Here is a 57,671-nt window from a genome sequence, read left to right as displayed (position 1 = left end):
CATGTTGTAGTAGGACAAGCTTCTTCGATTAGAAATGTGGGAAGATGTATTAAAAGTTCAGGACTTGATTTATCAGGATTGACTTTAGAACCTTTGGCATCTGCTGACGCTGTATTGAGTCAGGAAGAGAAAGAGGCAGGAGTTGCATTAATCGATATTGGAGGTGGTACGACAGATTTGGCTATTTTTAAAGATGGTATAATCAGACATACTGCGGTAATCCCATTTGGAGGAAATGTAATTACAGAAGACATTAAAGAAGGATGCTCTATTATTGAGAAACAAGCTGAATTATTAAAGGTGAAATTCGGATCAGCTTGGCCAGGAGAAAATAAAGACAACGAAATTGTTTCTATTCCTGGATTAAGAGGTAGAGAGCCAAAAGAGATTTCATTAAAGAATCTATCGAAAATTATTCACGCAAGAGTAGTGGAAATTATCGAGCAGGTTTTTTCTGAGATTAAAGCGTACGGTCATGAAGACCCACGCAAAAAATTGATTGCTGGAATTGTTTTAACAGGAGGAGGAGCACAATTAAAACACATTAAGCAACTTGTAGAATACATTACAGGAATGGATACCAGAATTGGATATCCAAATGAGCATTTAGCCGGTAATTCGGGAGATGAAATCTCAAGCCCAATGTATGCAACAGCAGTTGGATTAGTAATGAATAGTATTAGAAATAATTCTAGAAGTGCGGTGCCTATTAAAGAAATAGAACAAGAAAAAGTAGCGTATCAAAAACCATACGAAAGCCCCGCCCCCGTACTTGAACAAGAAATTGTGCAAGTTGAAGTGAAAAAAGAAGAACACGAATCGACTGAAAAGAAAGTTCGCAAATCCTTTTTTGACAAGTATATAGATAAGATTAAAGATTTTTTAGATAACGCAGAATAAAACCCATAGTTATGATAAGCAACTCAGAATTTGGAAGTATCGCATTTGATTTACCAAAGAATCAATCCAATGTGATAAAAGTTATTGGTGTAGGTGGCGGCGGAAGCAATGCCATAAATCACATGTTTAAACAAGGTATTAAAGGAGTAGACTTTATTGTTTGTAATACAGACTCTCAAGCACTTCAAAGCAGTGCTGTGCCTAATAAAATCCAGTTGGGTGTAAGCCTGACGGAAGGATTAGGAGCAGGAGCAAACCCAGAAGTGGGTCAGCAATCAGCTTTGGAAAGTATTGAGGAAATAGAGAAAATGTTAGACACTAATACCAAGATGATTTTCATCACTGCTGGTATGGGTGGAGGAACAGGTACTGGTGCTGCGCCGGTAATTGCTCAATTAGCCAAAGAAAGAGAAATATTAACGGTTGGTATCGTAACAATTCCATTCCAGTTTGAAGGAAAGGTACGTTCGGAGCAAGCGTTATTAGGAGTAGAAAGACTAAGAAAACAAGTAGATTCTTTAATTGTTATCAACAATAACAAATTAAGAGAAGTATACGGAAATCTTGGTTTCAAAGCAGGATTCTCTAAAGCGGATGAAGTTTTAGCTACAGCTTCAAGAGGTATTGCAGAAGTAATTACGCATCACTATACACAAAATATAGATTTAAAAGATGCAAAAACTGTTTTGTCAAACAGTGGAACGGCTATCATGGGTTCAGCAGTTTCAACAGGCGAAAACAGAGCAAAAGAAGCTATTGTTAGCGCATTAGATTCTCCGTTATTGAATGATAATAAAATTTCAGGTGCTAAAAACGTATTGTTGCTTATCGTTTCTGGAACGAATGAAATTACGATTGATGAAATCGGAGAAATCAATGATCATATCCAGAATGAAGCAGGCCATAATGCTAATATCATTATGGGAGTTGGTGAAGATGAAACATTAGGTGAAGCTATTGCGGTAACTATTATTGCAACGGGATTTAACATCGAGCAACAAAACGAAATTGTAAATACTGAGCCAAAAAAAATCATCCACTCTTTAGAAGATGAGCAAAAAATTGTGCACGATTTATCAAAGAAAAACGTATTGCCAGCTTTTGATTTTGCAACACCAGTTGAAGAACCACAGCCAGAAGCAAAAATCGTTTTTGATTTAGAGGAAGCAGAAGAAGTAGCAATACCACAACCGCAACAACCTCGTTTTGATATTGACTTAGTACCTACGTCTGAATTCATTAAAAATTTAGATGTAACCTTCGAAATTGTATCTCCATCTCCTCCAGTAGCTGAGCAAGATTTTTTGATCACTACACCGGAAGTAAGAGAAATTGAAGTAGTACAACCTCTATACGCTGTGCAAGAAGAAGAACAAATTACGTTCTCTTTTGATTTACCAATCAGAAAACAAGAGCCAGTATATCAAGAAGAAAGAGCAGTTTTCGAATTAACACAGGAAACAAAACAAATAAAAGTTAATGAGCCTGTACAAGTAGTTCCAATGACGGAATTAAATGAAACAGGAATCATTAAATATTCTCTAGAAGAATATATGGAAATTGAAAATGAATTATCATTCTCAAAACCAGCTGCAAAAATTGTGGAAGAACCAGTAAATGAAGAGCTGAATTTAACGATGAAAAAAGTTGAATTACCACAACCATCACAAGACCACTTTGAAGAAATTTCACCATTAGAAATGACTATCGAAGACACCTTGAGAATGCGTGCAGATGAACGTAGAAGAAAGATGAAAGAATTCAATTATAAATTCCATAACAACGCTTCAAAAGTAGACGAGTTCGAAAAAGAACCTGCATACAAAAGAATGGGAATAGATATTACAAGCAGACAAAACGACGCGAGTAAATCACGTATGTCATTAGGAACTGATAGTAATGACGATTTGCAATTGCGTTCAAACAATTCATACCTACATGACAATGTAGACTAGGAAGTATTGAATCAATCCATTACAACCCGAAAATTTCATTGAGATTTTCGGGTTTATTTTTTTATCTTCGCAAATAAATAAAATCATTTAGTATGAGTTTACAAAGTCAAATCATGGATGCAATGAAAACAGCCATGAAAGCCAAAGACACTGTTAGTCTAGAATCATTAAGAGCCATTAAATCCGCTATACTACTTGCACAAACTGAAACAGGAGCAAGAGAAGAAATCTCAAAAGAAGACGAAATAAAACTATTACAACGTCTTGTAAAACAAAGAAAAGACAGTGCAGCTATCTACATTGAACAAGGAAGACCAGATCTTGCTGAGCCAGAAGTAGCACAAGCAGCTGTAATAGAACAATTCTTACCAGCACAATTATCAGAAGCAGAAGTAGAAACAATAGTTGCAAAAACAATTGCAGATACCAATGCAGAAGGAATGAAAGACATGGGTAAAGTAATGGGATTAGTTTCTGCGGTATTAGCAGGAAAAGCAGATGGAAAAACAATTTCAAACATTGTAAAGAAATTATTAACCTAAATAAAACTACCAGAAAATCAATGGAAAATAAAATCAACACGATTTTGTTTTTCTGAAATTCTGGATTTTTGACCTCGTAGTTCAACTGGATAGAATATCAGATTTCGGCTCTGAGGGTTGGGGGTTCGAACCCCTCCGGGGTCACAAAAAATCAAAAGCCTGTAAAATATAATTTTACAGGCTTTTTTGTTTGACAAATTATACTTTATAAGCCCCAAAATAGAGGCAGCACGCCCCATATCTTTATGCCATAAAGAATACAAAAGACTGATAGCCTAGTTATACATGTAGTCCGTTTCGAATAGAAATCCGTTTATATGCAGTCCTTTAGAAAATGAATTTTCTTATTATACCTATATCTCCAGTGTCATATTAAATATAATAGAGATTATAAGCACAGAGAAAAATCAAAAATATTTGTGGATTATTTAACGAGTGTTTTAACACAGTTTAACATCTTAAATATCAAATTGTTCTATGTTTACTCCAAATTAAAAATCGAACATATGGACCAAAACTATTTGGCAACTATAAACCTAGTTTTATCTTTTTGATGTAAAAGTTTAAAATGAAACGAGTGTGAACATAGTGCTTTTAAAATGATTAATATATTAAAATTTGATTTACGTAACACTTATAAATATTGCAATTTTTCAAGGAGTGATTTTAGGCTTAATTATCTTGAGATCCCCTTTTTTTAATAGTTCTTCAAATAAGTATTTGGCATATATGCTATTTACACTTTCTATACTTTTATTGAATCTTGTTCTTGAAATTGAACAAGCATACGATTCCATGCCATATTTGCGCTTTATTGATGATATGGAATGGGCATTTCTTTTGCCCGTTTTTATTTTTCTCTTTATTAAAAACAAAGTAACGGCCCCTGTCGAAAATAAAAATAAAAGATGGTGGTTATTTATTCCTTTTGGTTTCTCTGCCCTTATGGGTATTATATGCGATCTTGATACCGTTGCTGGGGTATATACTATTCCAAATTTCGGTTTAGAGTTAATTGATATACTGAGACAAATTGAACTTTTATTGGCCCTGATATTTATCCCTTTGGTATTGTTTTATGCTTATAGCTTTATAAAATATTCCAAAAATATAAATGAAAAAAAATGGATAGTCATATTATGGGCTATTATTTCTACTTTATTATTTAGTTGGGTAATCGCGGTTTTAGTTGGGCTATTTTATCCATATGACTTCACCTATATCATGAGGAGTATTGCATTATTTGGAACATTCTTAATTCATTGGGTAGCTTATATCGGAATCTATAAATATAAACTAGCGAAAAATAGAGATAAAATAGAGCAGTTTTTAAACCCTGAATTGGGAGCCACAAGCAATATTCTACTAATTAACAGTGCGGATAAAGAAGTAGAATGTAAAGAATTCATTACCGCAGATAATTTATATTTTCAAAAACTGGAGATTCTTTGTAAGGAGCATCATATTTATACAGACTGTACATTGAGCAGAGAAAAAGTAGCGAAAGAGTTAGGTATAAGTGCGGGTTATTTTTCCCAAATTGTAAATACAATAACGGGAGATAATTTTGCAAATTATATAAATAACTATCGTGTAGAAGCCGTTAAGAAAATGATTTTAGACTCGGAATATAAAAATTACAACCTCTTAGCAATGGGATTAGAATCTGGTTTTACTTCAAAGACCACATTTCATAACGCATTCAAAAAAGCTACTGGAATGACACCAAATACCTATCGTAATAATAATAAATAAGTACGGATTTCTTCAGTTGTTAAGATATTGAAACTTTATCTTTTTTTAATTCATCTAGTTTTGGCCAATGATAATTAACTCAATCATCTCAAATCTATATGAAATTAAATCGATTTCTGTTCATCACTGTAAGTACTTTATGTGTTGCAACTCTCCAATCACAAACCATTCAAAAAAAGAACCAATTAGAATTTTCCGTAGGAAGTAATTCGGGCTTTTTAAAAAATCTTGAATTTGCTCCGGTAGTAATGTATAAGTATGAGAGCCCAGTATATAAATTAGGCTACACTCACATTAGTAAAAATCAAAACATATTTCAAGTGAAGTTGGACTATCTTAAAACCGAATTAAAAACCGATGTATTATCCAACCTAAATAATGATTATTTTAAAGTAGGCGTGAGTGTCGCCTATCTCAAACAACTTTATAACAAAAATGGACTTGCCATACATTTAGGACTACAATCACAAAGCAATACATCGATCTATTCTAATGAGAATCCTTATTATAACGTAGGGGATTATTTTACCTTCCATCAGGAATTTGGAATCACAAGTAGATTTAGTTATCAATTAAATGAAAAACAATATTTATCATCAAAACTAAGCCTTCCTGTGGCATTATTTAGAGCGACCTCTGCAGAAGGCAAATTCCACTCTTTAGGCAAGTATCAAAGTGTCTTATGGGATTTCGAATATGGCTACAAACTTTCAGATCATATTGATATAAAGGCAACTTATAACTTTAATTATGCGAGACTCCAAGTGCCTAGCACTTATAGAGAATTACAACATCAACTAAATCTTGGTATTAACTATAAATTTTAATCATGAAACGTATCAAATCTATAGGTTACATTTTCACTTTCGCTTTTATTTTAGCAACAACTTCTTGCGCAGATACTCTAATAGGCGATCAAGGCAAATATGATGAAGACATCTATTTAAATTATCAGACAAAAACAGTATTGGAATTGCCCTTTGACGAGGACTGGTACATAGTTGCAGGAGGAAAATCATTAGAACAAAATCATCATTTTGCTCCCAATCGTCACCAAAGGTATGCAATGGATATTGTGAAAGTAGTAAACCGTTATGCCTATTCTGGAGATGGAACCAAAAATGAAGATCATTATTGTTTTGGAAAACGCCTAAATGCCCCAGGTGATGGAATAATAGTAGCCGTTGAGAATGCTATTGAGGACAATGTCCCTGGAGTTCTAAATACAAAACAAGGATTAGGGAATTACATTGTAATCGACCATTTGAATGGAGAATATTCCTTTATGTTGCATTTTAAAAAGAATTCGATAATAGTAGCATTAGGAGATCATGTAATTAGAGGTCAGAAGGTAGGTCAGGCTGGGAATAGTGGTAATTCTACTGGACCACATCTACACTACCATTTGCAAACAACTACTGCTCTTTCAACAGGTGTTGGTCTCCCAGTACAATTTTTAAACTACTATGCTAATAATGAGCTTAAAGAAAGAGGCGAACTTCTTACGGGTCAAATAGTACGAAAAAACTAGAGTCGAACTAGAAAATTTTCAAGCAAAAGATTCAAATTCTATATGAAGAAGTTCATACAATAAATAAAAAGCCTCTGAAGTGTTTACTTACAGAGGCTTTTTTTGGTTATTTTTTTTTTAATTGATTATATTTAATGATATAAATAAAAAAAGTCCTACCGAAGCAGGACTAAAGATTTTCATCTACGGCATATAGCCTTATTGTGATAAGATTAAAGATTAGAAGTTTTAATCAGTTACAAATATATAGAAAAAATATTTGATTTAGAAAAAGGAAAACCGTAATGTGACCAATTGTTTTTTATTTATCTTTCAAAGTTGTTTTAAAAAATTGAATTATTATGGCAAAAATATTAGGATTAGATTTAGGAACAAATAGTATTGGGTGGGCGATTGTAGATAAGGATGAGAATGAGTTTTCTCTTATTGATAAAGGAGTTAGAATATTCTCTGAAGGAGTGAAATCTGAAAAAGGAATTGAAAGTTCTCGAGCAAGTGAACGGACTAATTATAGAAGTGCAAGAAAAATAAAATACCGTCGTAAATTAAGAAAGTATGAAACTTTAAAAGTACTGGTAATAAATGGAATGTGTCCTTTAGCAATAGAAGAGGTAGAAGAATGGAAAAAATCTGGATTTAACAAATATCCACTTAATCCTGAATTCTTGAAATGGCTACGAACGAAAGAAGATGAAAATGTAAATCCTTATGTTTTTAGAGATAGAGCTAGTAAAGGAAAAGTAACATTATTTGAATTAGGAAGAGCATTGTATCATATTGCGCAAAGACGAGGATTTTTAAGTAATAGATTAGATCAATCAGCAGAGGGAATATTAGAGGAGCATTCCCCGATTATTCAGGCAACTATTGAAGATTTAAACTCTACTCAGGAAATGATGTCTGAGTTAAAAGATTATTTTTTTAATGTAGGAATTATTGATGAAAGTATAAGAGGTGGATTTAAAAAAGATTTAGATGAAGGAGAAGCTAAACTGAAAATATTGTATACTTCTATAATCGCAAAAATGAATTGTACAAAAATTTAAAATGAATTGTACATGTTTTTCGGGAATCGAAAAATTTTAAATACCATTTAAACAGTGGTTAATCTAACAACCAAATATATTTAAGCAAAACACCAATAAAATAACACTAAAAAAGTACATTTTATTGGTGTAAAACACAATCCTTTCATGTCATATAGCATAGCGTTATCCTTTCGGCGTGTTGATGTTTTATGAGATTGCTTCCTAAAGCAAATATATTAAATTTTGTTCTTAAAGAATCATAAAAAGGGGTTACTCATAGGCGTTTTAGTTCCCATTTTTGCAAATTTTTATACCTCTCCATTACAAATATATTTTTAGACTACCAAACGGAAACCCGCAAAAGAACTTTTATGATTGTAAACTATCTTTGTTTAAGCTTGATTTAATAGAGATAGTTTGCAAAAATTCAAAAAACACAAACAATTGTAAAATATTTTACTATTTTTAACTATCAAGTAATTAATAACTAAAACCTAATATTATGAAAGTTAAATTATTTACAGTAGTTACTACAATTTGCGCAGTTTTGATGTTTTCATCATGTGAAAATAACAATGATGATAATAGAACTGAAATATTATCAAAAAAGTTAAGCGCAGAGCTTAAAGAATTTAATCAAAATTATCAATATCAACCGGGTCAAATATATACTGAAAGAAGAAGTTGGTGGAATACAATTGGCCAAGTATGTGCCATCGCTTTAGGTGACGGATCAGGTGCGGCAGCAGGTGTTGCGGGTGTACAGCTTGTAGCAGGTGTTGTAGGAGCCGCTACCGCTGGAACAGGGTATGCTGTTGTAGCTACCATCGGTGGGATTGTAGGTGGTATCGGTGGGTCTTATGGTGCATATTGCGGGACAGGAGGAAATTGCCGTCAAGGAAATTTCAACACTGTTAATCCAACTGGTACATCTGTAGTTTATAATTTACCAAATGGATTTGAGTACATTAATAACTTCGGAGAACTTCATAATAATGGACTACAAAACATCCATTTTCTAGGTGATGCATCCATAACGGAACTTGAATGGATTTCTAATAACATAAACAATTTGGAAAGTACAGATTATAAAAAACTCTACAATTCATCTGAATTTAAAAATTTAATTACTGATATTAAAACAGTAAATTATAATTATAAAAACAATAATTATGATGTGAAATTACTTCTGAGTGATTATAAATCTAAAGGGCTTATGAATGAAACTGTATCATCAGTATTTTCAAATTATTCAGATGCAATATCAAAAGCAGAAGGGTTTAATGATGTTAGAGATATTACTGATTTTTATGTAACTAAGATTTCAGAATCATCTTTAAACACAAAGGATAAAGAAGCTATTCTTGCTGGTTTAGCAGTTTCCATCCAAAGCTTTTATTTTTGGTTAAATTTTGAAATTGAATAAAATTATGATACTAACAAAAAAAATAATATACAAATTGGCATTTGCTTATTTTATATTAGTTTATTTTCCTCCATACGAAGAAGAAAATGTATATAAAGCAATACCAACGATAATACTTTTAATACTAATCAACATAGATCTTTGGACTACTCTGTTCCGTTTTTATAAAAATATTTATAAAAAACCATCAACTCAACAAGAAGTCTAATTCAAATAAGGGTTAGTCTTTAAAGGACTTCTAAAAAAAGTTAACTTAATAAAAAAGCCTCCAAACGGAGGCTTTTTTATTAAACTAGATCATATTTATAAATCATTATATCAGTGTAACTAGCGGTACTAGTAATTGTTGTTTGGATATCTGTCCTCAAAGAATTGTTAAACGGATTACTCATTGGAGTTTTAGTCTCAATCCATTCACAAAGTTCAATAATATTTGATTTGTTAGACGTAAAATAAAAATACTTTGTACCATCCAATACATTTAAAACATCTAAATAATCTTTCAACTTCCAATAGGTTTTATAAGTTCCTACCTCTGTTGATAGATAAGGCGGATCAACTAGAAAGACAATGTTTTCATTATTTTTAAATTCTTCAAATAATACTTTATAGTCCTTTGTAACCGATTCAACGCCTTTTAAATATCCAACGGCATTATACTCTGACTTTCTGACGCAATTATAAAGCGATTGAGCGCATAATTCATCATAAGTGGACACGTAGTTCATACTAAATAAAATAGAACTGGATAACGTAATATAATCAACAAATCCTTTTTCTTGCTTGATTCTATTTAACACCAATTCTCTATGATCATTTTTGATCATCTTATCCTTTGGATAGTCCTTTAAAATTTCTCTTAGATCAGTTAATATTCTGTTTGTATTATCAATGTTCTTTAATCTTTCCGTGTAATTATCAAAATCATTATATATTACTCTTGCTTCCGCAAATTGTTGTTTTATGGTATGACTTAACAATCCACTGCCTCCAAATAAATCAATGTAAGTTGCATCCTTTGGGTAATCATTTAAAGCTGCTTTAAACGCCTTTAAAAATCGTCGTTTTTGCCCCATAAATGGTAATGGTGCAGTTGTGTAATTCTTTGTGTTTTCTTTCTTTATCATAATTTTAATTTTTTTATATTTGCAACCTCTCACATTTTAAAAATAAAAACACATCCAAGACCATCAGAAGACTTTTGTCCTCCGACGACCTTGGATGTGTCAATTTAATAAGATGTGAGAGTTTTTTTAAATGTCGGAGGGCTTTTTATTCCATACCTCCATTGGAATACTTATTTTACCCGCGCTGGATTAAGAACCATCTAGTTCCATTACAATAAAATTGCCAAGGCGCAGTGGTACCCGTAACAGAACTAAACAATTCACCTTCTTCCACAATGTGTGCAGAGCCATTAAATGTTGTAACTGTTACACCTGCAACACCATCACAAAGTATATACGCAGTTTTATGTTTATTGTTTATTGGGTTTCGCAAAGTGCAGGTTACATGTCCTGAATTTGTTAAAATAATATGTGAGTGTAAAGAATCTGTGGCTACATCTACTGCAGCCGTTGAATAAGTATTATCTCCTTGAACTTGGCCGAAATTCACGGCATGATCATCCGTTGTAGCGTTTTGAACAAGCAAAGGGTCTAATGCCCTAATTTGACCTCCATCAATTGAATTTCTAATATTCAAGTATGTTCCATCGTGCTCTAAATATCCAATTTGGACTCCGTCCAATGTTTGAAAACTATAAAATGGAGCATTACCTAATGAACTTATCCCATTATTTGAAGATAGCCCGTGTGTCTTCACATTACCAAAAAAATCAACCGAACCATCCGGTTTCCAATTTTGGTACAAAACAGTTCCTGCTTTATTATAAAGACCGATCGAATCAGAATTCAAAGGCATTGCGAATTGAACGCCCCCAGTACCTCTAATAAATTTCAGAGCTGTACCATCAGGTGCATCTTTTACAGTTATAGCCCCTGAATCAACAATTTGAGACCCATTATAAGTATTTCCCCCTGAAAGATTAGCTTTATTGTTTAATGCGTTTTGTAAACCTTCTACATTATTTATTGTGATTGTTACAACTGACAACACGTTTCCTTCTGTGTCTTTAAGTTGTAAAGTACTTGGGGTTGTTCCATTAAAACTTATCGTCTTTGGAAGATTGGCTACAAAGGCTGAAACTGGCACAGTTGATAAAACTTCACCGGCGTCATTTTTAAGTTCTAAGTTACCCGTTACCTCGTTGTAAAAAAAAGTTGTACCCTCATTATTAAGGAAAGCAACATTTAAAGTGGCCAAAGTAGTACCTGTGCCATCTTTCAAATAAACCTCACTTGTAGCTTGATTTGCTTCTAAAGTAATGCCCTCAATAATTTGCAGGCGGTCTACTACTTGTGTTAATCCTGTGATTTCGGACATTAAATGTGTATGACCTAGATTACTTTTTTGAGCAAGTCGTTCGTTTAAGTTATGTCCATTGGAATCGTTTATATGCCCTTGTAATTGGGTTCGTTCTGCTTTTGAACTTAAAACACTTGTAAGACCATTGATATTTGATTGAGGGATTTGTTCGTTTTTATGCCAAAATGATGTCCATGATTGCCAAAACTGGTCTTGTGTAGGTTTTTTGCCGGTTCTGAACCAGTCTAAAATTTGATTAATTGGTGTACTCATAATTATTTTTTTTAGCCTATAAATTCAATAAAAACTACTATTCTATATGGATTAAGGAAATTTATATCTTGTGTAATATTTGGAGAATCTATTGCTTTACTTAAGGATTCTAAAGTTTCTCCTACCTCTTTTAACCCTGTTGATACAATTAAGTTACCTGCAAAACCTTCAGAGGTACTCCCGGAAAAGGGGTAAGGTTTTACAGGTATTTTAAAGTTTAAGGTCTGTTTTTTATTACCTCCATTTTTACCTACAGCATCAAATTCAATTTGTTCTGTATCCAAACCCATTGGCATACGACCACGCCAGTCTACAACTTCTGCCCAACCAGTTGGAATTTGATTTAAAGGTTTTTGAAATAATACCATTCCATGCCCTGTAGTAAAAACAGCTAGTTTCTTTTCAATTAACGCTAAACGAGTATTTAGATCATTCGGAATTAAATTGGTGGGTAATGGACGTATAAAACTGGACCAGGGATAAAATACTTCGGCTGTTCCAAATGTGGCATAACGTTTAAAATGCACCTCTTTAATGCTTCCATCCTCAAACTCTTCTGTGGAGGATTCGGAAATAATGATCACATCTGGAGATAAAAAACCACCTTGAAATGAAAGTAATTCCCCATCAATGTACACAAACCCATTTGAGACAGAACTTCCAGTAATATAACAGCCGCTAATAATTGAGTAATTGCCTGCAATAGCCCCAAGGGAATTAAAGATTGAATAGGATTCTTGTATATTATCCAAAACCTCTGTTTCTAATGGAAAGCCCCCTGTTTGGTTGAAATTTTGTTGATTCATAACTTATATATTTTCGATTGAATATCTTTTAGGGTAAAGTCTGTAAAAATCAATAAGAGCCTTTAATGCATCATAATGGATATTGACTAATTCAGTAGGAACAAACACTTTAAAATCTAACCCGGTAGATTGGTAATCTTCTGCTTGACGGATGTATATTTTGCCTAAATATTTGGGTTTATTTTCTCCTTTTGTATAAATATATTGACGTCGGAAATTTTGGCCATTGCCTATATATATTCTTCTTTGTATTGGATCAAATTTATCATTCAATGCTTTTTGCATGGAGCAAACTTGACCTGTATGTTCTATTTTATAAATGTTTTCTTCTCTATAAATACGCCAGGAATAATAAAGTGTATCGATCGGTTTAATTAATGCCTGGCAATAACTCACTATTACATTATTTCTTAAAAATGTAGGTAACCTTTCAATGGTCAATTTTCCGATGCTTAGATTAAACCACATAACTAATAGTATCAAAATTTTGAACCTCAAAATAACCACTCACTGGGATAGTTTTAACATCAATGGGTTGGGGTTGTCCATATCCTCCTGTATCCGGATTTATCCATGAACTCGATGCTGCATCAATTGACGGAATCAATACACCCGGCACAGTTTTAAGTTTAGTCGCTAGACTATCCAATACTAGTTCCCCATCAAATGGTAATTCTTTCATAAATTCCCTTATGGCTATTTCAACAGGAAAATTACCATCAAGAATACTCATCCCATTACCATTTAAAACTAGTGGATCACGAAAAATCCTAATGGATAATATTAGTCGATCCGGTAAATAGTTTATTACCCTGAAAGGAACTCCTGCAAACCCGACACGTTCCATATATGCATGAAATGATTCCTGTTGATCTTCTGTAATTGGCGATAAAACTCCGGAAGTTTCCCCGGCAATTTTAATAATTAATAAACTACTTCCAATCACTGGAGTAACCGCACAATATTTAATAATCTTTGAAGCTTCAATTTCCTCTTCAGTAGCTGTTCCGTTATCAAAATAATCATGATCATAAACCAATGAAAAACCCCATTGAAATTTTTCAGCCATACCTTTCCACCAAGGGGCACGGCCTACCTTTTGCGTAAGGATTTTGCCATCTATTTCCTTTTTATGAGTATCAAAAAGTACTTCAAGAGTCCATATTACATAGGCTACTGAGTAAACAAAATTTTTAAATATTGAAGCATTACTTACAGAGTTTAACCCCTGTAAATAACTGTTTTGAGCAATATCGTTTAGTATTTCTTCTTGTATTACAGTTTTACTTCTAGCCATTTTAACTTACTATAAAATTATCTTCTATTATCATACTTCCAATTCCCGTTGGTATTGTGAAATCATTTTTAAAACCTGTAGCGGGTTGAATATTACGGGCTTTTAAATACTGTAAAGCTTTACTTGATATCTCTATATTATCCGGTATCAAAATGGATTCTCCGACAATTAAATCATTACTCATAGAGCGATTATTTGCCATTGCTATTTCAAATGCATTATAAGAGTTGCCAGTGTATTGAATTGATAAATCAGTCCAGTTTTGAAGCATTAATACAGTTACAGTCATTATTTATCATTTTATGGGTAATAAGCATCTACTTGTATTTCTAAATTCTTTTTGATTTCAATTTTATTAATGATCATACCATCAGCAATAAATTCTAATCTTAATTCTCGGGCAAGTTCATCCGGTGACGAAGTTTCTAAATATCTCTTTGCACCAACCCCACGCATCGGGTTTTCTTTCCATTCGCCTTTATCGCCTATAATCAATAATTTTTGATTTTGATACGTGCTTTCGGATATAACAAAATCGCCATTGACAATTTCCAAATCCATGAATTCATTAAGGGTTAAGTCTGTCGGCATAATTATGTTATGTTTCCTGTTCCGGTTCCTGTCTGTGCATTGGCCGTTCCAGTGGTTTCTACATTTACATTTACGGTACCTGATTTTACATATAATTCGATTGCAGCTGCCATACCTTTAGCAATACGTTCCACCGATGCGTTAGGATCAGTTTCTTGTGTTTGTTCATGGGTAAACACGGCTATAAAAGCATCAATTAATGCCGAATTGTTTAAACTCATTTTAAAAGGGTATTAAATTTCATTTTTAAAGCTTCAAATTCCGGTGCATTAATCAATTTGATTGTTACACCTGTATTTGTTGTAAATGCCATATTTGAAATGGCACTAAATAATTGATCCATTAAATCGGCCATTGATTCTCCACCGCTTTCAATATGAACTTTGTCTGATAATTCAAAAACTGATGTTTCAGTGTACCATACCACTTTTTCTATTTCATCGCAAGCAATAACCATCCAGTCCTCGTCGTCTTCAATTCTAATGGCTAAAACATAACTGCCTGTTTTTGGAACTTGTAAAAAGCTTTTATTCCCCGTTAACACAGGACGTAATCTTACATCAAATATCTCCTGTCCGTCCTCATCTTCTAAAACACAAACTCCCTTTGTTTCATCTACGGATTGAACAACGGCAATATTACTAACTGGTGGTGCTGAACCTTTTGCCATGTCTTTTAAGCCTTGTCTTATTTGATTGTCTTGTGTCATTTTATATTTTTCTTAAAAATCCTAATTCAATGGTTTGACGACCTCCGCTACTTCCAAATTCTCCGGCAACACTTTCAACAAAAAATAACCCAGACTTTTCAGGATATCTATATCCGTCTATTTCCGCAGTCATACCTTTATTTACACTTGGCTCTAAAAAAACAGTGATATTACCTTCATATCCGTTGTAGTTGCTTTTATCTTGTAAACGGTTAGCAATCTGTTTTAATAATTCGGATGGAATTCCGGCTTTGATCTTTACAGTCTTTTCATTACTGTATTTATTCACATCAGATTTAGTCTTTTTTACCTTACCTGTATCGGCTTTTTCTTTGATGACAATCTTTACGTTTTTATCAACTAATTTTAATTTGAAATCATCTTCCTTGACAGTGTTCCATCCTAAACGAAATTTAACTTTGTCTTGTTTTTTGCCAAATAGAGTCCCTACATACAACTCATCAAAATTGAAATAAACAGCTAGTTTACATTCGTTATTCAACCATTCTAAAACTTGTATTCCAGTAGCATTTTTAAAGCGGACATTTTTTAAAGGGATGTGCGGCATATCTGCTGCTAATATGATTTCAGTACCTTTACACAAATCAGTCAATAACTCTTTGACAGTCACACTGGCATAACTTTTATTTAAAATAATGTCATACAAAAGCCAACTATAACCTTCACATTCCACCTTTACCGGAATAGACATATTTACTCTTTTTACAAAGCCCTTAAATCGTCTAACATTATTACGATCATATCCCAATAGTACATCAACTGGATCACCCTCTTTAATATCATATTCTAACCTGTTATTCTGATCCTTTATATCTTCGGTTACAGCCTTACTATTTTTCATGTAAGTGATCCTGGGTAAATCAATGGTACAGGTATCAGTGTAACTATTCACATCCGTTTTCCAGACGACCTTTGCAGGCTTTACATTGGAATATTTACCAATGGTTATAGTAGAAGTTAGATAAAACATTATTGAATAATTATATCAGTTATAAAGTCAGATTCACACGTGAAATTGAATGGTCTAATCCAATAGGCTTTACCTTGCACATCTGGAAACTCCAGATTATCAATAACCACTCTACAGGATTCATCTAAGAACAATTCAGGATATCCGCCATATAATAATATTGGATCACTACTTTCGTAAAAGTCTTTTAAAAGAGATATTTCTTTCTCCGGTATGGTTTGATTCTTACCAACCAAAAACCCTTTAATTGTGAACTTATAATCATCAATTGCGAACTGTTCTTTAACAGTTCCTTTTCGCTCACTTACCGCTGTTTTCACGATGGTTTTTTGTCCATTTATTCTAATGGTACAAATATCAATATCAATAAATTCTGTACCTGATTTCCAAAGTTGTACTGGGTGCCAAATATCCTGACCGATTAAACCGGTTTTATTGAATGATATTTGCTTTGAACTGTATTGAATGGCTCCGCTTTCGGTTTCTCGTTTTTCAAGGCTGTAAGCAATTTTTTGAGAAATTGCCTTATCATCTGCAGAGGGTAAAACGTGATATTTTGCCACACCATAGTATTGTTTATACAATTCGTATATGTCAAATATATTTGCCATTTAAACCGTTTTTGAGCCGTTATAAACAACTCGCGTTAAACATTCTAAAACCATATTTTCCAATTCTTGGGAGGTTTCTTGATTATTAAGGGTTGTAAACTGTATGTTATCGAAAAACTTCCCAATGGTGATATTAACCACTTTGGGTCCTCCACCCACAACCGATTCCCCTGCAGCTTTGCCAGAACTACTATTACTCTGCATCATTGAGGCTCCACTTCCTAATGGTGAAGGATCATCATCTTTAGGTTTTGGCACCACCAGTTTTTTAGTGGTTTTTATCTCTACATCATCAACCCCTTTAATCCATTTATAAGCCCTGTCAATCGCCTCTAAAATCGGTTTAACTACATTTTCCCACATCCATACAATAAGGTCTAAAATCTTACTTATAGCGCTCCAAACCGTTAGGATAGCCGTTGATATGTATGAAAAGATATCTTTCAAGATTTCAGAGTTTTTTACAAACTCCACAATACTTGAAACAAAGCCCCATAGTGTTATTCCAATATGTTGAACGATTGCTTTAAATACCATAAAGTGATCCCGGATTCTTTGAACCCATCCGCTCCATTCACTAGAACCGGAATTGATATCTTGTATAAAATCCACAATGCCATTAATAACAGTAGCAATTCCATCGATAAAGGGTTTTGCTCTCTCGAGCATTGCCGGAACATTGTCCGCAAAAGAGATAGCCAAATCAAGTAAACGATGAAAAACAGGATCAAAGGCATCCCCAATGTCCGAAGCAGCATTACTAAATTTATCTTTTACAGTACTCCATTTCCCGAATTTTGTTTGGGATTGAGCCGCCATTGCCCCCTCATAAATACCTCCTTTGCTATTGGCCATTGCTAAGGTTTTGGATAAATCTTCATAGGTTACATCCATTTCTTTAACTTGATCAATACTTTTACCAGTACTTCTTGATAACATTGCATAGATATTAATACCGGCCATACCAAACTGCTTAATATCCATTGCCGTAGCTTTTCCAACGGTTTTTACCTGCTGCATATTGGCAGCCATTCTACTCAGTATATCATTACCACCACCTACTGCAGAAACGGCATTGGCTAAATTCAAAGTATCAGTTCGGGCATCTTTAGCATTTGCACCAGCTGAAATCAAAGAACGATTTACCATCAATAAAGATTCCGTATCAAAGGGTGTTACATCGGCATCTTGACGGATATTTTTATATGCTTCTTGTGCGCCTTGCTTACCTAAAAAGGTAGTTAATCCTGTGATGGCCTGTTCTTTTTCCATCGATTTAGTGATCATTGTACTAACGCCTGAACCAACAGCGCTAACTATTGCATTTCCTGCTTGCATTGCATAACCTCCCAACATTGAACCTAAAGCAATATCACTTATACCACCTGTGGAGGCTGCTCTTGGAGTTCGGGAAGAACCACCACCGCCAATATTGCCCGGATGATTTAAAGTCTGACGTTGCAATGCTGCTAATTCACGGCGTGCAGCACTAATTTGAGAGGGTATTGTAGAGTTTTTGATTTTATCCTCAACTTCTTTGATTTTTATGGTCAACTCTTTAAAACTCATTGATAATATGTGGTTGCGACTAGTGGCACCATCCGCTGATTTACTCATACGCCCAAAAGCAGTAGCAGAGGTAGAACTTAATCGACCTAGTCCGCTACTCATTAAGTCACGCATTTTTACAATAAATTCAACTGTATTATTATTCATTTTATAGTTTACGTTTTAATCCCTTTTTCCCAAAGTTCGAGGGCTATTCCAGTGCGATAAAAAAACACATCATCACCCCAATCTCTTAATGCTGATGCCCCAAATTGCATAGAGCCAAATACGATCAGAAAATCTATTCCCGCTTTTTTGTCTTTACAGTCTTGTTTGCCTTTATTACTAAAAGCGAAAAAAGTCGGCTTTCTTCCCTTCCAAGATTTGATTTATTTGAAGGAATACAGCGATAAACTTATCCTCATTATCAATTAATGAAATATCCCCATCAAGCCATAATTCTTCCATAATCATAGACACCGCTTTGCTTAAAGAAGAGGTACCGATTGTGGTCATGTAATCCCCTAAATCGTCTGCCGTAGGAGGCCTTAAAACGGCAAGATCATCACCAACTCCCAACATTATTAATTCACGCCCTGAAAATTGTTTTTTCCACTGATCAATGGTGTCTTGGCCAAAGCGTTTGTAAAAAGCATCGATGCTTAATTTACTTGTTATTACTGGGGTAACTTTTTCGGCCTCTTTTACTTTTCGTGCTGCAAAGGCTGTTTTTATATCTTTTGACATTTGTATTTGTTTTAATAATTAATAATTTAGAAATCGATTTTCATAGCGAGAAACGGCAAAGTGATTTCTCTATATTTTGCGTTTTGCTCCATATCTACACTATTTTCGCTAAAGGCTACACCTGTAGCCACGTAAGTGGAAATAGGATCAGTGGTGCGGCGTTTAAAGCTGCATGTTATTACAATCATATCGTGGGGTACTTCTGTAATATCAGAGTATCCCGAAGTTTTAGCAGCTTTGTTCATGGCATCGGCTTCAAAACCTAAAACCTTAATACTTCCCTCATACGTTATGTTCCCTCTTGTAATATCAATAGGAGCATTACCTGAACCAAACAAATGTTCGGTTTCAACGGTTTTTTTAAAGCCAAATGCTCTTAATCCTTTAATCACACGGTTTAAAACTTTGATTTCAAAATGAGCCCATGAACATTCCGCACTAGTAATATTTAATTCATTCATAGCTTATAAATTAGTGGTTAATCCCATTGTGATATTTATCCAGGTTAAATATCCTAATGGTTGTACTTTGATTTGCATTTCTAAAGTGGATGTATTGATAATGTCCTGTTCTGTTGGTACAATTACATCAACGCCACTAATTTGACCGTTAGTTCTGGCTGTGATTTGGCTACGTACCAAGTCCTCCAAGTATTTAGCATCCGTATCATTAATTGATCCCTCAGCCGTTACCCGAATTGAAGTTTCAATAAAAGGGGTACAGGTTGCTGTTGCGATACGTTGACATTTATCGATAATTCGGCCATGAACTAGGATATGAAAATCATCATCACCAGCCATATTGTCAACCCCGAAATAATACCCAGCTGCTCCCTCTCTGTGGTACATTATAATGTAACCGGAGTCGCTAAAAACGTCTAATTCTTCCATGAAGAATTCCTCTAGTGGTTTTGCACCAATGAACACCTTATCGATAGTTAAGGCTCCATTTTGACCAGAACCAATTTTCTCATGTGCCCCAAATTTCACTGCTCTTGCAAGTGCAATTGCACCACTGGCGGATTTATCTGGTAAATTACTTCCCAACACAACCCCTACATAACTATTACTAGCGGTGTTAGGTTTATACATGTTAATGGCTGTAATATCATTTACACGACCCTCAATGAGTAATCGTATTGGACGATTAATACCTTGCTGATATAGACATAGTGGTTTTGAAGCAATTACAGCCTCTTCAACATCCTTATCCAAAAACCCTGCTCCTGGTGTATAAGTATCATCTGGTTTTCGGCATACATAGGGTAGGTTAACACGACCTTGAGAAACGGATAAAAGTTTCTTTAGTCCATTGGCATTAGTTGCAGATACCATTTCTTTTAATAACATCGTGTCTTCACAACCTAACAACCACAATTCTTGATTACCGCCTAATTCATCGTAAAACTCTTTAATTTGACGATTTAAAAAGGGTTCATCAAGTAGAGTAATACCTTTACTTACGGCATCCTCATAACCAAATACTTGTTTAACAGTACCTATATTAGCTGGTTTATAGGCTGTTCCGACAATTCCTGCAACGCCGTCAATAATTGGTATTTGGCGTTGCAAATTGCCGGAGGTCACCTTTACGTTGACCTTTGGGGTTCCTGTACCTTGTGCCATTACTCTATTAGTTTAGATTGTTCTTCTTTTATTAATTCAAAAATATCCTCCTTTTTTTGGGATGCAGCTTTTAAACCTAATCCATCAATCAAGGCTTTTGCCTCATTGTATTTTGCTGTATCGAGGGAAAAAGTTTTTAAATCTTCCAATGTGTAGAGTTTATCCTTTTTGGTGTTTTGATCAGTTGATTTGTTTACTGAATCTTTTTTAAAGGATTCTACAGTATTGTCCTCTAAAAGTGCTGCGAAACTATCTGCCGATCCTTTTGCATGAAATACACGTCCGTCAGAAGTAATAAAACACTCAAGGTTTAGCTGATGACGTAGGAAATAATCCTGCGCTTTTTCTTGGAATTGTGACATAATTATAATGTTTTTGATTGTTATTTTTTAATTTTCCAACGGATGTATGATAGCGTACATAATCCTAATACAAGTAGTATAAAAAGCCGTCCAAGCCATATTTGAATGGTCAAAAATATACTGTATGGTTTTTCAATATATATTGGAATAGTAGTTTCACTTTCTATGAATTGTTCTCTATTTTCGGATTCCCATTTAGCTCTAAGTTCCTGTTCCCTCGCTTCACAATCCACATACAGAATGTTATCCTTGATTTCTACTTTCGGCTTATTAAGGTGGGTTTTTCCTGCCTTTGAATGTGTGACCTCTTTTATTTTTATCTTACTGTTTTGACAATCCAATAAAGCATGATAAGAACTATTATCTTTTTCAGTTTTGAAAACTGTATCATGCAGTACCTTTGTGATTGTTTCCGTTTTAGTAATTTCAATTCTAGGTGCTAATTTTGGGGTACCACCACATGAAAAGAGTGTTACCATAATCAATAAGCAGAATGCTTTTAAAAGTGTTTTAAACATAGTTTGAATGGTTTTAAATTTTTAAAAATCCCGTGATTTGATAAACTGTTCTAATACGGCGACACACCGCATATCCCTCACGACTTCCGTCTGTATTTGTATTTCCCTCAATAGTCGCTATTCGTCCATCAGGCAGAACATGTTCAACTATTCCGGCATGACCTAAGCCTTTCCCAAAATCAATAATGAATACACATCCCGGAACAGGTGTTTTAATTCTTAATTCTGGTCTTGAGTTCCATTGATCTAATACTCCGGCTGTTTTTTTTAGGGGGTTTGCAGTGTTGGTTAATTTTGAAGCTTCCTGAACTACCCAATAACATAGTGCCATACACCATGCATACCCTTTTTTTAACCCTACACTTTTTAAGTATATTTCTACTTCAGGACCCGCATTGGAACCTCTAGGGATTTCTTGTACACCGATTTGATTTACGGCGACTTCAATTGTTTTTTGTGACAGTGTCATACGTGTTTACCATTAAGCTGTTTGTACTTTCTTAACTCATCTGTTAAATGTTCAATTTCAATGAGTAAATGCTTTATTTTTTCGTCCTGTTCGTTTATTGTTTTTATGGCTAATTCAAGCCTACGCATTGCATCATCGAGTAAATTTTGATAGAAAATTGCCGATTTAACTTCATTATCTATGTCCATTGATTTGACTTCTACACGTTGTTTTTGTCGTGAAAAAAACCACCCAACAAGGGCAGAAAAAAACACTCCAATTGAGGGTAAGATTAATTGCTCCATTTGTTTTTTTTTAAAAGGCTACTACTTAAAGCAGTAGCCTTTATATATCAGTATGTTTTTTACTCAGCTGCTTGCACAATTACTGCAATACCTTTCCAGTCCTCACGGCGACAACGACCACCCATTTTTAAAAGTCCTGAATGGATATCCCCATAGTATAAAGGGTTTCTTAGGTCTTGGAATAATTCAGTAGTTCCCATTGCTTTGGTAACACTTCCTTTATGCCATAAGATTGTTGCAAGGTTGTCAGTAGCTTCCAAAGCCTCTCCAGGAACACGTGCTGTACCTGTTGCACTGAATGCTAAAACGGAACTTCTTTCAAGGATTGTAAATCCTGCATATCGCCCAACAATTCCGTTGGAAACGTCTGCAGCTGCTTGAAAAGCCGCCATTTGATTTGTAGATAATGAGTTTTGAAACTCTTTTAACATGAAAGATTCAAACATGGCGTAACGATTGTCTTTTGGCACACTATCTTTATTAAATTTTGCTTGTGCTAAATCCAATTCCTTGTAGTGAAAACTTTTGCGATTCCCGGTTTGACCGTCTTCGGTATTCACAGCAACCACACTACCTGAGGTAGGAATTCTTCTCCCTGTAGGAATAAATTCTACTGTTACCGCCCCATTTGCTGCGGGTTTTAAACCACGTATCCAAGAGTAGGTTAATTCATCCCCAACAACTTCGGCCAATGTATCAGTATGATCTCCTAAAACGCTATCCGTTTTTTCGTAACTGATTTCTTGTGCCTCAGCATAAGTAATTGCTGTTGGATCAGTTGTAAATACATCGAGCGCATACATTACTGCAGTATCACCACGTTGTACTGCTGTAGCTGCTCCAAAGGCTCTGTTTTTAACCGTATTTGGTTTTGCTCCGGCTTGCGGAAGATAGACCACTGAACCTCCTTTTACATATATACTTTCATCAACACATAAGTTAATATGCGGGTTTGTTCTACGTAGTTTTTCTACGATATATGAACTCCAAAACTCTTGCGGTATTTTTAGATTTGCCATAATTAGTTAATGTTTGGGTATTTTTCTTGTTTTAATTTTTCGTACAGATCAGGGAATTTTTGACGTACCATTTCCAGTTGGTTTGAAGCATATAAATCATCCCACTTTTTCCCTACAAATTCATCTGCTGCAGATAAGTCTTTTAATGTATCTACTACCGATGTTTGAGACGGAATAATATCTAAAAGATCTTTTAATCCTTTCGGATTAGTTGCATAGTCTTCTTTTAGTTTTGTCGCCATTTCATTGGTCACTTTTTTATCGGATTGACCTTTGGCAATTAAGTCCTGTACTTCTTTGGTAGTACTTTCCGATTTTAGGGTTTCAATTTCAGCCGTTTTATCGCTTAAGTTTTTTTCTAAACCGTCCACTTTTGCCGCTTTATCGATTAAATTCTGAATAACGACTGTTACGTCCACATCAGTTGATTTGTCGCTTAGATTTAAAGCCGTAAGCAATGTGCCGGCTAATAATACTCCATTCATGGTTTCTTTATTTATGGGTTTAACAAAATCGTCTAGGTCTAATTCGTTATCATCGATGTCTACTAGATTAGCATTAGTTAATGCATTAAAATTGCCCGGGATATCAACTAGAGAAATCTCTCTTGGGAACCACTTTGTAATTGTCGCACCGGTTTGTCCATTTAATTTTAGTTTAACATCGTCGGAGGCTTCAAGACAAACAATACGGCCGACACTAGCAGCGTTTAAAAATCCATTTTCGATTTGATTCACTATATTTTCCCCATCTGGATGTGATAAATTCACTACCGGTTTTGCAAATAATTTTGAACCCTCGATACGGAAATCTTCCCAACGTACTGCAACCCCTTTATCCCGGTCATGCATATAAAAACCTATCGGATTTTTTTTGAATTCGTCAAGTAGTAACCCACTGGTCAAACAGCGGTATTTATACACATTGACCGAGTCATCGGTTAAGCAGTATTCCTTATCAATTTTTTTAGTTTTATCCATTGGCTATTTCTCCATTGTTGTTGATTGTGACTGCAAACTTCAGGAAGATTGTAACTACCTCAAAATAAGAGCGCAAGGGTTGCGTAGCTTTTTTAAAACCCCTGTTTTTTTAGTCAATTTTGCCCAATAATTAGCTATTTATGGGTATTACTAAAAAGGAAGAAAGGGAATATGCACGTATGCTTTTTGTCAACGAAAGGTTGACCTATAAGGATATTGCAGCACGTGTAAAAGTGACTGAAAAAACGATCGGAAAATGGGCTGTGGATGATGGGTGGGATAAACTCCGAAAAAGCCTCTTGACAACCCGTCAAAACCAATTAGTCTATTGGTATAATCAACTCGATGCAATTAATGATACTATTGAAAAAAGGGATAATGTTCCCACGTTTGAAGAAACCAGTATCATGAGTAAGACCACCGCAAATATTCAAAGATTGGAGATTGAAACCAGTATCGGAGAATACATTGAAGTAGGTAAAAAAGTGCTCGTATTTATCCAGGACGTTAATTTAAACGATGCCAAATTATTCAAAAACTATTTTGACGAATTTATTAATTCACAATTGAAAAAATAATGGCAAAGTTCAAACCTACTGATAAGGAATATTTAGACCAGTGGAAAGAGTTTTGTACCAATATGGACAATGCAACGCCTATTGATATAAGTGAAAGCCACGCTTCAAAATTAAAGCGTATCAAGTTTTTGGAAGCTAATCCGGAAGAATGGTTTAAATATTACTTTCCTAATTACTATACCAGTGAACCGGCATTATTTCATTTAAAGTCTACAAAACGTGTCCTGAATAATCCGGAATGGTACGAGGTTCGAAGTTGGGCACGTGAATTATCAAAGTCAGGGCGTACGATGTTTGAGGTCATGTATTTGGTGCTAACAGGCAAAAAGAAGAATGTCTTATTAGTTTCAAATTCGGTTGATAATGCGGAACGTTTACTCTTACCCTATAAAGGTATTTTAGAATACAACAACCGTATTATAAACGATTATGGTATTCAAAAAAGAAACGGATCTTGGGAATCAAAGGAGTTTAAAACACGTAAAGGGGTTTCATTTAGAGCCATTGGTGCGGGTCAATCGCCAAGGGGTACCCGTAATGATGCTGTAAGACCGGATATCATCCTAATTGACGATATCGATACGGATGATTTTTGCCGTAATCCTGAGTTGGTAAAAGAGCGTATTAAATGGATTGAAGAGGCACTTATCCCAACGCGCTCCCTTTCCAACGGTTTATTACTTATTGCCTGTGGTAACATCATTGCTAAATATTGTTGTATCACGGCAATGGGTGCAAAAGCGGATAAATGGGATATTGTCAATATTAGAGATAAAGACAGAAAGAGTTCTTGGCCATCTAAAAATAGTGAAGAGGCTATCGATAGAGTATTATCTATGATTTCGTTTGAAGCCGGGCAAAAGGAATACTTTAATAATCCAATGGACGGTGGAGATACATTTAAAGAAATCACTTTTTCAGATATGCCACAGCTAAGGCATTGTGATTCTGTGGTTATTTATGCCGATCCTGCTACTAGTAATAAAGACAAAGGAAATGCCAGTTCAAAAGCTGTGGTTATTGTCGCTAGAAAAGGATTGATTTATTATGTATATAAAGCATGGGTTGATCAAATGAGTAATGCCACTTTTTGTGAGTATTTATTTGAAGCATACGCCATTTGTTTACGTTCCGGGGTGGAGCCTATATATGTATACATAGAGAATAATACTTTACAAGATCCATTTTATGAACAGGTTTTATTACCGCATATTTTTCGTATTGGAGAAGAGCAAAAAATTGCTTTACCTATTCGTCCGGATGATCGTAAGAAGCCAGAAAAATATAGTAGGATTGAGGGAACATTAGAGCCTAAAAATAGACTTGGCCAATTACTATTTAATATTAAAGAAAAGTTTAATCCACACATGGAAAGATTGACGGCTCAATTTACCAGTTTTAACCGTAAGGCAAAACTTATGGATGGTCCCGATGCCGTTGAGGGGGGTGTTAAGATTATTGAAATTATGGAGTTCAGTAAGGCAAACGAAAACATTCTTACGATCCCTCGCAAACCTAGTGAACATAGATTCTAAAAAGTATATATATGTTAGTAAAACCCACAGATTTAAAAACAGAATTATATCCCGAAATAATTGATATAATTACGAGAACCTCAGAAGAGGAAGTAATAATTAATATTCAAGCTGCAGAGGATTACGCCAAAGGGTATCTGTTTAAATACGATTTAAAAGCCCTTTTTGGTACTGCTACTTTGGAGCCTACTTTTATTGATCAGTCTTTAAAGAAAACCATAAAAATAATGGCTTCTTATTTCTTACTTAAAAAGGCTAATCCGGGTTTAGTAATAGACCTTTTTAGGGATGATTGGCAATTAATGATAGGTAGTAAAGATGAACCCGGATGGCTTGAAAATATTCGTGCAGGAATGATTAATCCTGAATGGCCTTATAAACCTGATGATCCTACAACACCCGAAGATGAGAGCCAAATAAATGCAGATGTAAGATGGCACTCGAATATTAAACGAATAAACAGTTTTTAAATGAAAACAGAAAAAAACAAAGCGTCAGAGGTTATTATAAACGATTTAACAATCGTTTCTCCTGATAGAGGACGTAAAGATATTGGAGGTCTTAAAAATGCTGTAATACAAGCAGAATCGGTTTACTTTCCGAATCGTGTTTTACTATATGATCTTTACCATGATATATTATCAATGGATGCCTTCTTACGTGGTTTATTGAAAAAACGAATAGATACTGTTTTGAATAAACCGCTTAAATTTATTGATGCCAGTGGTAAAGAAGATAAAGACTTGACAGAACTAATGTCCGGAACAGTTGGTCGTAATTTAATTACTGAATTAATGAATTCTCAATTTTGGGGTATTTCAGGAGTTGAATTTATTGTTGGTCAGGAGTTTTGTTTCAAGAAAATACCTCGTAAACATATAAAACCGGAAAAAGGTCTAATCACTAAAAATCAATATGGAGTAACTGAGGCTGATGGCTTTAGCTACAAAGATTTACCTATGGTTTGGGTAATAGGCGAAGAGGATGATTTAGGGCTATTATTAGCCTGTTCGATGTATGCTATTTACAAACGTGGAAATTTTGGGGATTGGGCTCAATATGTAGAGATATTCGGGCAACCTGTTCGTATCATTTATTATGATGCATACGACACAAAAACTAAAAATGAACTCAATCAGATATTAAATGAAAGTGGTTCATCACTTGCCATGATGATTCCTAAACAAGCCGAGTTTGAAATGATGGACGGGAAAACATCGAATGGCGATGGTAAGTTACAAGAGAGTTTCAAAGATGCCTGTAATTCTGAAATGGCTATATGTATTTTGGGTAACACGGAAACCACATCCAGTAGCAAAAGTAGTGGTTATGCACAAGCCGTTGAACACGCAGACCAACAGGACGAAATATCTGCTTCAGATTTAGTATTTGTTGAGAATAAGCTAAATAGTAAGGAATTTATCCAAATATTAAAGTCCTACGGTTATAAAACGCAAGGTGGTAAGTATTGTTATGATCAGATATTAAATTTAAACAAGTTAAAAACTCGTATGGAAATTGATGTCGTTGTTTCAGGAAAAGTTCCAGTAAGTGACGATTACTGGTACGATACTTATGGACTTCCTAAACCGGATAATTATGATCAGTTAAAAAAGGAACAGTTAGAACTCATTAATAATGCTACTGAAATAAAACCTGTAATTAAAGAGGATAAAAAATCAAGTAAAACAAGTGAATTAACGGATTATTCAAAGAGTAATATCTTAGAGAATCTATTTAAAAACTTATCGGATTTTTTCGACCAAGCCCGTCATTAGTCGGGCAGCTAAAAGCGTTGTATGATACAAAATGTTCGTGTTGTGGAGAAATTAAATTTGTTCCTGATCTAGTTGATGATTCTATTAATTGGGATTCAATATATACCCAAATTGCACAAGATATTTTACAAGGTCAAGCCTCTGATATTAATACTGATTTATATTTCAAAACGGCCGGTAAGTTAATGGATGGTGTTTATAAGGGATTGGGGCAGACTACATTTTCTTATGATGATGAAAGAGCAATTTTAGCGAACTATCTACAGAATAATATTTACACATTTAGCAGTGCTAAAAGCCTCACCCAAATGATTCATTATCGTAATTTAATGATCGGATCAGATGGGAAGTTATTAGACTTTAGCAGTCTCAAAAAAGCGATAATTAACCAGGGCGAAACATTTAATGTAAAGTATCTTCCAGCGGAGTATGAAAATGCTGAATATTCAGCTATTATGGCTCATAAATGGGATAATTTACATAGTGATTATTTAGAATTTTCAACGGTGGGTGATAACCGAGTACGTCCAGAACACAAACTACTGGATAAGTTTACCGCTCCAAAGAGTGACCCGGTTTGGAACAGGATTTACCCACCTTTGGCCTTTGGTTGCCGGTGTACTGTTATTCCGGGTAAGGCTCAAAATGTTGAAAAGAACATGACCAGTATTGAAGCTTCAACACTCATGAAGCCTTATGTAAAAGATACCATCTTTGATAATAACGTGGGTAAAAGCAGAGTGATATTTAAAGATGATCATCCCTATTTTAAAAATGCAAAAGGAGATATTCATGCTTTAAGTTGGGAGCAATACGGACTTAAACCCCTAGAGAAAATTAGAATTAATCCACTCCCGGAATATAATCGTGTAACAAAAGAAATGTATTTGGATTGGTGGAATAAACAGCCTAAACACAAAGGGGATGATATCGTTTTAAAAGATGCTTTAAACCAAGAGATATTACTTGGTAGTGGGCTTGATAAAAAAAACAAAGCCGATACGTATTACAAAGATCATCTTTTAAAAAAAACGAAAGAGAATCGTTTTGAGTATGGCCATGAAACGTATAACATTTTGAAGAACCCGGATGAAATTTGGTACAACAATCAAGGCCGTGTTTATCTGAAATATTACGAGCAGGGTACTTTGAAATTGGTGGTAGATGATACTTTAGAAGCTAAAACGCTTTTTCAATTACACGAAAAGGATAGTGGCGAATTGAAGAAATCTCGAAAAGGAACCCTTTTATATAAAAAATAAAGCGGACTGATTTAGTCCGCTTTAGATAAATGAAGTAAGTACAGCAGTACTGTTTGTTTAGAACGCTTACTGGTTACATTCATTTTGATAGTACAAATATAGTAATTTTTTAATAAATCAATATGACACCTGAAGAATTTGAAACAATGCTTAAACACAAAGCGGCTGTCATTCAAGACTATGCAAGTAATACATTCCCGACAAATGCCGGTAATATTACCTTGCGTTTTATAAATGGGAATTTCCGTGCAGGAGGATTTCAGGGAACTAATTTTCAAAGGTGGAAGAAATCAAATAAAAAGAATGGTACCACGATGGTTAAATCCGGAGCGTTACGAATTGCCACTTATTACACTACTCAAAATGGACAGGTAACTATGAAAAATAATTTGCCGTATGCAAAAATTCATAATGAGGGTGGTGTAATCAACAAGCCATCGCGCAAAGCTTCTTTAAACTTCAAAATTTCCAGTAATGGTAATTCAAGGTTTTCAAAGGCTAAAAAGGCGAATTTTCAACAAGATGTAAAAATCATGGCACACAAAATAACTATCCCCAAACGTCAATTTATGCCTACTAGTGCTAGTGATAGCCCACAGTTAATTAATTCCATCCAAAGGGATGTTGCTCGAGATATTGAAAAACTATTTAAACGTTAATTTATGGATTCTTTTTACGCACAACTTTACCTTGACTTGCAAAACAGAATTGCAACAATGGTACCTGAAATCGTCTTTATTGAACAGAATTTCGGACAGTATCAAAATGAAGATTTTAATATCTTCCCATCAGTACTAATTGATTTTCCATTTACATCCTATTCCGCTTTGCAAGGTTTAAATCAAATAGCTACCCCCACAATTAACCTAATGCTACTATTTGCCGCCTATAGTAACAGTTATAATATTGCCCCTGAAGAAGTGAAAAAAAATGCATTGGAATACTTTGAAATAGAACGTAAATTGGTAAAAGCTATTCACGGGTGGGAAAATGGTTTTTGCAGTCCTCTTATCAGGGTAAATGATAAAAACCACAATCAAAACGATCGTTCGTTACGGGTTAGAGATTTGAATTTTTCTACAGAGTTTGAGGACATGATAGAAGAGGAACCACAACATGATGTAATCTTTAAAATTATAGGTTCCATTGAACCGAAAATCTAAAATAGACTTAGTTGGTCTTTGGATTGCTTTGGAATAGGCAACCCTTTTAAATTCATCCATGTCCTATAGCTTAAATGAATGTTATGTTTTGGAAAGATATGTTTTACTATGAAAGTATCAGGTACATCGTCATGCTTTGCACTCTTATAGATATCTATAATGTGTTGAACACGTTTTAAATAATTATTACGATTGTACGCCATGTTGACAAAATTAAATCGTATTAATAAACGTGTCAAGGCGAATTTCAAATAATAAAAAAAGCCACTATAAAAAGTGGCTTTTCCTTTTTTAAATGTCCAAATTTAAAAAAAAATCATGGGAAGTGATTTTACTATGTACGTAGGTTTAATTCATAAAAACCCCATTGTATTAACAATTGAACCCTCCAAAATGGCCAACGTGTTATATTATCATGTGTGAACTTTATAGAGGTTGGTTGTTTTCCAAATAGTTCATCAATAGGAACAATCTGTTTTCCCTCAATCTCACGGTATTTATATAAATTTTCTAAAGGTTCTAAGGGTACTAATTCAAATTTTTGTGCCATCTTTCTTTTGTTTATGATGTGAGAGCTTTTTGATAATTCAAAGGTATATACAAATAAATGTTTCTCAACTGGGGATATCCGTAAGGTTAATTAAATTTACTTGCTTGGAGAATGAACCTGTTTATTAAGTTAGCTAAACAGGTTCAGTATGACCTCAATATCGTTTGAGTAGAAGATGATATTATAATGATGGGTTGGAAGTGGGTTTGATCTAACTATTTAAAAGTTCTGTGATCACATCAATTAAAAATTTTGATGGGCTTGTAATTCTAATCCAATTTTCTAACCCTGTAGTTTGGGCTATAACAAAATTTCTTTCAATACTTATAATGCGCTCACGGCGTTTGAAAATCAGTTCTTGTTGTGGACTCAATGCTTTGAATACTTTTGTGTTTTCGATTTGTTTTCTCATGATCATAATTTAATATTCATCGTTAAACCTTTTTTGATTGATCCAAGTAACCAAATGGGCTTTGGCTTGGTTAGTTCTCTGCAGGTATTTTTCATAGGCTTTGAGTGATAAAAAACACTTTACCTTGTCGCCATCAGATAATTTTAAGAATACCTTTTCGGCTTTATCTTTATTGACTTTTAGTCCGTATAAATTCCATAGATTTTCAAAATCTAAAATTGGTGCAGCTTTCACAATCTCGAAATTATCCTTTAATTTAGGTATCCATATCTTTTCAATGATGGATTCCTGGACTGGAAAATTTGAGCTCGTAAATAGCCAAATTATCTGTTTTTGTGATAATGTACCGGATAATACTTCAAATCCTTTTAAATCGCCGTTTAAATAGTATTTAAACAACCATACGCTATTACTATTGCGTGATCTACAAGTATAGGTTGTTAAGTGTTCCATCGTTATGCTAGTTTTTGATTTAAACGATCAATTATTAAATTGACTTGTAATCTTGTGTAATGATTATTTGTGTAAGAAAATAATTCCTTTAGAATAATTTCTAACGCCCAAGCTTCATAATATTTTAACGAAAATTTATACTTCTTTTTCACATTAAAAAGCGAAGATTTTTTAATTAATTCTTTTGCTTTACTATCAAACTTATCTGCTAATTCAAAACCAATTGAACGATAAACATTTTCTTGTTTATCGTTTGATTTCTCCATATTATACACATGACTTAACAACTCATTTACTGCTAATATGGAATCGTTTGTAAGGGTTAGTTCTACTTTCATATTATATTATTTTAGTATAACTTTTACACTCACATCTTGGACAAACACTTTTGAAAATTAGATATTTTGGGTCATCCCTTTTCATTACTCTTTCTTCTACTAAATGTTTATTTCTACATCTAGTGCATTTTATACTTGTTTCTGAAGCTGATAAATTTGGACTATATTCTTTTACAGTCATTAGTTTTTCTTTAACTATAGATGTTTTTTTCATTTAAATCGGGATTTAATTATGCCCTCTAAGGCTGATATTATTTTTTCTAGTTCTGTGTTACTCATATCTTTTAAAGGTTTGTTAATAGGACTTCTGGGGCATTTTAACCATTTAGATAACCTTTCTAAGTCAGCTACTTCTCCAAATTTTGGATGTGATACAGTCCATTGGGCTGTACGTAATAGAGAAAGTATTTTTATATGTTTTGAGTTATTTTTATCAAATAAGCCCCAGTTTTGATTTGTGGAGAAAGTTTCATTCATATCAATGTGAATTTGAATTTTTTTTAGTTGCTGTCCGTTTTCAGTATTAATAGTCTGTCAATAATTTCACCTACTGTCATGTCATCCAAATCAACACCTTCTATCTCAAAATTTATACTTGTATAGTTGAATGGATTGATACCACTAGTTAATTTATATATCTCAACAATATTAACTGCAGTTAGATCTTCTGTTAATAATTTGACATCCTTTTTATTAATAGCACCATAAATCTCACTATGCTTTCCTAAGACTTCCCCGAAGTAAACTTCAATTTTACTACTAATCAGTTTATCCACTTGCTTTTTAGTTGCTATGAAAACACCTTCTAAATCGCCACTTCTTCCGCAGTCAATACTAAGTTTGTAAATCGCTTTTTTCATTGTTTTTGTTTTTAAATTTTGTTAATAAAATATCATTGTTAATTTTTTTATTCCCTTTTTCACAATGTTTTTTTTAATGATGTGGTCATCGTCTCTAAATCATTTGATAATGTCATTGCTGTGATTTTAACCTTAGTTAATTGTTGGATAAAACAATCTGCATCGTCAATTAGAAATCCTTTAATGCTGTCATTGTAATCTTTGTGAACAAATTCATCAAAGGTTATCGGTACAGGAATATTAATTCCCATTTCTATTGATACTTCACCGATATACCCAACCTGTTTTTTATTAGCACAAACTATGGTGTATTGCGTTTCTGAGCACAACTTAATTAGCGAGGTCGTTTTACCTGCACGTCTGTTTTTAATTATTATTTCCATGATGAGATTTTTAGTTTAATTTGTTCCCGAGGCAGGATTTGAACCTACAGTGCTTAGTCTTTTCAATCGATAATTGAGGAATCAAACCCCGCCTAAGTCAGCCCTACACAAAGGGCGCATTTACCAATTTCGCCACTCGGGTAACAAATAATATGTTTAGTCCTTTAAAAAGTCAAATTCATATCCTTCAGGAAAGTCTACCGAAGACATAGACAAAGGAATACTTACTTTAGAACGATCATCGTGTACAACATAAGCGTCAATGTACCAACTGGAACGAACAGGCTTATATGCCTTAGAAATGATGTCCACACCATCACGGAACTCCTCATTGTCGATTTCATTTGTGAGTTTTTGAAGTTCTAACACTCTGCTACTTTTTAAATTACCTTTTGCATCTTTTCTTAATAGGCCGAAAACCATATTTACAAGTGCTGCAGTTTCTGCATTTTTTGACAATGATGCGATGTATTTGTTTACTTTTTCAATTCCTGCAGTAACAGTATCATCCCAACCGTCATTAATTCGATAACCGATAGTTATTTCGGCACTTCCAGTACTGAACGTATGAGAACGTTGTTTTTCTTTTAATCCGTAAACCTCCTTTTTAAGGTTTATAATGTTTTCAAAATACTTGAAAGTGTCACGCTTAGCCACTGATAGTATTTCTGCTACATGGCAAAGTTTAAATAAAGCGGTCGGTACCGTTTCAGTAACTAAATCTTTGTAAGCTGCTCTATTTTCTTCTTTAGATTTCTTTTTTGCTGCCAATGCTGCTAATAATTCCGTTTCGGATAACTGGGTTAAATCAATAGTTTTCATACTCTTACTTTTTGTGGTTATTACTTGTGGTTCGTTTACTTGGATATCGTTTAAATTCATCTTTAATAATTTTGTTGTTTAACTTTTGTAAAATCAGTCTGCTTATATAAGGGTGACCAGTTGTAAATAGGAACAAGCCTTTTTATTTGGGCTATCTTTTCCTCAATTACTTCTGATACAGGAGTAACAATCGATTTAGGATAGTCCAACTTGTGAATTAATTGACAGCGTTCTTGGTTTATCATTATTCGTTCACCTCGAGTAAACATTGGTCGGGCTTGGGAGCAAAATTGTAGTGATATATTCAGCTCATACAATCGTGATATTATTTCATCTTTATTCATAGTTCTTTAATTGTTTTTCTAAATTGATTTTATCCATAAGGATTTGCGTATAATTCTCTGAATTTTGATTTTCAGATAACCACTTTTCTAATTCTTTAATTTTTTGAATGATCTTTGACGTTTTCATTTAATTGATGTTTAAAGGATAGTTAATTGGTGATTGATGTTTTCTAAGGTTAGTGATCAATATCTTGGGATAGATATAATTAATCTCTGATGTACAGTAATCATAGCTTTTTTTTAAATCAGTTTTTGTGATTGTTATAGAATCACTATATCGTTTAGTTTTATTTATAAACTCTAATTCAAATTTTGCATATTCTGTTTTGAACCAGTTTAAAATGACTTTATCTAAAAGAATCATTTGCCATTGATCAGGGTGATAACTACACCAGTTAACCCAATTATTGAAAATCATATCCTCGTAATCTTCAATTGATAATTCTAAAATTTCGTGTATCTTTTTCATATTGTTGTTTTAAATTATACTCTTTTAAGGGTTTTGATTTTACAGTATTTTTAATAATAGAATTGTTATCCTTTTTGTAAAATTTTAGACATTCTTTCGTCGTAACCTTGTTGCCAAATAACTTTATTTTCATAAGCTTCAAATCGGTTTTTCTCGACTATGGCATTATAATTATCAACATTTATCACAATATCAGCATCGTAATAAATATCATCTGCAATTTTACCTTTAGGCTTTTTTCCATCTGCTCCACTTATCCAAATAAATGTAGTATCCTTGAATTGGTTGATAAATTCAAAATAATGCTCGCTTCTCATTTTCCTAAAAAAGTATTGAACTGAATCAATTACCACTATTTTAGCTTGGCGTTTTTGGCTTAATCTAGCTGTTAACTCAGGTATGGTTTCCATCTGAAAATTGAAGCCTGAAACTCCTTTCATATTGTTTCTTTTTAGAGCCATTTGAAACCCTTTTTTCATTCCTTCTTCAGATGTGTTGTAGTGTACTTTTTGATTATTTGAACAAATCTGTTTGACGACCTGCAACACATAAGAAGTTTTGCCATGTCCTGAGCCACCATAAACTAACCAATGACTATTTCCTTGTTGCGGTTCTCCTAAATGGTTTTTCCATTCATCAGTTATTTTTATAGTTTTAAACTTTATTTTCTCAACATCTTCATAACTGTAAACTCTTGGTACCTTAATCATCCTAAGTGATATTTTTACGATTTAAAAAATAACTCTCTATGTCCTGTTTTACTCTTCTTAAATCGCCCTCACAATTATTAAATATGATTTCGATTCTTTCAGTATCTGTCAAACCGTTTTCTATACAAATAGCTGATACATCAGAAAGTACTACAGGCTTAAGTTTTAAGAACTTTCTACCTATTCTAGACCACAATTCAAAATATCCTGATCTATCTGCTTTTACTCCTCGCTTAATTCTTTTTTCGAGAGCAGGAACTCCCGAAAGTAAAAAACCACAATGCCCAACTAAATCATTATAGAAATCAATAAAGAAATCCATAGAGCCATCTTTTAGTTTATCCATTTGATCAATAATTACCAAGGGCTTTTCTAGTCCACTCAAATGATCAATAAAACGCTCTACCAAATCTTCTGTAGTTCCGAAATCATCTAACCCACAGGCAGTAACTAATGCTTTAGCATAACTTTTTGATTTCCAAAAGGTCTTACATTCTATATAGATTACGTTGGGTAATGTACTTGCTATTAACTTATAAGTTTGGCTTTTGCCTGCTCCTGCATCATACGAAATCCCAAAACTGATTGATTTTTCTTTTGCCTTTTCTGCATGGCGATAGATGTACTCTAAATTGGTAGTTTGAGCTGTTTTCCAATCCAACTCTATTCGCAGCTTTACTTTGACTTTTCGCCACATTTCATCTTTTATAAGTGCCCAATTATCGTTTATCATTTGGCTTATTGTTGCTGATGATACTCCCGCCTTGGTTGCTACTTTATTTTGTGATGTTAAAGCACATAAATGCTTTATTTCTTTTACGATCTGTTGTTTTTGTTCAGTTGTCATTGGTACTTTTCTTTAGGTTAAAAATCATATTCCTGTTGGGTTGCCTCAGCTATTAACTGCTCTACTTTTGTGGTATTCCCTCCCATTTTTATAAGTAAGTCAGTATCTTCTATTAATACTTCTCGATTAATTCCTGTACGTTGTTCAAGGGCTTTAAGTTCTCTCTGTGTACGTTCAAGTTCTAATTTTCTGACCTGCATATCTGTAAACCATTTCTCTTTATCGCCATCTTTCATTAAAGCAGGTATATTTTGATGTTTTCTTTTCGGTTCGGCATTGGCTACCCAAACATAATTTCCTTTTTCATCTTTGGTATATAGTTGCACATAACCGTCTAGAAAATCAGGATCGTAACGCACTTTGAATTTTTTACCAATGTTTTTATATCTAAAATCAAGGTCGACAGCACCTGTTTTGTCGTAGACTTCAAACTCATAATCAACACCTGCTATGTTTAGGTTCATTCCGTTGGCTTTGTAGGTCACTAATCGTTTAGTTTCTTCAATCCACATCTTATCCATAATATCCCAAAGTGTTAGTGGTTCTTGCATTGGCATTTCATGTTGGTAAACTTCATTTCGAGTAGCCTCAAATTTTGGATGTTTTTTATTATTCCAAATATTTACTGCTGCTAACCATGCTTTTTGCAATTCTTCCACAGTTTTTAAGTGATCTTTATTATCCAGGATAAAATCAACATTCATTTTATTATCATCTCTTCTTACCATTACACCTTGACCATCTGAAAACCAAAACTTGGTAATTACTAGATGTTGGAAACGTGTAAACAACTGTTCAGATGGGTTAGAGTGACCTCGTGCCTTATTAGGGTGATGCATACCACGATCTTCTGCCATAAGCGAATCGTAAAGAGTTTGCATTCTTTCCATTTTATGCCCTCCTTGATGGTCATAAGTGAGGTAATATGGTCGGCATTGTGATTCATTGACTGCCATCTTTATAGTTTTAAAATGCTCAATATGACTTTCGGTAAATGATAAATCCCAACCTATTATTTTCTCTGAATACACATCAAACATCACATCAATTTTGAGTTTTGCACCCATTTTATTGCTAGAATCATCCCAGTAATGGATCCAGTCTAGTTTAGTACCATCTATCGCCCAATAAGCATTTGGAAACCATTCACTTTTATCTCTTGTAATGGTGTGTTTGTACTTTTTGTTGTAAGCAGATAGTCCGTGACGTGCCAAAGTCCAAATACGTTCTTGTTCCGGTTGGTATAAGAAATTGTAAATACCTTGTTCGGTTAAACTTTTCCATCCATATTTTAAAGCTTCCACATCATAACTGGCTAAAACCTCAGGAATAGACATTTTAATAGGTAGACAATATTTTGCAAGCAGGAAATCGGCAATTTCATCCTTAATAATCTGTGCATTCTTTTGTCCTTCCCCTTTATGCAAAAAAACTTCATAACCATTTTTCAAATAGTCCTCAAACTTTGCTTTTAATCTGCGTGGATTTCCGGGTAGTGAAAAAATCCATTTTTTAGGATTAATTCCATTTACCGCAATACTTACTTCGTTCCAAACCATGCTGCTTTTTGTTCCAAAGGCTTTACGTTTTAATTTAGGGTCATTAAATAGCATTTGAATACCGTTTAAAATCATTGCATTGGTTGCTTTTTCTCGTTGATCTTCGTCAGATAATTGTCTCCCATTTGGTTTACGGTGTTCAGCAAAGAATTTAGCAGCTTTCACATCAGGAAGTATATAAGCTTCAAGTTGATTACGTACAACCACATCTTTGGGATGTCCTTCCTTTTCTATACATACTTTTTTGAAATCAATCCCTTTGTGAACTGGTAAATCATGGAAGCTTACAAAAGCTTCATTTCCAGTGCCTCGACCTTCCTTAGTACGGACTAGTTTACCTCTCTTACATAAATTTTGATAATTTATATATGATAGTAATCCCCAGTCTTCGTAAAGCAGTTTAGCAGGAATTGATAGTAAATTGTTGTGGTATTCGTACATAATATATTTATTTTATACTTCTGATTTTTATTTCAGATTTACAATTTCGTTCCCGCCCAGTACTCGAAACTGGGAGTGTGCCACTCGGGAGGTTTTCACTATATTTGAAAAATCTAACTTTTAACTTAATAGTGATATGACAACTGATGAAAAAAACCAAGAATTAGAAATTATTATTGATAATCTCATAGTTCAAAGTGGCTTGTCAATAGCCAAACAAGGTGCAATGATGCAAATGGTATTAGGAATTTATCGGGAAACTTTTGATAAAGAAAAATACAACCTCATTGTTACACAATTCATTAAACTTTGGGAAAAATATTGTCTGGACACTCTTGAAGGACTTGAACAGATGAATGTAAATTCGGATTTGATTTTACGTCAGAAAGAGGATGTAAAGTCCAACATAAGCCTGATGCGAAAAGAACTTTTGAGTTAAGTTCTCTAAAAAAAATTTCTGTTTTCATAATTACTTTTTTTATATTTCTTTAATTAAAACAATTGCTAAAAAATTGGAATTTAATATTTGTTAGTCAACCTTTTGGAGGTCTAACTGATGATAAATCCTTAAACATATTTTCAAAATCTGTTAGGGAAAATTCAATTCGTTTTTGTTTTTTTTCTTCTATCAAAACTTCTCTTATTATTGGTGCAAGAAGTTTTTTTAAATTTGAATAGAGGATTCTCTTTAGTAATCTTTTCATTTTAAAGGGCTCTTAAACGGTTAATAATTCGTCTTTTGATTACTAGACCAAATAGTGTAGTTACTTTTTCGCTATAAGTTATTCGGTCTAGTTTTTCATTTAGATGATGGATAATTCTTGTTCTCATAATAAATTGTTTTTAATGTTTTCTACTGTGACAGCATATTGTTTCACTGCTTCATTGTATTCTTTAATTAATCTATCAGGAATAATACCCGTACGATCTCCTCTTAAACACTTACGGATGTAATTAACCGTTACCCCGTATTTTATTTCTAATACATTAAGGATTTCCGTATTGTAAACTCTTCTATTTTTTGTTTCTTTGCTCATAGTCTATTTTGTCCCTTTGTTAGGTACAAATATAAACGATAATTTTCGTAACAAAAAAATATTTACGATGAAATTCGCAACAACAAAAGAAAGAATCATTCAATTTATTGAAAAAGAAGGTATTGGAACTAAGGAGTTTTTGGAAAAAACTGGAATAAAGAGAGGGTTTTTAGATACTGACAAATTAAAAGCAACTGTTAATGATGTTTTTATAGCGAAAATAATCGCAAAATATGAAAATATTAATCTTGAATGGCTTTTAACTGGTCAAGGTACCATGTTAAAAAACACCGAAGTTGGTATAATAACAGAAAACGTTCCGTCAGTAAGAAAAACTAAAGATAGAGTATATGACTTTCAAAGAGTGCCTTTGTTTAACTTAGAGGCAACGATGGGGCTTGTTCCATTACTTGAAAATAATGATTCAGCAGAAGAAGCCATTATTGATTATTTGAGTATTCCAAACCTTTCGGCATGTGATGGCGCCATTTATGCAACTGGTGATAGTATGTACCCTTTACTTAAATCAGGTGATATCGTTGCTTATAAAAAAATTGAACCACAAAACATCTTTTTTGGGGAGATCTATATAGTATCAATCTATCTTGATAGTACTTCTACCTATAAAACAATCAAATTCATTCAAAAATCAGAACTAGGAGATGATTATATAAAAATGGTTTCTCAAAACCAACATCACCCACCTAAAGATGTTAAAATAGATCAGATTGCTGCTATAGGACTTATCCGGGCATCAATTAGAATACATAACTAATTAAATACATAACTTTTCGACTGAATGATAAACACTAAATTGTTTGATCAAAAACAATAGTTAAATTGATTATTGTTGTTGATTTTCAATAAGTTAAGGTTTTTTTAATAAAAAAAACGTGTCATTTCACACTACTTATAGAGTTCTTTTTAGCATTTATAAGTAGTGTATATGTCGTTTCACACTATTTATAAGCATCATTTTTTAACGTGTTTTGACAACCTAAGTGACAACCTAAGTGATAATCTAATATGTTTTTTACCTAATAATGAGACACAAAAAAACCTCTGATTATGGAGGTTTTTTTAATAGTGTTTAATCTATATTTAATAAGTGTTTAAATGCTCTAAATGCTTTGTTTTTAAGGCATATCACTATATTGGAGCAGTATATTAAGTCTTAATGGTAGTAGCCCTATTAAATGAGATGTGTTCTTTATCGGAAATGGTAGTATAATGGTACTATATTGTACAATTCATTATTTTATACAAAATCCCACTAGATGCCGTAAACCCCTTATTTTATTGGGTTTTTCAACCTTTTTTTATTAGTTCTTATTGTACAATTCATTATTTATTATTTACTTCACTAAATACGATTTTAAAAAAACACGAAAATGATATTGATAAAGCGAAAGAAGAGATCATTACTCGATTAAATAGAAAAGAGGATTTAGGAGCTGTTAAGAGAGAAATTGGTGAAATTTCTCAAGCAATGAAAAATGGGGGATTTTCTACTTTGGGGCAATACTTCTTTAGTCTATACAGTAAAGACAAGATAAGAAATAAGTATACCGCTAGGGAGGAACATTATTTAAAAGAGTTTGAAGTACTTTGTAAAATACAAGAAATTGAAGGGATTAATGAAAAAGAACAATTGCCTGAAAAAAGATATATTGGGCTTGCTAAAAATTTGTACAAAGCAATTTTTTTTCAACGTCCTTTAAAATCACAAAAAGGATTAATTGGGAAATGTTCTTTTGAAAAAAATAAATCCCGTTGCGCCATCTCACATCCTGATTTTGAAGAATACAGAATGTGGACTTATTTGAATACTATTAAATATGGAACACAATCAGAAAAAACTTTACGGTTTCTTTCGAAAGAGGAAAAGTTAAGTTTGATATCTAAATTTTTAAGAAAAAAAGACAACTTCAACTTTGAGGATTTAGCGAAAGAGTTGATTCCAAAAGGAGCAACTTTCGGATTTTATAAATCTTCCAGAAAAGATGAATTCCATTATTGGTTTAATTATAAGTTAACAGATACAGTTTCAGGGTGTCCAGTTTCAGCGTCTTTAAAAAATGCTATTGGAGAAGATTGGAGAAACAAAAAATTCACTTATAAAACCTTAAATTCAAAAGAACAAGAGGCATCAAGAACTGTTGATTATAGAGATTTATGGCACTTGCTGTCTGTTTCCACATCAGATGCTTATCTGTATGAATATGCCAATGCCAAGGATAAACTTGATTTAGGTCCTAAAAATGCAAAAGCGTTTAGTAAAATACGTCTGAAAAAAGATTATGCGAGTTTGAGTTTAAATGCTATTAATAAAATTTTGCCTTATGTAAAAGAAGGTTTGTTGTATTCTCATGCAGTATTTATGGCTAATATAGAAAGTATTGTAGATGAGAGAATATGGAATGATGCAGAGCAAAGAAAATTTATTCAGGATAAAATAGCGGTAATTATAGAAAATCACACTTATGAAAATGGTTTGCTGGAAGCCGTAAATTCTTTGATAAAAGAATGTAAAACAAATGGTTTTTTTTACTCGAAAGAAGCAGAAGTAACCTATAAAAGTGATTTGAATAAAAAATTAGGTGTATTCTTCAAATATAATTCGATTGAAGATAAAGAAGTTGTTTTAGATGAATTATTCCCAATATTTATTCAGCAATTAAAAGCATATGAATTTGTAAAGATTAAACGTTTAGACGAAAAAGTTTTAGAATTTTTAAATGGAGAAAATGAAAATGGAGAAGTATTTTGTTCTGATGAAAAACGCCTAAAAAAACTTTATCATCCATCGGATATTGAGATTTTTAAAAAGAAAATTATCAAAGATGAGTTTGGAAATGAAAAAGTAGTTTTAGGAAGTCCTATAACATCTTCTATAAAAAATCCTATGGCGATGCGGGCTTTGCATCAATTGCGAAAAGTGTTGAATACATTAATTTTTGAAGGACATATTGATGAAAAAACAAAGATTCACATTGAAATGGCTCGCGAGCTAAACGATGCCAACAAAAGAAAAGGAATTCAAGATTATCAAAATGAATTAAAGAAAAAACGAGAAGAAGCTGTCAAAGAAATAAAAAAACTTTACTTAGAAGAATGCAAAAAAGAAATTGAACCAACGGAAGATGATTTATTACGTTATCAACTTTGGTTAGAACAAAATAAAGCAGAAATATATGAAGAAGGCAGAAATATTAGTATTTGCGATATAATTGGGAGTAACTCAAAATATGATATTGAGCATACTATTCCTAGAAGTGTTTCTCAAGACAATTCTCAAATGAATAAGACGCTTTGTAGTCAGAAATTTAATAGGGCTATCAAAGGAAATAAAATACCATTTGAATTATATAATCATCTAGAAATACTCCCAAGAATAAAGCATTGGAAAGTGGAGTCGGATAATTTAAGTAGGGAGATTGAAATAATTACACGTTCGATAAAAGGAGTTGCAACAAAAGAAGCAAAAGATAAAAAAATAAGACGCAGACACTATTTAACGCTTAAGAGAGATTATTTAAAAGGTAAATATGAACGATTTATTTTGGAAGAACCTAGAGTAGGTTTTAAAAATAGTCAAATTCCTGATACAGGGATTATTACTAAATATGCTCAGGCCTATTTAAAATCATATTTCAGGAGAGTTGAAAGCGTAAAAGGTGGGATGGTTGCCGAATTCAGAAAAATTTGGGGAATTCAGGAAAGTTATCAAGAAAACGATAAAAAATATCATTATAAAAAAGATAGAAATAAGCATACACATCATGCCATTGATGCTATTACTATTGCTTGTATGACTAAAGAAAAATATGATATATTGGCAGAAGCCTGGACAAATGAAGATGGGGGGAGACTTACAGAGGCAAGAAAATTATTGGCAGATTCCAAACCTTGGAAAACCTTTAAAGAAGATTTAAAGAAAATAGAAGATGAAATTTTAATTTCACATTATACACCAGATAATGTGAAAAAACAATCAAAAAAAATTATCAGGATTAGAGGTAAGAAGCAATATGTTGCAGAAACGGAAAAAAATGGTAATGGCAAAACTGTTCTAAAAAAAGATTTCAATCAAAAAATAATTTACAAGATAGATAAGGATGGAAATAAAATTCCAAGATTGCAACAAGGAGATACTATTCGTGGCTCTCTGCATCAAGACAGTATTTATGGAGCGATTAAAAACCCATTAAATAATAAAGAAATCCGGTATGTTATTCGAAAAGATTTGGAAAGTATAAAAACCTCTGATGTCGAAAGTATAGTTGATGAGGTTGTAAAAGAAAAAATAAAAGAAGCCATCGAGAACAAGGTCTTACTTATATCTTCTAATCCACAACAAAAGAATAAATTAACAGAGAATAGAAAAGTTTGGATGAATGAGGAAAAGGGAATTGCAATCAATAAAGTCAGATTGTATGCGAATAACGTTAAAAACCCTATAGAAATAAAAGAGCATAGTCAATTGTCAAAATCGAGACATGAACATAAACAAAAAGTATATGGGCAGAATGAAGAGAATTATGCGATGGCTATTTATGAATTAGACGGTAAGAAAGAATTTGAATTAATAAACAATTTTAATTTAGCTAAATTAATAAAAGAAGGCCAAGGCTATTATCCACTAAATAAAGTAAAAGAAGTTAAGAATAAAAAAGTACAGATTCCGATAGCGAAAAGTAATAATAGAGATGTAATTTTAAAAAGAGGTTTACAAGTTGTTTTTTATGATAAAGAAAATGAAAAGCCTAAAGATATTACAGAAATAATTGATTTTACAGGGAGGAAATATATTATTGAAGGATTATCTATTCAGAGAATAGTTAGATCTTCAGGAAAAGTGGATGAATATGGGACAATATCTTTTAGGTATTTTAATGAAGCCAGAAAATCGGATGAAATAAAAAAAGATAATTTTAAACCAGACGGAGTTTTTAAATTAGAAGAAAATAAACCAACGAGAAAAATGAATCACAGTCAGTTTTCAGCATTTATTGAAGGAATAGATTTTAAAGTTTTATCCTCAGGGAAAATAGAAAAGATATAAATTAAAAAAAATCGATAAGTAACTTTTTAAGGGTAGGGATTGTAATTACATTTTGGATTGATTAAAGATTAGAGAATACAACAAGGGATTTAGAACAAGAGTTAGTGAATTAGTAGTTGTGGTTTGATTAAAGATTAGAGAATACAACAAGAGCTCACCATCAATTGAAGGTAAAGTTACTGTTGTGGTTTGATTAAAGATTAGAGAATACAACAAGACTAGAAATTAGTTCTAATCCTCTATTCATGTTGTGGTTTGATTAAAGATTAGAGAATACAACAAGGAGGTTAAAAAACTTAATGCTCAGTTAGATGTTGTGGTTTGATTAAAGATTAGAGAATACAACAAGAATATTGCTTTGTCATTAACTAACTCGTTAGTTGTGGTTTGATTAAAGATTAGAGAATACAACAAGATTCAACTTTAAGAGGTTCTAACCTAACAGTTGTGGTTTGATTAAAGATTAGAGAATACAACAAGATGTATCACGAGTGTTTACTCGGATGGCGGGTTGTGGTTTGATTAAAGATTAGAGAATACAACAAGCAGTAAACACCGCTCATTTATAAACTGGGGTTGTGGTTTGATTAAAGATTAGAGAATACAACAAGGTAAACAATGTAAACAATAATTTCCTTAAGGTTGTGGTTTGATTAAAGATTAGAGAATACAACAAGACTTTTCAAAAACAACCACTGAATCAATTCGTTGTGGTTTGATTAAAGATTAGAGAATACAACAAGTGGAACATATTTGGTGGCTAATGGTGATGCGTTGTGGTTTGATTAAAGATTAGAGAATACAACAAGTGCAAAAGCAGAGCGTATCCAATTACAAGGGTTGTGGTTTGATTAAAGATTAGAGAATACAACAAGAGACAATCTTATTGCTGCTTCTTTACTCAAGTTGTGGTTTGATTAAAGATTAGAGAATACAACAAGGGGAAAGGTCAAGGACACCCCGTTAGAGTCGTTGTGGTTTGATTAAAGATTAGAGAATACAACAAGTACTAAAAGACCTCTTTACTAAGTATGGCAGTTGTGGTTTGATTAAAGATTAGAGAATACAACAAGCACTGAATTTACTAGGATTGGCCAATTCGAGTTGTGGTTTGATTAAAGATTAGAGAATACAACAAGCCTACGCTCGTCAATAAATTAAGTGCGTCAGTTGTGGTTTGATTAAAGATTAGAGAATACAACAAGCGTTGGAAGAGAGCAACTCTCAACAATAGTGTTGTGGTTTGATTAAAGATTAGAGAATACAACAAGGTTGGGCTTCACTGCGTTTTTTGCCCACTCGTTGTGGTTTGATTAAAGATTAGAGAATACAACAAGCGTTTTCGAAGAAGGGATACAAAACACAGGGTTGTGGTTTGATTAAAGATTAGAGAATACAACAAGCGATTATTAACTTTTGGACCTGTTCAGCTAGTTGTGGTTTGATTAAAGATTAGAGAATACAACAAGCATTTGTATACAGGTAATGAAAAACGTTATGTTGTGGTTTGATTAAAGATTAGAGAATACAACAAGCCCCTCTCTGAAAGACTCCAGATAAATGCTGTTGTGGTTTGATTAAAGATTAGAGAATACAACAAGGCTATCTTACGAATTAAACACGGAGGTGACGTTGTGGTTTGATTAAAGATTAGAGAATACAACAAGAACCCTAAATGTTGCTTTTTTAAACAACGAGTTGTGGTTTGATTAAAGATTAGAGAATACAACAAGTCTAGCATCTGATTCTTTACAGTCACATGTGTTGTGGTTTGATTAAAGATTAGAGAATACAACAAGTCTAGCATCTGATTCTTTGCAATCACATGTGTTGTGGTTTGATTAAAGATTAGAGAATACAACAAGTGTACCATACTACTTTAGAAATTAGAGTTGGTTGTGGTTTGATTAAAGATTAGAGAATACAACAAGTTGGATTTTAAAAGAGGTTTGGATGAAAAAGTTGTGGTTTGATTAAAGATTAGAGAATACAACAAGCAATTTATGATAATCCGGATATCGTTTTTGGTTGTGGTTTGATTAAAGATTAGAGAATACAACAAGAAGTGGAACACAAATCACTTCCCTACCAGAGTTGTGGTTTGATTAAAGATTAGAGAATACAACAAGCATCTCTAATTTAGTCATATCAACATAAGTGTTGTGGTTTGATTAAAGATTAGAGAATACAACAAGAGTGATAAATTATTAAGTTGAAAACAATAAGTTGTGGTTTGATTAAAGATTAGAGAATACAACAAGGTAAACAATGTAAACAATAATTTCCCTAAGGTTGTGGTTTGATTAAAGATTAGAGAATACAACAAGATTCGGGAGGGCTTTTACTATTCAAAAATAGTTGTGGTTTGATTAAAGATTAGAGAATACAACAAGAATACTATATTTGTGTACATACTAATGTACGTTGTGGTTTGATTAAAGATTAGAGAATACAACAAGTATCACCAGTTCTTTAATGGGGGTACAGGTGTTGTGGTTTGATTAAAGATTAGAGAATACAACAAGCCAAGATGCCTATTTCGGATCTTTTCACTGGTTGTGGTTTGATTAAAGATTAGAGAATACAACAAGCGTTTTCGAAGAGGGGATACAAAATACGGGGTTGTGGTTTGATTAAAGATTAGAGAATACAACAAGACCTAATTCAAACATCACATTTGGATTTTTGTTGTGGTTTGATTAAAGATTAGAGAATACAACAAGCGTATTTTTGAGTTTGCTGTGAAAATCACGTTGTGGTTTGATTAAAGATTAGAGAATACAACAAGGGGAAAGGTCAAGGACACCCCGTTCGAGTCGTTGTGGTTTGATTAAAGATTAGAGAATACAACAAGGCGTTTAGTAAAGACGAGATACTTATTCTAGTTGTGGTTTGATTAAAGATTAGAGAATACAACAAGGAAAAACAGAAGCGTTTAATAGATCAAGTGTTGTGGTTTGATTAAAGATTAGAGAATACAACAAGTTTACAATTCCTGCACGAACTAAATCTCCAGTTGTGGTTTGATTAAAGATTAGAGAATACAACAAGAGAGATCTTAAATTACTCTCATCACCTCAAGTTGTGGTTTGATTAAAGATTAGAGAATACAACAAGAGTCTGTTTGTTTCCTTCTGATATATAACGGTTTATGAAGGAATATCGTTTAAAAAAATGCTGCTTTTATGGTTTGATAGCCCATAATTGCAGCATTTTTTCTATTCTAGGATAGTGTCAGGTTAAAATTCTTTAGACGAAGTATATCAAAATAATTCTAATTGTGTGGGTTGAGGTGCTGAGGGTAGTTCTGTTTTCCCCCAGAAGTTTTGAATATTACCAAATTGTTTATCAGTAATTCGAAGTACACTTACTTTCCCTAGAGGAGGTAAAAGCTTATAGATGCGTTTCTCATGTACATCAGCACTTTCACTGCTTGCACAATGGCGTATATAAACAGAATATTGCATCATTGAAAATCCATCTTTCAATAAATTAGTTCTAAATCCAGAAGCGTTTCGTCTGTCTTTTTTTGTTTCTGTAGGTAAATCAAAAAAAACAAATAACCACATTATCCTATATCCGTTAAGTTCCATAATGCGGGATATTTAATTTTTTTTCGATTGCCGGTTAAGCATTGTTGTAGAGAACTTGCGGTTTTTTGTAGAGCTATAATTAAAGGACTTTTTTCTTCTTTAAAATAAACAGTTCTTGTTAGTATTTGTAATAATTCAGCTTTAATAACGGTATTTAGTTCTTGTTCATCAAAATGTTGCATAATTTCAAAAACTTTTTCATCTACAATTGGACGAAACGGTTCCATGATATCATCAGCAAGTGCAAAAGCATTGTATTTACTTTTATGATGAATGCCTAATGTATTTAATAAACCACTTCCAGAAAGGGCTCTTGCTGTTGCAGCTCTTAAAATGGCATAGCCATAATTCAAAAAATTATTAGGGTAGTCACCATATCGTTCTCGTTTAATTCCATCCATTTCTAGAGTGGGTTGAGGGAAATACTTCCAATATTGCTGTGCAGCGACCCCTTCCATATTAGATGAATCTCCACTCAAGACCTTACTGGCTAGAAAAACAAAGCTATTTTTTGATTGCGTTAATTTTTCGAGCAGCAGCCCTTGATTTTTAATTTTTTCTATTATTGTTTGCTGCCATAACTGTTTTTTTAGAGGGATAGATGCTTCAATTTGATTTTTAAATATTTCTTGTTGAATGTGATGACTATTTAAGTTTAATAACATTCCATTAGGAAGATGACTCTTTCCGCATATAATGATAGCAGTATTATTTTCAACAAGTAGATTCATAGCAGGAATACTGAGATAGATTTCATTGTGATCCAAAACAAGAAAACCAATATCTTCAATGGGAATAGAGCTTTCTTTTGTCTCAGACTTTAGTACTAACTGGTTGTTTCTTGTTGTTATGGAAAATTTGTTTTCAATTAAAACAGTTCTTTTTAGCATAAATTCAAATTTGAAATTAGAAGTACATTAGTGTGAGTAAGGATTTTTTATTTGTTTGTCTAAAGTTCGATTTTTAAGAAACGTTGTTTTTACGGTTTTCCATAATTGAAATGAAGAATTGGGTTATACTGCTTAGTTCAACTACACCATTAAAAGTAAAAGGCATATATTTTCCTTTAAAAATACTTCCAATTTTAAAATAATTAAACAATTAAAAAATATGCATTAAATGCATGATTTAATACATTATTTTAGTCCCCTTTCCTTCCCGAATAAAGTAAAATAAGCAGTTTTACGATTGAAGTTTGTTTTTAAATAATTGTATGTTATTTGGTTAATTTTATGTATTTAATACATAATTATAAAATAATTTTCATTATTTTTTCTTAATTCACAAATAAATTGATTATTTTTATTCCTCTACAATGTTTGGTTTTAAATAATGATAGACATGAAATATTTTTATCTTTTCCTTTTTCCTATTCTTACTTATGGTCAAGTAAACTTTTCTGGTATGCCACAAACGGTGCTTCCATCCTATGGAAACACAATTCAAATTAATACAGGTTATGATGCAAACAATGAGAATTTAAAACAGCAAAGACAGCATGAAATGATACGGAAGGAAGTAGACCAAAATGAAAAGAATAGAATAGAAAATTTAAAAGAATTATACCGCGACATTAATGAATTAAAATCGGATATTAATTATAACCTTCCCGACCTCTCCCATCTAAAAGGAACATCGTATTACCATACTGTTTTTGATAAGCTACTCCAATTACAGGAAGATACCTATTCGATAAAAGAGATTAATTTCGATATCGAAAATGCCTTTTATGAAAACAAACTTGACAAAGAGGAATTCAATACCGTAATTGCACAAACAAGCCAGTTTTTATTGGCAAAAATGAATGAATTAGGGTATGATGTACAGAGTAATTCAGCTAAGAATTACATGCTATTTCAATTTTTTTCAGAAACTTTAGCGCTCAAGTCAACCAAACAAAAGCACCTGGCTTTTAAATATGACTTTGAAGATTATACTGGAAAAGACAATTACTCCAAGTTGTTTGTCTCGAAGCTTCTGGCAACGGGTACAGGACAATGCCATTCCATGCCGTTGTTGTATCTTATTTTAGCAGAATCCCTGCAAGCAGAAGCTTATCTGGCTCTTTCTCCAAATCACTCTTATATCCGTTTTCCTGACGATGCTGGAAAATGGTTCAATATTGAACTGACAAATGGAATGTTCTCGACAACCTCCTATATCTTACAATCAGGATATATAAAATCCGAAGCCCTCCAAAATAACATCTATATGGAGAACCTTTCAAAGAAGGAACTCTTAGGCCAACACTATACCGATTTAGCCAGTGGTTATATCCACAAATTTGGCTATGATGAATTTGTAGAAAAAATAATTGATAAAGCATTAGAATACTATCCCAACAGCGTAAACGCAAGAATTGTGAAAGCCAATAGTGCAAAAGCACGATTTGAATACGTCATGCAACAATTGGGAATAAATCCGCTCAATCACCAAGAATTACAGAATATTAGAAATTTTCCAAAAGCGGTAACCTTACTCAATGAAGTAAACCAACGCTATGACGCTATTGATAATTTAGGATATGAACCCATGCCAGAAGAAGTCTATCAACAATGGTTGCAATCCATGACGGATGAAAAACAAAAACAGGACAATGAGACACTCTCGAAACAATTAAAAGGAGTATTAAAACAAACGTCTAAAAAAAGTAAAAACTAATGCAGAAATATATACAATTCATCCTCTACTTTTTAGTTACGTTACCAGTGATTGCCCAATCTCAGGAAAAAAGCTATGAGCAAAGCTTTGCCACGCTGAATGAGATGCTAATTGATGAAAACAATTACAGTTTTAAGAAAGCTGTTTTTTCGGTTGAAAATGCCTATTTGAATGGAAAATTAGATACTGTATTTATTAATAATGAAATACAATTTCTTAAAAATTTATGCAACTCCTTAATAGAAAATCGGTTTTTGGCCTATGTAGAAAAGGATAAAAAAGACGTAAATAAATGGGCTTCTGCCTATCAGATTATGTGCGATAGCATTCCAATAATTATTAAAGACGAACAATACAAATATATCCCATTTCAATACGATTTTCAAGATGTATTTGGGAATCAGGAATTGTCAAGCAGATTTGTTTCGAAGCTGTTCTATACCCGAAAAGGAAATTGTCATTCCCTTCCATATTTATACAAGATTCTCTGCGAAGAATTAGGCACCACAGCCCATTTGGCCTTAGCGCCCAATCATGTTTATATAAAACACCAAAACAAAAAGAATGGTTGGTACAATACAGAACTCACCAGTGGTATTTTTCCCAACGATGCCTGGCTTATGGCCTCGGGATTTATTCACATCGAAGCCATTAAAAACGGGGTGTACATGAAAGCATTGAACAACAAAGAAACCATTGCCTTAGTCGTAATGGATTTGGCAAATGCCTATCAAGAAACCTTCCCTCAAAACGATGGTACTTTTCTTTTAAGATGCGCAGAAACAGCAATAAAAGCTTATCCAAACCTAGCGACAGCCTTGATTTTAAAAGCCGAAATTCATAAAAAGAATATAGAAGCAGAAACAGATTCCCAAAAAGCAAGAATCGCCTTTGCAACATTAGAAAAAGAATATGCACACATCCATGCAATAGGCTATCGCTATATGCCAGAGGAAATGTATATAAATTGGCTTATTTCATTAAAGACGGAAAGAGATAAGTATGAAAACAAGAAATTGAATACCTTTAACAAACAATAATGAATTATGAAAAAACTTTATTTTTTAATTTTTTTCTTTTTCATAGTTGGCCTAGTAACTGCACAGGAACAATTATCAAAAGAAGAAATAGCGCGGAGAGAAAAGAACATTGAAGCCGCTAATCCTTTTAAGCAATTTGGATATAAAGCCAAAATAGCGACCTTAAGCAAGGGGAAATACCTAGAAGTACATGATTTGGATAGTATTGTTACTATTGGTTCCATCCGTTTTCATGTAGATCGAAAAGAGATAGTAGGCAATGCTCCACTGGATACTATTAATGGCATCTATGCCCGACCGATAGGCGATGTGCCCAGTCGATGGCTTTCTCCAGATCCTTTGAGTGAGGAGTTTCCAGATTGGACACCGTATAGGTTCGGGTTTAACAATCCTATACGATATAATGATCCAACTGGTATGTTAGAAAATGATGGAGATTATTTCGACAAAAATGGACAATATTTGGGTTCTGATAATATTGATGATAAAAAAATATATATCACAAGTAATTCTAATCCTTTATTTTTAAAGAGTGATTATTCTATTTTTAACACACCAAAAGGATTTTATAATAAGAATGGATCTGTGAATGAAGCTGTAGCGCAAAAGTATTCTAAAGATATAACTGATTCGAGTATTAATAGATCTGATGTTGCTGGAGGTATATTAAATCATTACTATCAAGAAGCGGGTTATAATTTAAAAGAATTAAAATCAGGAAAAATTGATGATACGTCTTCATCTGATCAAGCTTTAGCATCTGCAAGATTGGGTGGGGTTACTGGAAGATCAGGATACTTAGCAGAAGGAGAAAAGGCAATATTAGTTGATTATTCTGCTTTAGGAAGAACAGTAAATAATGGATATGATATTCTTAATTTATTTTCTCATGAAAGAGGGAAACATATTCCAGATTTATTAGAAGGTAAGATATCACTTGGGGCATGGATTTTGGAAAACAGAGCAACACTACATCAATTAAAAAGCCCAACATGGGAAAAGACTTCCCCTGAATTTCAAAAACATATAAAAGTATATCAAGGATATTATTTATATCCTAATGAGTATCAAAAATATTTTAATCAAAAATAAACGTACTATGAAATATGTATTATTAATATTTGTAATTATATCTATAATTTCTTGTGGTAAGAAACAGGTAGAAAAAGAATTATGTTTTATGACGCTAAAGTATAAGACAAATGAAAGTCCCATAGAACCTGCATTAATAAAAGTAAGTGTTATTGATAATCAATCAGTTATTGAAAAAAGTATGAAGAATGAACAGTTTAAGCAAGTTTTATTCTATTCAATAAAAGAAGATCAAAAGATAGGTTTTTATATGAAAAAAAACTCTTATGAGAAAAGAGAGGATACTATAATTCTTTATTTAGGAACAAGCTATTTTAGCGCAAATAAAGATCGGAAATGGGAATCAAAAGAGGTTGAAGATTATTTAACGCAAAAAGGAATAGGATTGGTAATAGGAAAAGATACAATTAGAATGGATAAATGTAATTAGTGTTAAGGATTAATTTTAGTAGATAGAACAATATAATCTTCAATATAATCGCATGAAATATTCATTATTAATATTTGTAATTATATTTACAATTTCTTGTAATAAGAGAGATTCAGAGATTTTTTTTGATAAAAATTTAATATCTAAAATGTCAGAAGAAACCTTTGAACTACCTTCCCAATATAACATGATAATACTTTTTGGAAAGTGTAAAGAAGGTAATGTCAAATTAGTTTATATGAATGAATTAAGAGCAATTTATAAGTTAAGATATAGTAAAATGACTTATTTGGATTACCTGAATGAGGTATTAAACCAAAAGTTAGATATCAGTGATGAGAAAGAAACAGAATGTTTTGATTTAAATAAAGAGATTACAGAAAAGTATAATTCACATTCACTTAGTGATTTTATAAATATCTACTATGACAAACCACAAGAAGATACATTTAGATTAAAGAATGGTTTGTCAAAAGAAGAACAAGAAACAATTTTTTATTATCTCTTTAAGAATAACTATCTAACTGTGTTTGATGATTATATTGGGTTTTATTATGTTATAAAATCCAATTCATTATATCAACCTTGATGATATAAAATTTCATGATGATAAGATTTAAATTAAAAATTGGAGATATATTCACAATACCATTAAGCGAAAAAGAAGTTGGCTTTGGACAAATTGTATGTTTTCCAAATTCAAAAAATGCTTTTATAATGTGTGTATTTGATATTAAACAAAGTAAGGAGACACCTATAGAAATTCAAAAAATATGTAATACGCCATTATTATTTTTGGGTTATTCAACAGATGCTAAATTATATCATAAACATTGGGAAATAATTGGAAATTCAATAAAAAATATTGATTCAATTACAATGCCTTATTTTCGATTAGGAACACCGCCCAAAGATATTTATTTAATTAATTATAAAGGAGATAGGTTAAAGTCAATAAATATAAAAGAGTTTGATATGCTTGATTATGAAACCAATTATGCTCCTATTCGTTATGAAAATGCTTTAAAAGCTCATTTTGGATTTGGGGAGTGGATACCAGAGAACTATAATAATCTTTTATATAAATTCACATTAGATTCGAATGAAATAGCAAAAAGAATATTAAATAAATAATAGGACGAGGGATTGAAGAAGAGATGAAGAAAAAAGATGATACGACTACACTGTATTTAGGAATAAATTATTTTGATAGAGATAAGAATCATAGATGGGAACAAAAAGAGATTGAAGATTTTCTAATAAAAAGTAATATTGGCTTAGTTATAGGTAACGATACTTTAATTGTAAAATTATGTAAGTATTAATGAGGTCATTAATATTTATCTTATTACTAAAAACCATAGTTTTTTTGAAAGGGGAAGAGTACTAAGTAAAGAAGAATAATATTTTAATATACAGAATATAATATATGAAATACAGTATTATAATTGTTGTGGTCTATTTATTTGCATCCTGCAAATCAAGCTCTATAAAAACAACCATCAATGAAAAAGAATATATGGTTCTAAGTATTGATTCCATTAATAGTGTGTATGTAATTCGAGCAAAAAGCGAAAAAAAATATTATAAAATTTTATCTGTAAAAACTACAAAGAAGAATTCTAAATGTGATAAAATTCAAGTAGGTAAAACGTACAATTTCAAATTAAATCCTGGTTTTCTCAGTGATCCTATTTTTCCTATAAATGTTGATGGTTACATGTTTAATAATGAGATTATAACAATTGAGAAAGATTCTATTTATGATATACATGAAGCAAAGAATCTAAAGGGATTATGTTTTAAGAAATAGATCATGAAAAAATCACTAATGTTATTATTCATCATTTTTACTTCCTGCAAATCAAGCTCTGTAAAAACAACCGTTAATGAAAAAGAATATACGGTTCTAAGTATTGATTCGATTAATAATGTATATGTTATTCATGCGAAAAAAGATAGCTTGTATTTTAAAATCTTATCTTTTAAAACAGAAGGGAGATTTTCTAAATGCAATAAAATTCAAACTGGAAAATCGTATGATTTTAAATTAAACCCTGGATTTTTAAGTGATGATAGATTTTCAATTAATCTTGATGGTATTTGGTATCACGGAGAAACGATTAGAATTGAGAGAGATTCAATTTATGATTTACACGAAGCAAAGAATCTAAAGGGATTATGTTTTAAGAAATAGATCATGAAAAAATCACTAATCTTTAGGTAGCAATAGATTTACTACAGAATATAAACCGATAGAAAATGAAAACTAAATTTTTTTTTATATTGTTTTTTGCAATTTTTAGTAGTTGTAAAAATGAAGCTGATATTGATAATTATATCATCAATGATGAAAATAATTATTGGGTATATTATAGTACTTCTCAAACAGGTTATATCTATTTCAAATTTCATAAAGACAAAACGTACGATAAATACATTAGAGATTTACAAGGAAATTTTAAGAGATTCAATAAGGATGGGGATTTGATTGATAGCGATAGAAAATGGTCTGTGAGTAATGACAGTATATTTAGTTGGGGAGCCCATAAGTATGATCTTGTAAACTGTAATGAGAAAGTATTAGTACTATCCTATGAAGATAGAGTGACAAAGCTTCCAAAAAACATTTTTTTGATTAAAGAAGAAAGAGGAGAGTTTAGAAAAAGTCCTTATTTTTTCGAACAAAAAAGGAAAAATAACCCAGCTAAATATCGTAGTCTTTAATTAACATGTTTTAATAATTTATCAAAATATAGTTTTATTGTAAAGAAAAAAATAGAAATACGATAATCAGTAAAAGGTTATCATTAAATCTCTAGTGAAGTTTCAGTAAAAAGAATGGAAGGGTTAAAGAAAAAATATGGTAAATAAAGAAAGAAAAATAAATGAATTTTGGAATTGGTTCTCCGTGAACCAATTAAATTTACAATCTGACAAGATTTCAAATGAAAACATTTCTCAGTTAAATAGAGAAATTATGACAATGGGAGATTTTAATTGGGAAGTTAGAGAGGGTAATAACGCGAAAAATATGCTTATTATATCCCCAGGAGGAGATTTGAACTTGTTAAGTTCCACAAAAAGAATTATTGAATTAGCACCTGAAATTGAAGATTGGGAATTCTACTATTATAAGCCATCCAAAAAATGGAATTATCGGTTAGTTTTAAATGAAGAAATGAATGTCAAAAAGATTTTAGATGTTAAAAATTGGGAATATGTTCTTTATAAATTTTCTGATGGAACATTTGATATAATTTTAAAAACTGATAATTTGAATGAATTAGATGAAAATCAAAAAGCATTGATTGCTGATATAGTTTTAGAAAGTATATTAGGAGAAGAGCAAAGTTTAAAGTTTATAAAAAACGTAGAATTCGTAGATGAATTTAATGATTTAGATAAGTCAAAAAAAAATCCAATAAAATTTTTGCAGGAACATTTTGCAGAATTAATATAGTTCAGAGAATTGGAGAGACAATAACAATTGAGAAAGATTCTATTAATGTTTACCAAAGTAAATACCTAAGTTTAGTTGAAAGCGAAAAATGCTTTAATCGATAATTTTAAATTTATGAAATATATTAGCTTAATTATTATAATTTATTTGTTTACTTCATGCCATTCATCTTCTAAGAAAGAGATATTTTGTATTAAAGATGTGTCATATGATTCTCGTGAAATGGCACTTACTCCAGCCTTAATTAAAATTATAATTAAGGATCATAATGGTATTATTTCTAAAGAGATAAAAGCAAATTTAGTAAAAGATATCATTTTTTACTCAATTGAAAAACAGGATAGATTCTATTTTAAAAAAGGAGATTATTATGAAGAGAAAGATGGAGATAT

Annotated in this window: 69 protein-coding genes, 2 tRNA genes and 1 CRISPR repeat array (1 of these 72 running past the window's edge); of the genes, 31 read left to right on the top strand and 40 right to left on the bottom strand. The window is 32.6% G+C overall.

Features of this window, described 5'->3' with window-relative positions:
* The 9 genes from ftsA to P6733_RS14855 all read left to right on the top strand — a co-directional run.
* On the top strand, nt 1-900 hold the 3' portion of the coding sequence (gene ftsA / locus P6733_RS14895) for a cell division protein FtsA (RefSeq protein WP_306353728.1). The gene continues 471 nt to the left of window position 1, outside the view; 900 of the gene's 1,371 nt are visible here — the last part of the coding sequence; its start codon lies beyond the left edge, outside the window; it ends in the stop codon at nt 898-900.
* 11 nt (nt 901-911) lie between these two features.
* Nucleotides 912-2,855 (top strand): cell division protein FtsZ, encoded by a 1,944-nt coding sequence (ftsZ, locus tag P6733_RS14890; protein ID WP_306353727.1) that lies wholly within the window; start codon nt 912-914, stop codon nt 2,853-2,855.
* A gap of 92 nt (nt 2,856-2,947) precedes the next feature.
* Nucleotides 2,948-3,397, top strand: a complete 450-nt coding sequence (locus P6733_RS14885; RefSeq protein WP_306353726.1) for a GatB/YqeY domain-containing protein — start codon at nt 2,948-2,950, stop codon at nt 3,395-3,397.
* Nucleotides 3,398-3,467: 70 nt separating this feature from the next.
* Nucleotides 3,468-3,541: transfer RNA gene (locus tag P6733_RS14880), tRNA-Arg, on the top strand.
* Nucleotides 3,542-4,126: 585 nt separating this feature from the next.
* On the top strand, nt 4,127-5,152 hold the full coding sequence (locus P6733_RS14875) for a helix-turn-helix domain-containing protein (RefSeq protein ID WP_306353725.1): 1,026 nt from the start codon (nt 4,127-4,129) through the stop codon (nt 5,150-5,152).
* A gap of 98 nt (nt 5,153-5,250) precedes the next feature.
* Nucleotides 5,251-5,979 (top strand): hypothetical protein, encoded by a 729-nt coding sequence (locus tag P6733_RS14870; RefSeq protein ID WP_306353724.1) that lies wholly within the window; start codon nt 5,251-5,253, stop codon nt 5,977-5,979.
* A gap of 2 nt (nt 5,980-5,981) precedes the next feature.
* On the top strand, nt 5,982-6,683 hold the full coding sequence (locus P6733_RS14865) for a M23 family metallopeptidase (RefSeq protein ID WP_306353723.1): 702 nt from the start codon (nt 5,982-5,984) through the stop codon (nt 6,681-6,683).
* 341 nt (nt 6,684-7,024) lie between these two features.
* Entirely contained in the window at nt 7,025-7,729 is a 705-nt protein-coding gene (gene cas9 / locus P6733_RS14860) for a type II CRISPR RNA-guided endonuclease Cas9 (RefSeq protein WP_306353722.1), read from the top strand.
* Between the two features lie 484 nt (nt 7,730-8,213).
* Nucleotides 8,214-9,137 carry a hypothetical protein gene (locus P6733_RS14855; protein ID WP_306353721.1) on the top strand — a complete coding sequence of 308 codons (924 nt, stop codon included), beginning with the start codon at nt 8,214-8,216 and terminating at the stop codon, nt 9,135-9,137.
* Between the two features lie 287 nt (nt 9,138-9,424).
* On the opposite strand, the gene P6733_RS14850 is transcribed toward P6733_RS14855, so the two are convergent.
* The 21 genes from P6733_RS14850 to P6733_RS14750 form a co-directional block, all read right to left on the bottom strand.
* The gene (locus P6733_RS14850) at nt 9,425-10,264 is read right to left on the bottom strand and encodes a DNA adenine methylase (RefSeq protein WP_306353720.1); all 840 of its coding nucleotides are present in this window, start codon (nt 10,262-10,264) and stop codon (nt 9,425-9,427) included.
* A gap of 175 nt (nt 10,265-10,439) precedes the next feature.
* Nucleotides 10,440-11,837 (bottom strand): hypothetical protein, encoded by a 1,398-nt coding sequence (locus tag P6733_RS14845; RefSeq protein WP_306353719.1) that lies wholly within the window; start codon nt 11,835-11,837, stop codon nt 10,440-10,442.
* Nucleotides 11,838-11,848: 11 nt separating this feature from the next.
* Nucleotides 11,849-12,643 (bottom strand): hypothetical protein, encoded by a 795-nt coding sequence (locus P6733_RS14840; protein ID WP_306353718.1) that lies wholly within the window; start codon nt 12,641-12,643, stop codon nt 11,849-11,851.
* A 3-nt stretch (nt 12,644-12,646) separates the two neighbouring features.
* Entirely contained in the window at nt 12,647-13,111 is a 465-nt protein-coding gene (locus P6733_RS14835) for a hypothetical protein (protein ID WP_306353717.1), read from the bottom strand.
* On the bottom strand, nt 13,101-13,940 hold the full coding sequence (locus P6733_RS14830) for a nucleotidyltransferase (RefSeq protein ID WP_306353716.1): 840 nt from the start codon (nt 13,938-13,940) through the stop codon (nt 13,101-13,103). The genes P6733_RS14835 and P6733_RS14830 overlap by 11 nt, the downstream gene beginning before the upstream one ends.
* Before the next feature lies 1 nt (nt 13,941).
* The gene (locus P6733_RS14825; protein ID WP_306353715.1) at nt 13,942-14,229 is read right to left on the bottom strand and encodes a hypothetical protein; all 288 of its coding nucleotides are present in this window, start codon (nt 14,227-14,229) and stop codon (nt 13,942-13,944) included.
* Nucleotides 14,230-14,240: 11 nt separating this feature from the next.
* The gene (locus P6733_RS14820) at nt 14,241-14,531 is read right to left on the bottom strand and encodes a hypothetical protein (protein WP_306353714.1); all 291 of its coding nucleotides are present in this window, start codon (nt 14,529-14,531) and stop codon (nt 14,241-14,243) included.
* Between the two features lie 2 nt (nt 14,532-14,533).
* On the bottom strand, nt 14,534-14,752 hold the full coding sequence (locus P6733_RS14815; RefSeq protein ID WP_306353713.1) for a hypothetical protein: 219 nt from the start codon (nt 14,750-14,752) through the stop codon (nt 14,534-14,536).
* Nucleotides 14,749-15,240 (bottom strand): hypothetical protein, encoded by a 492-nt coding sequence (locus P6733_RS14810; protein WP_306353712.1) that lies wholly within the window; start codon nt 15,238-15,240, stop codon nt 14,749-14,751. Before P6733_RS14810 ends, P6733_RS14815 begins: the two co-directional genes overlap by 4 nt.
* Before the next feature lies 1 nt (nt 15,241).
* Nucleotides 15,242-16,102 (bottom strand): hypothetical protein, encoded by an 861-nt coding sequence (locus P6733_RS14805; RefSeq protein WP_306353711.1) that lies wholly within the window; start codon nt 16,100-16,102, stop codon nt 15,242-15,244.
* 128 nt (nt 16,103-16,230) lie between these two features.
* On the bottom strand, nt 16,231-16,842 hold the full coding sequence (locus P6733_RS14800; protein WP_306353710.1) for a DUF6046 domain-containing protein: 612 nt from the start codon (nt 16,840-16,842) through the stop codon (nt 16,231-16,233).
* Entirely contained in the window at nt 16,843-18,558 is a 1,716-nt protein-coding gene (locus tag P6733_RS14795; protein WP_306353709.1) for a hypothetical protein, read from the bottom strand.
* A gap of 177 nt (nt 18,559-18,735) precedes the next feature.
* Nucleotides 18,736-19,137, bottom strand: coding sequence for a hypothetical protein (locus tag P6733_RS14790; protein WP_306353708.1), 402 nt, complete (start codon nt 19,135-19,137; stop codon nt 18,736-18,738).
* A 26-nt stretch (nt 19,138-19,163) separates the two neighbouring features.
* The gene (locus P6733_RS14785; RefSeq protein WP_306353707.1) at nt 19,164-19,598 is read right to left on the bottom strand and encodes a hypothetical protein; all 435 of its coding nucleotides are present in this window, start codon (nt 19,596-19,598) and stop codon (nt 19,164-19,166) included.
* 3 nt (nt 19,599-19,601) lie between these two features.
* Nucleotides 19,602-20,762 carry a DUF2586 family protein gene (locus tag P6733_RS14780; RefSeq protein WP_306353706.1) on the bottom strand — a complete coding sequence of 387 codons (1,161 nt, stop codon included), beginning with the start codon at nt 20,760-20,762 and terminating at the stop codon, nt 19,602-19,604.
* Nucleotides 20,762-21,124, bottom strand: a complete 363-nt coding sequence (locus tag P6733_RS14775; protein WP_306353705.1) for a hypothetical protein — start codon at nt 21,122-21,124, stop codon at nt 20,762-20,764. The genes P6733_RS14780 and P6733_RS14775 overlap by 1 nt, the downstream gene beginning before the upstream one ends.
* Before the next feature lie 20 nt (nt 21,125-21,144).
* Nucleotides 21,145-21,642, bottom strand: a complete 498-nt coding sequence (locus P6733_RS14770; RefSeq protein ID WP_306353704.1) for a hypothetical protein — start codon at nt 21,640-21,642, stop codon at nt 21,145-21,147.
* A 13-nt stretch (nt 21,643-21,655) separates the two neighbouring features.
* Entirely contained in the window at nt 21,656-22,111 is a 456-nt protein-coding gene (locus P6733_RS14765) for a CHAP domain-containing protein (protein WP_306353703.1), read from the bottom strand.
* The gene (locus P6733_RS14760; protein WP_306353702.1) at nt 22,108-22,395 is read right to left on the bottom strand and encodes a cell wall anchor protein; all 288 of its coding nucleotides are present in this window, start codon (nt 22,393-22,395) and stop codon (nt 22,108-22,110) included. The genes P6733_RS14765 and P6733_RS14760 overlap by 4 nt, the downstream gene beginning before the upstream one ends.
* Before the next feature lie 59 nt (nt 22,396-22,454).
* On the bottom strand, nt 22,455-23,414 hold the full coding sequence (locus P6733_RS14755) for a hypothetical protein (RefSeq protein ID WP_306353701.1): 960 nt from the start codon (nt 23,412-23,414) through the stop codon (nt 22,455-22,457).
* A 2-nt stretch (nt 23,415-23,416) separates the two neighbouring features.
* Entirely contained in the window at nt 23,417-24,394 is a 978-nt protein-coding gene (locus tag P6733_RS14750; protein WP_306353700.1) for a hypothetical protein, read from the bottom strand.
* Between the two features lie 140 nt (nt 24,395-24,534).
* On the opposite strand from P6733_RS14750, the gene P6733_RS14745 reads away from it, so the two are divergent.
* The 7 genes from P6733_RS14745 (at nt 24,535) to P6733_RS14715 (ending at nt 30,710) form a co-directional block, all read left to right on the top strand.
* The gene (locus tag P6733_RS14745; protein WP_306353699.1) at nt 24,535-24,972 is read left to right on the top strand and encodes a hypothetical protein; all 438 of its coding nucleotides are present in this window, start codon (nt 24,535-24,537) and stop codon (nt 24,970-24,972) included.
* Nucleotides 24,972-26,507 carry a hypothetical protein gene (locus P6733_RS14740; RefSeq protein WP_306353698.1) on the top strand — a complete coding sequence of 512 codons (1,536 nt, stop codon included), beginning with the start codon at nt 24,972-24,974 and terminating at the stop codon, nt 26,505-26,507. The genes P6733_RS14745 and P6733_RS14740 overlap by 1 nt, the downstream gene beginning before the upstream one ends.
* Nucleotides 26,508-26,518: 11 nt before the next feature.
* Nucleotides 26,519-26,977, top strand: a complete 459-nt coding sequence (locus P6733_RS14735; protein WP_306353697.1) for a hypothetical protein — start codon at nt 26,519-26,521, stop codon at nt 26,975-26,977.
* On the top strand, nt 26,978-28,285 hold the full coding sequence (locus P6733_RS14730) for a phage portal protein family protein (RefSeq protein WP_306353696.1): 1,308 nt from the start codon (nt 26,978-26,980) through the stop codon (nt 28,283-28,285).
* 17 nt (nt 28,286-28,302) lie between these two features.
* Nucleotides 28,303-29,547, top strand: coding sequence for a minor capsid protein (locus P6733_RS14725; protein WP_306353695.1), 1,245 nt, complete (start codon nt 28,303-28,305; stop codon nt 29,545-29,547).
* Between the two features lie 122 nt (nt 29,548-29,669).
* Complete coding sequence (locus tag P6733_RS14720; protein ID WP_306353694.1) at nt 29,670-30,206, top strand: phage virion morphogenesis protein; 537 nt, start codon at nt 29,670-29,672, stop codon at nt 30,204-30,206.
* 3 nt (nt 30,207-30,209) lie between these two features.
* Nucleotides 30,210-30,710, top strand: coding sequence for a hypothetical protein (locus tag P6733_RS14715; RefSeq protein ID WP_306353693.1), 501 nt, complete (start codon nt 30,210-30,212; stop codon nt 30,708-30,710).
* A gap of 334 nt (nt 30,711-31,044) precedes the next feature.
* On the opposite strand, the gene P6733_RS14710 is transcribed toward P6733_RS14715, so the two are convergent.
* From P6733_RS14710 to P6733_RS14645, 14 genes are all read right to left on the bottom strand, one after another.
* A complete protein-coding gene (locus P6733_RS14710; protein WP_306353692.1) occupies nt 31,045-31,260 on the bottom strand; it encodes a hypothetical protein in 216 nt (71 codons plus the stop codon).
* A gap of 211 nt (nt 31,261-31,471) precedes the next feature.
* Entirely contained in the window at nt 31,472-31,672 is a 201-nt protein-coding gene (locus tag P6733_RS14705; protein WP_306353691.1) for a hypothetical protein, read from the bottom strand.
* A gap of 9 nt (nt 31,673-31,681) precedes the next feature.
* Nucleotides 31,682-32,125, bottom strand: coding sequence for a hypothetical protein (locus tag P6733_RS14700; protein WP_306353690.1), 444 nt, complete (start codon nt 32,123-32,125; stop codon nt 31,682-31,684).
* 2 nt (nt 32,126-32,127) lie between these two features.
* Nucleotides 32,128-32,463, bottom strand: a complete 336-nt coding sequence (locus tag P6733_RS14695) for a hypothetical protein (protein WP_306353689.1) — start codon at nt 32,461-32,463, stop codon at nt 32,128-32,130.
* A 210-nt stretch (nt 32,464-32,673) separates the two neighbouring features.
* Nucleotides 32,674-32,940, bottom strand: coding sequence for a hypothetical protein (locus P6733_RS14690; RefSeq protein WP_306353688.1), 267 nt, complete (start codon nt 32,938-32,940; stop codon nt 32,674-32,676).
* A gap of 23 nt (nt 32,941-32,963) precedes the next feature.
* Nucleotides 32,964-33,323: a hypothetical protein gene (locus P6733_RS14685; protein ID WP_306353687.1), complete on the bottom strand. Its 360-nt coding sequence runs from the start codon at nt 33,321-33,323 to the stop codon at nt 32,964-32,966.
* A 59-nt stretch (nt 33,324-33,382) separates the two neighbouring features.
* Nucleotides 33,383-33,706, bottom strand: a complete 324-nt coding sequence (locus P6733_RS14680) for a hypothetical protein (RefSeq protein ID WP_306353686.1) — start codon at nt 33,704-33,706, stop codon at nt 33,383-33,385.
* 23 nt (nt 33,707-33,729) lie between these two features.
* Nucleotides 33,730-33,848, bottom strand: a tRNA-OTHER gene (locus tag P6733_RS14675).
* A 14-nt stretch (nt 33,849-33,862) separates the two neighbouring features.
* Nucleotides 33,863-34,588, bottom strand: coding sequence for a DUF3164 family protein (locus P6733_RS14670; protein ID WP_306353685.1), 726 nt, complete (start codon nt 34,586-34,588; stop codon nt 33,863-33,865).
* Between the two features lie 276 nt (nt 34,589-34,864).
* A complete protein-coding gene (locus P6733_RS14665; protein ID WP_306353684.1) occupies nt 34,865-34,999 on the bottom strand; it encodes a hypothetical protein in 135 nt (44 codons plus the stop codon).
* Nucleotides 35,000-35,341, bottom strand: a complete 342-nt coding sequence (locus tag P6733_RS14660; protein ID WP_306353683.1) for a hypothetical protein — start codon at nt 35,339-35,341, stop codon at nt 35,000-35,002.
* A gap of 65 nt (nt 35,342-35,406) precedes the next feature.
* Nucleotides 35,407-36,051 carry a P-loop NTPase family protein gene (locus P6733_RS14655; protein WP_306353682.1) on the bottom strand — a complete coding sequence of 215 codons (645 nt, stop codon included), beginning with the start codon at nt 36,049-36,051 and terminating at the stop codon, nt 35,407-35,409.
* A 1-nt stretch (nt 36,052) separates the two neighbouring features.
* Nucleotides 36,053-36,898 (bottom strand): AAA family ATPase, encoded by an 846-nt coding sequence (locus P6733_RS14650; protein WP_306353681.1) that lies wholly within the window; start codon nt 36,896-36,898, stop codon nt 36,053-36,055.
* A 17-nt stretch (nt 36,899-36,915) separates the two neighbouring features.
* Nucleotides 36,916-38,898: a hypothetical protein gene (locus P6733_RS14645; protein WP_306353680.1), complete on the bottom strand. Its 1,983-nt coding sequence runs from the start codon at nt 38,896-38,898 to the stop codon at nt 36,916-36,918.
* A gap of 136 nt (nt 38,899-39,034) precedes the next feature.
* Between P6733_RS14645 and P6733_RS14640 the strand changes: the two genes are divergently transcribed.
* Nucleotides 39,035-39,337 carry a hypothetical protein gene (locus tag P6733_RS14640; RefSeq protein WP_306353679.1) on the top strand — a complete coding sequence of 101 codons (303 nt, stop codon included), beginning with the start codon at nt 39,035-39,037 and terminating at the stop codon, nt 39,335-39,337.
* Nucleotides 39,338-39,431: 94 nt separating this feature from the next.
* On the opposite strand, the gene P6733_RS14635 is transcribed toward P6733_RS14640, so the two are convergent.
* The 3 genes from P6733_RS14635 to P6733_RS14625 are packed head-to-tail and all read right to left on the bottom strand — an operon-like array spanning nt 39,432 to nt 39,935.
* Nucleotides 39,432-39,602, bottom strand: coding sequence for a hypothetical protein (locus P6733_RS14635; protein WP_306353678.1), 171 nt, complete (start codon nt 39,600-39,602; stop codon nt 39,432-39,434).
* Between the two features lies 1 nt (nt 39,603).
* Nucleotides 39,604-39,729 carry a hypothetical protein gene (locus P6733_RS14630; RefSeq protein WP_306353677.1) on the bottom strand — a complete coding sequence of 42 codons (126 nt, stop codon included), beginning with the start codon at nt 39,727-39,729 and terminating at the stop codon, nt 39,604-39,606.
* On the bottom strand, nt 39,726-39,935 hold the full coding sequence (locus P6733_RS14625) for a hypothetical protein (RefSeq protein WP_306353676.1): 210 nt from the start codon (nt 39,933-39,935) through the stop codon (nt 39,726-39,728). Before P6733_RS14625 ends, P6733_RS14630 begins: the two co-directional genes overlap by 4 nt.
* 67 nt (nt 39,936-40,002) lie before the next feature.
* Between P6733_RS14625 and P6733_RS14620 the strand changes: the two genes are divergently transcribed.
* Nucleotides 40,003-40,710 (top strand): S24 family peptidase, encoded by a 708-nt coding sequence (locus P6733_RS14620; RefSeq protein ID WP_306353675.1) that lies wholly within the window; start codon nt 40,003-40,005, stop codon nt 40,708-40,710.
* Between the two features lie 714 nt (nt 40,711-41,424).
* On the top strand, nt 41,425-45,000 hold the full coding sequence (gene cas9, locus P6733_RS14615) for a type II CRISPR RNA-guided endonuclease Cas9 (protein WP_306353674.1): 3,576 nt from the start codon (nt 41,425-41,427) through the stop codon (nt 44,998-45,000).
* Between the two features lie 49 nt (nt 45,001-45,049).
* Nucleotides 45,050-48,117: direct repeats of the CRISPR family, unit length 36 nt; unit sequence GTTGTGGTTTGATTAAAGATTAGAGAATACAACAAG.
* 146 nt (nt 48,118-48,263) lie between these two features.
* Here the strand turns inward: cas9 (P6733_RS14615) and cas2 are convergent.
* Complete coding sequence (gene cas2 / locus P6733_RS14610; RefSeq protein WP_306353673.1) at nt 48,264-48,593, bottom strand: CRISPR-associated endonuclease Cas2; 330 nt, start codon at nt 48,591-48,593, stop codon at nt 48,264-48,266.
* On the bottom strand, nt 48,569-49,483 hold the full coding sequence (cas1, locus tag P6733_RS14605) for a type II CRISPR-associated endonuclease Cas1 (RefSeq protein ID WP_306353672.1): 915 nt from the start codon (nt 49,481-49,483) through the stop codon (nt 48,569-48,571). The genes cas2 and cas1 overlap by 25 nt, the downstream gene beginning before the upstream one ends.
* Nucleotides 49,484-49,934: 451 nt before the next feature.
* Between cas1 and P6733_RS14600 the strand changes: the two genes are divergently transcribed.
* From P6733_RS14600 to P6733_RS14545, 12 genes are all read left to right on the top strand, one after another.
* Complete coding sequence (locus tag P6733_RS14600; protein ID WP_306353671.1) at nt 49,935-51,254, top strand: hypothetical protein; 1,320 nt, start codon at nt 49,935-49,937, stop codon at nt 51,252-51,254.
* The gene (locus tag P6733_RS14595) at nt 51,254-52,294 is read left to right on the top strand and encodes a hypothetical protein (RefSeq protein ID WP_306353670.1); all 1,041 of its coding nucleotides are present in this window, start codon (nt 51,254-51,256) and stop codon (nt 52,292-52,294) included. Before P6733_RS14600 ends, P6733_RS14595 begins: the two co-directional genes overlap by 1 nt.
* 6 nt (nt 52,295-52,300) lie before the next feature.
* Entirely contained in the window at nt 52,301-53,386 is a 1,086-nt protein-coding gene (locus tag P6733_RS14590) for a hypothetical protein (protein WP_306353669.1), read from the top strand.
* 7 nt (nt 53,387-53,393) lie between these two features.
* Nucleotides 53,394-53,816, top strand: coding sequence for a hypothetical protein (locus P6733_RS14585; RefSeq protein ID WP_306353668.1), 423 nt, complete (start codon nt 53,394-53,396; stop codon nt 53,814-53,816).
* A 148-nt stretch (nt 53,817-53,964) separates the two neighbouring features.
* Nucleotides 53,965-54,405 (top strand): hypothetical protein, encoded by a 441-nt coding sequence (locus P6733_RS14580; protein ID WP_306353667.1) that lies wholly within the window; start codon nt 53,965-53,967, stop codon nt 54,403-54,405.
* Between the two features lie 17 nt (nt 54,406-54,422).
* Nucleotides 54,423-54,950, top strand: coding sequence for an Imm26 family immunity protein (locus P6733_RS14575; RefSeq protein WP_306353666.1), 528 nt, complete (start codon nt 54,423-54,425; stop codon nt 54,948-54,950).
* 23 nt (nt 54,951-54,973) lie between these two features.
* The gene (locus tag P6733_RS14570; protein WP_306353665.1) at nt 54,974-55,141 is read left to right on the top strand and encodes a hypothetical protein; all 168 of its coding nucleotides are present in this window, start codon (nt 54,974-54,976) and stop codon (nt 55,139-55,141) included.
* 104 nt (nt 55,142-55,245) lie between these two features.
* Nucleotides 55,246-55,629, top strand: a complete 384-nt coding sequence (locus P6733_RS14565; RefSeq protein ID WP_306353664.1) for a hypothetical protein — start codon at nt 55,246-55,248, stop codon at nt 55,627-55,629.
* A gap of 3 nt (nt 55,630-55,632) precedes the next feature.
* Nucleotides 55,633-56,013, top strand: coding sequence for a hypothetical protein (locus P6733_RS14560; RefSeq protein WP_306353663.1), 381 nt, complete (start codon nt 55,633-55,635; stop codon nt 56,011-56,013).
* A 65-nt stretch (nt 56,014-56,078) separates the two neighbouring features.
* Nucleotides 56,079-56,543: a hypothetical protein gene (locus P6733_RS14555; protein ID WP_306353662.1), complete on the top strand. Its 465-nt coding sequence runs from the start codon at nt 56,079-56,081 to the stop codon at nt 56,541-56,543.
* Nucleotides 56,544-56,679: 136 nt separating this feature from the next.
* Nucleotides 56,680-57,279 (top strand): hypothetical protein, encoded by a 600-nt coding sequence (locus P6733_RS14550; RefSeq protein ID WP_306353661.1) that lies wholly within the window; start codon nt 56,680-56,682, stop codon nt 57,277-57,279.
* A 114-nt stretch (nt 57,280-57,393) separates the two neighbouring features.
* Nucleotides 57,394-57,671: hypothetical protein (locus P6733_RS14545; RefSeq protein ID WP_306353660.1), on the top strand; the 278-nt coding region annotated here is incomplete at its 3' end.

The organism is Flavobacterium aerium (assembly GCF_030766725.1).
GTDB lineage: Bacteria > Bacteroidota > Bacteroidia > Flavobacteriales > Flavobacteriaceae > Flavobacterium > Flavobacterium aerium.
This window is presented reverse-complemented; position numbering and strand designations above follow the sequence as displayed.

Coding starts and splice junctions, on each gene's coding strand:
- ftsZ (WP_306353727.1), top strand. CDS start 912: ATGATAAGCAACTCAGAATTTGGAAGTATCGCATTTGATTTACCAAAG.
- P6733_RS14885 (WP_306353726.1), top strand. CDS start 2,948: ATGAGTTTACAAAGTCAAATCATGGATGCAATGAAAACAGCCATGAAA.
- P6733_RS14875 (WP_306353725.1), top strand. CDS start 4,127: ATGCTATTTACACTTTCTATACTTTTATTGAATCTTGTTCTTGAAATT.
- P6733_RS14870 (WP_306353724.1), top strand. CDS start 5,251: ATGAAATTAAATCGATTTCTGTTCATCACTGTAAGTACTTTATGTGTT.
- P6733_RS14865 (WP_306353723.1), top strand. CDS start 5,982: ATGAAACGTATCAAATCTATAGGTTACATTTTCACTTTCGCTTTTATT.
- cas9 (WP_306353722.1), top strand. CDS start 7,025: ATGGCAAAAATATTAGGATTAGATTTAGGAACAAATAGTATTGGGTGG.
- P6733_RS14855 (WP_306353721.1), top strand. CDS start 8,214: ATGAAAGTTAAATTATTTACAGTAGTTACTACAATTTGCGCAGTTTTG.
- P6733_RS14850 (WP_306353720.1), bottom strand. CDS start 10,264: ATGATAAAGAAAGAAAACACAAAGAATTACACAACTGCACCATTACCA.
- P6733_RS14845 (WP_306353719.1), bottom strand. CDS start 11,837: ATGAGTACACCAATTAATCAAATTTTAGACTGGTTCAGAACCGGCAAA.
- P6733_RS14840 (WP_306353718.1), bottom strand. CDS start 12,643: ATGAATCAACAAAATTTCAACCAAACAGGGGGCTTTCCATTAGAAACA.
- P6733_RS14835 (WP_306353717.1), bottom strand. CDS start 13,111: ATGTGGTTTAATCTAAGCATCGGAAAATTGACCATTGAAAGGTTACCT.
- P6733_RS14830 (WP_306353716.1), bottom strand. CDS start 13,940: ATGGCTAGAAGTAAAACTGTAATACAAGAAGAAATACTAAACGATATT.
- P6733_RS14825 (WP_306353715.1), bottom strand. CDS start 14,229: ATGACTGTAACTGTATTAATGCTTCAAAACTGGACTGATTTATCAATT.
- P6733_RS14820 (WP_306353714.1), bottom strand. CDS start 14,531: ATGCCGACAGACTTAACCCTTAATGAATTCATGGATTTGGAAATTGTC.
- P6733_RS14815 (WP_306353713.1), bottom strand. CDS start 14,752: ATGAGTTTAAACAATTCGGCATTAATTGATGCTTTTATAGCCGTGTTT.
- P6733_RS14810 (WP_306353712.1), bottom strand. CDS start 15,240: ATGACACAAGACAATCAAATAAGACAAGGCTTAAAAGACATGGCAAAA.
- P6733_RS14805 (WP_306353711.1), bottom strand. CDS start 16,102: ATGAAAAATAGTAAGGCTGTAACCGAAGATATAAAGGATCAGAATAAC.
- P6733_RS14800 (WP_306353710.1), bottom strand. CDS start 16,842: ATGGCAAATATATTTGACATATACGAATTGTATAAACAATACTATGGT.
- P6733_RS14795 (WP_306353709.1), bottom strand. CDS start 18,558: ATGAATAATAATACAGTTGAATTTATTGTAAAAATGCGTGACTTAATG.
- P6733_RS14790 (WP_306353708.1), bottom strand. CDS start 19,137: ATGTCAAAAGATATAAAAACAGCCTTTGCAGCACGAAAAGTAAAAGAG.
- P6733_RS14785 (WP_306353707.1), bottom strand. CDS start 19,598: ATGAATGAATTAAATATTACTAGTGCGGAATGTTCATGGGCTCATTTT.
- P6733_RS14780 (WP_306353706.1), bottom strand. CDS start 20,762: ATGGCACAAGGTACAGGAACCCCAAAGGTCAACGTAAAGGTGACCTCC.
- P6733_RS14775 (WP_306353705.1), bottom strand. CDS start 21,124: ATGTCACAATTCCAAGAAAAAGCGCAGGATTATTTCCTACGTCATCAG.
- P6733_RS14770 (WP_306353704.1), bottom strand. CDS start 21,642: ATGTTTAAAACACTTTTAAAAGCATTCTGCTTATTGATTATGGTAACA.
- P6733_RS14765 (WP_306353703.1), bottom strand. CDS start 22,111: ATGACACTGTCACAAAAAACAATTGAAGTCGCCGTAAATCAAATCGGT.
- P6733_RS14760 (WP_306353702.1), bottom strand. CDS start 22,395: ATGGAGCAATTAATCTTACCCTCAATTGGAGTGTTTTTTTCTGCCCTT.
- P6733_RS14755 (WP_306353701.1), bottom strand. CDS start 23,414: ATGGCAAATCTAAAAATACCGCAAGAGTTTTGGAGTTCATATATCGTA.
- P6733_RS14750 (WP_306353700.1), bottom strand. CDS start 24,394: ATGGATAAAACTAAAAAAATTGATAAGGAATACTGCTTAACCGATGAC.
- P6733_RS14745 (WP_306353699.1), top strand. CDS start 24,535: ATGGGTATTACTAAAAAGGAAGAAAGGGAATATGCACGTATGCTTTTT.
- P6733_RS14740 (WP_306353698.1), top strand. CDS start 24,972: ATGGCAAAGTTCAAACCTACTGATAAGGAATATTTAGACCAGTGGAAA.
- P6733_RS14735 (WP_306353697.1), top strand. CDS start 26,519: ATGTTAGTAAAACCCACAGATTTAAAAACAGAATTATATCCCGAAATA.
- P6733_RS14730 (WP_306353696.1), top strand. CDS start 26,978: ATGAAAACAGAAAAAAACAAAGCGTCAGAGGTTATTATAAACGATTTA.
- P6733_RS14720 (WP_306353694.1), top strand. CDS start 29,670: ATGACACCTGAAGAATTTGAAACAATGCTTAAACACAAAGCGGCTGTC.
- P6733_RS14715 (WP_306353693.1), top strand. CDS start 30,210: ATGGATTCTTTTTACGCACAACTTTACCTTGACTTGCAAAACAGAATT.
- P6733_RS14710 (WP_306353692.1), bottom strand. CDS start 31,260: ATGGCACAAAAATTTGAATTAGTACCCTTAGAACCTTTAGAAAATTTA.
- P6733_RS14705 (WP_306353691.1), bottom strand. CDS start 31,672: ATGAGAAAACAAATCGAAAACACAAAAGTATTCAAAGCATTGAGTCCA.
- P6733_RS14700 (WP_306353690.1), bottom strand. CDS start 32,125: ATGGAACACTTAACAACCTATACTTGTAGATCACGCAATAGTAATAGC.
- P6733_RS14695 (WP_306353689.1), bottom strand. CDS start 32,463: ATGAAAGTAGAACTAACCCTTACAAACGATTCCATATTAGCAGTAAAT.
- P6733_RS14690 (WP_306353688.1), bottom strand. CDS start 32,940: ATGAATGAAACTTTCTCCACAAATCAAAACTGGGGCTTATTTGATAAA.
- P6733_RS14685 (WP_306353687.1), bottom strand. CDS start 33,323: ATGAAAAAAGCGATTTACAAACTTAGTATTGACTGCGGAAGAAGTGGC.
- P6733_RS14680 (WP_306353686.1), bottom strand. CDS start 33,706: ATGGAAATAATAATTAAAAACAGACGTGCAGGTAAAACGACCTCGCTA.
- P6733_RS14670 (WP_306353685.1), bottom strand. CDS start 34,588: ATGAATTTAAACGATATCCAAGTAAACGAACCACAAGTAATAACCACA.
- P6733_RS14665 (WP_306353684.1), bottom strand. CDS start 34,999: ATGAAAACGTCAAAGATCATTCAAAAAATTAAAGAATTAGAAAAGTGG.
- P6733_RS14660 (WP_306353683.1), bottom strand. CDS start 35,341: ATGAAAAAGATACACGAAATTTTAGAATTATCAATTGAAGATTACGAG.
- P6733_RS14655 (WP_306353682.1), bottom strand. CDS start 36,051: ATGATTAAGGTACCAAGAGTTTACAGTTATGAAGATGTTGAGAAAATA.
- P6733_RS14650 (WP_306353681.1), bottom strand. CDS start 36,898: ATGACAACTGAACAAAAACAACAGATCGTAAAAGAAATAAAGCATTTA.
- P6733_RS14645 (WP_306353680.1), bottom strand. CDS start 38,898: ATGTACGAATACCACAACAATTTACTATCAATTCCTGCTAAACTGCTT.
- P6733_RS14640 (WP_306353679.1), top strand. CDS start 39,035: ATGACAACTGATGAAAAAAACCAAGAATTAGAAATTATTATTGATAAT.
- P6733_RS14635 (WP_306353678.1), bottom strand. CDS start 39,602: ATGAAAAGATTACTAAAGAGAATCCTCTATTCAAATTTAAAAAAACTT.
- P6733_RS14630 (WP_306353677.1), bottom strand. CDS start 39,729: ATGAGAACAAGAATTATCCATCATCTAAATGAAAAACTAGACCGAATA.
- P6733_RS14625 (WP_306353676.1), bottom strand. CDS start 39,935: ATGAGCAAAGAAACAAAAAATAGAAGAGTTTACAATACGGAAATCCTT.
- P6733_RS14620 (WP_306353675.1), top strand. CDS start 40,003: ATGAAATTCGCAACAACAAAAGAAAGAATCATTCAATTTATTGAAAAA.
- cas9 (WP_306353674.1), top strand. CDS start 41,425: ATGAAAAATGGGGGATTTTCTACTTTGGGGCAATACTTCTTTAGTCTA.
- cas2 (WP_306353673.1), bottom strand. CDS start 48,593: ATGGAACTTAACGGATATAGGATAATGTGGTTATTTGTTTTTTTTGAT.
- cas1 (WP_306353672.1), bottom strand. CDS start 49,483: ATGCTAAAAAGAACTGTTTTAATTGAAAACAAATTTTCCATAACAACA.
- P6733_RS14600 (WP_306353671.1), top strand. CDS start 49,935: ATGAAATATTTTTATCTTTTCCTTTTTCCTATTCTTACTTATGGTCAA.
- P6733_RS14595 (WP_306353670.1), top strand. CDS start 51,254: ATGCAGAAATATATACAATTCATCCTCTACTTTTTAGTTACGTTACCA.
- P6733_RS14590 (WP_306353669.1), top strand. CDS start 52,301: ATGAAAAAACTTTATTTTTTAATTTTTTTCTTTTTCATAGTTGGCCTA.
- P6733_RS14585 (WP_306353668.1), top strand. CDS start 53,394: ATGAAATATGTATTATTAATATTTGTAATTATATCTATAATTTCTTGT.
- P6733_RS14580 (WP_306353667.1), top strand. CDS start 53,965: ATGTCAGAAGAAACCTTTGAACTACCTTCCCAATATAACATGATAATA.
- P6733_RS14575 (WP_306353666.1), top strand. CDS start 54,423: ATGATAAGATTTAAATTAAAAATTGGAGATATATTCACAATACCATTA.
- P6733_RS14570 (WP_306353665.1), top strand. CDS start 54,974: ATGAAGAAAAAAGATGATACGACTACACTGTATTTAGGAATAAATTAT.
- P6733_RS14565 (WP_306353664.1), top strand. CDS start 55,246: ATGAAATACAGTATTATAATTGTTGTGGTCTATTTATTTGCATCCTGC.
- P6733_RS14560 (WP_306353663.1), top strand. CDS start 55,633: ATGAAAAAATCACTAATGTTATTATTCATCATTTTTACTTCCTGCAAA.
- P6733_RS14555 (WP_306353662.1), top strand. CDS start 56,079: ATGAAAACTAAATTTTTTTTTATATTGTTTTTTGCAATTTTTAGTAGT.
- P6733_RS14550 (WP_306353661.1), top strand. CDS start 56,680: ATGGTAAATAAAGAAAGAAAAATAAATGAATTTTGGAATTGGTTCTCC.